Source organism: Sphingobacterium alimentarium, assembly GCF_004342685.1.
Lineage (GTDB): Bacteria > Bacteroidota > Bacteroidia > Sphingobacteriales > Sphingobacteriaceae > Sphingobacterium > Sphingobacterium alimentarium.
This window is the reverse complement of sequence record NZ_SMBZ01000020.1, coordinates 1-57671: the sequence shown is the minus strand read 5'-3', so window position 1 is coordinate 57671 and position 57671 is coordinate 1. Positions and strand designations below refer to the sequence as shown.

General features: G+C 38.5%; 59 protein-coding genes, 1 tRNA gene and 1 pseudogene (1 of these 61 running past the window's edge). 26 read left to right on the top strand and 35 right to left on the bottom strand.

Features of this window, described 5'->3' with window-relative positions:
• On the bottom strand, positions 1-756 hold the start of the coding sequence (gltX, locus tag EDC17_RS08865) for a glutamate--tRNA ligase (RefSeq protein ID WP_132777733.1). 765 nt of this gene lie to the left of the window's left edge; only the first 756 of its 1521 coding nucleotides appear in the window; its start codon is at positions 754-756; its stop codon lies beyond the left edge, outside the window.
• Positions 757-868: 112 nt separating this feature from the next.
• On the opposite strand from gltX, the gene EDC17_RS08860 reads away from it, so the two are divergent.
• The 4 genes from EDC17_RS08860 to EDC17_RS08845 all read left to right on the top strand — a co-directional run bounded on the left by EDC17_RS08860 (position 869) and on the right by EDC17_RS08845 (position 4534).
• Positions 869-2095 (top strand): sensor histidine kinase, encoded by a 1227-nt coding sequence (locus tag EDC17_RS08860; protein WP_132777732.1) that lies wholly within the window; start codon positions 869-871, stop codon positions 2093-2095.
• The gene (locus EDC17_RS08855; RefSeq protein WP_132777731.1) at positions 2076-2588 is read left to right on the top strand and encodes a DinB family protein; all 513 of its coding nucleotides are present in this window, start codon (positions 2076-2078) and stop codon (positions 2586-2588) included. Before EDC17_RS08860 ends, EDC17_RS08855 begins: the two co-directional genes overlap by 20 nt.
• A 4-nt stretch (positions 2589-2592) precedes the next feature.
• Positions 2593-3015, top strand: a complete 423-nt coding sequence (locus EDC17_RS08850; protein ID WP_132777730.1) for a hotdog fold thioesterase — start codon at positions 2593-2595, stop codon at positions 3013-3015.
• A 286-nt stretch (positions 3016-3301) separates the two neighbouring features.
• On the top strand, positions 3302-4534 hold the full coding sequence (locus EDC17_RS08845) for a sugar MFS transporter (RefSeq protein WP_243646098.1): 1233 nt from the start codon (positions 3302-3304) through the stop codon (positions 4532-4534).
• Positions 4535-4592: 58 nt separating this feature from the next.
• Here the strand turns inward: EDC17_RS08845 and EDC17_RS08840 are convergent, their stop codons facing one another.
• From EDC17_RS08840 to EDC17_RS08810, 7 genes are all read right to left on the bottom strand, one after another.
• Positions 4593-5162: a 5-formyltetrahydrofolate cyclo-ligase gene (locus EDC17_RS08840; RefSeq protein ID WP_132777728.1), complete on the bottom strand. Its 570-nt coding sequence runs from the start codon at positions 5160-5162 to the stop codon at positions 4593-4595.
• Positions 5163-5243: 81 nt separating this feature from the next.
• Complete coding sequence (gene efp / locus EDC17_RS08835) at positions 5244-5804, bottom strand: elongation factor P (protein ID WP_132777727.1); 561 nt, start codon at positions 5802-5804, stop codon at positions 5244-5246.
• 73 nt (positions 5805-5877) lie between these two features.
• Positions 5878-6495, bottom strand: a complete 618-nt coding sequence (locus EDC17_RS08830; protein WP_132777726.1) for an ABC transporter ATP-binding protein — start codon at positions 6493-6495, stop codon at positions 5878-5880.
• Positions 6496-6515: 20 nt separating this feature from the next.
• The gene (gene lpxA, locus EDC17_RS08825; protein ID WP_132777725.1) at positions 6516-7307 is read right to left on the bottom strand and encodes an acyl-ACP--UDP-N-acetylglucosamine O-acyltransferase; all 792 of its coding nucleotides are present in this window, start codon (positions 7305-7307) and stop codon (positions 6516-6518) included.
• Positions 7308-7317: 10 nt separating this feature from the next.
• Positions 7318-8703, bottom strand: coding sequence for a bifunctional UDP-3-O-[3-hydroxymyristoyl] N-acetylglucosamine deacetylase/3-hydroxyacyl-ACP dehydratase (locus EDC17_RS08820; RefSeq protein WP_207895732.1), 1386 nt, complete (start codon positions 8701-8703; stop codon positions 7318-7320).
• Positions 8704-8728: 25 nt separating this feature from the next.
• Entirely contained in the window at positions 8729-9757 is a 1029-nt protein-coding gene (lpxD, locus tag EDC17_RS08815) for a UDP-3-O-(3-hydroxymyristoyl)glucosamine N-acyltransferase (RefSeq protein ID WP_132777723.1), read from the bottom strand.
• A 34-nt stretch (positions 9758-9791) separates the two neighbouring features.
• On the bottom strand, positions 9792-11048 hold the full coding sequence (locus tag EDC17_RS08810) for an HD domain-containing protein (protein ID WP_132777722.1): 1257 nt from the start codon (positions 11046-11048) through the stop codon (positions 9792-9794).
• Between the two features lie 244 nt (positions 11049-11292).
• Between EDC17_RS08810 and porX the strand changes: the two genes are divergently transcribed.
• The 6 genes from porX to EDC17_RS08780 all read left to right on the top strand — a co-directional run bounded on the left by porX (position 11293) and on the right by EDC17_RS08780 (position 16592).
• Positions 11293-12846 carry a T9SS response regulator signal transducer PorX gene (gene porX, locus EDC17_RS17715; RefSeq protein WP_132777721.1) on the top strand — a complete coding sequence of 518 codons (1554 nt, stop codon included), beginning with the start codon at positions 11293-11295 and terminating at the stop codon, positions 12844-12846.
• Between the two features lie 12 nt (positions 12847-12858).
• Entirely contained in the window at positions 12859-13275 is a 417-nt protein-coding gene (tsaE, locus tag EDC17_RS08800) for a tRNA (adenosine(37)-N6)-threonylcarbamoyltransferase complex ATPase subunit type 1 TsaE (RefSeq protein ID WP_132777720.1), read from the top strand.
• 64 nt (positions 13276-13339) lie between these two features.
• The gene (locus EDC17_RS08795; protein WP_207895731.1) at positions 13340-13885 is read left to right on the top strand and encodes an RNA polymerase sigma factor; all 546 of its coding nucleotides are present in this window, start codon (positions 13340-13342) and stop codon (positions 13883-13885) included.
• A gap of 1 nt (position 13886) precedes the next feature.
• The gene (locus EDC17_RS08790) at positions 13887-14657 is read left to right on the top strand and encodes a hypothetical protein (protein WP_132777719.1); all 771 of its coding nucleotides are present in this window, start codon (positions 13887-13889) and stop codon (positions 14655-14657) included.
• Between the two features lie 24 nt (positions 14658-14681).
• Positions 14682-15470 carry an outer membrane beta-barrel protein gene (locus EDC17_RS08785; protein WP_132777718.1) on the top strand — a complete coding sequence of 263 codons (789 nt, stop codon included), beginning with the start codon at positions 14682-14684 and terminating at the stop codon, positions 15468-15470.
• Positions 15471-15533: 63 nt separating this feature from the next.
• Complete coding sequence (locus tag EDC17_RS08780) at positions 15534-16592, top strand: ABC transporter ATP-binding protein (protein WP_132777717.1); 1059 nt, start codon at positions 15534-15536, stop codon at positions 16590-16592.
• Here EDC17_RS08780 and EDC17_RS08775 read toward each other — a convergent pair.
• From EDC17_RS08775 to EDC17_RS08765, 3 genes are read right to left on the bottom strand one after another with little or no spacing between them, the layout of a single operon-like run.
• Positions 16567-17073, bottom strand: coding sequence for a TlpA family protein disulfide reductase (locus EDC17_RS08775; RefSeq protein ID WP_132777716.1), 507 nt, complete (start codon positions 17071-17073; stop codon positions 16567-16569). The genes EDC17_RS08780 and EDC17_RS08775 overlap by 26 nt on opposite strands.
• A gap of 3 nt (positions 17074-17076) precedes the next feature.
• Entirely contained in the window at positions 17077-17940 is an 864-nt protein-coding gene (locus tag EDC17_RS08770; RefSeq protein ID WP_132777715.1) for an alpha/beta hydrolase, read from the bottom strand.
• Positions 17941-17945: 5 nt separating this feature from the next.
• Positions 17946-19148 carry an alanine dehydrogenase gene (locus EDC17_RS08765; protein ID WP_207895730.1) on the bottom strand — a complete coding sequence of 401 codons (1203 nt, stop codon included), beginning with the start codon at positions 19146-19148 and terminating at the stop codon, positions 17946-17948.
• Positions 19149-19250: 102 nt separating this feature from the next.
• On the opposite strand from EDC17_RS08765, the gene EDC17_RS08760 reads away from it, so the two are divergent.
• The 3 genes from EDC17_RS08760 (at position 19251) to ribH (ending at position 22476) form a co-directional block, all read left to right on the top strand.
• Positions 19251-21170: a polysaccharide biosynthesis protein gene (locus EDC17_RS08760; RefSeq protein WP_132777713.1), complete on the top strand. Its 1920-nt coding sequence runs from the start codon at positions 19251-19253 to the stop codon at positions 21168-21170.
• Positions 21171-21262: 92 nt separating this feature from the next.
• A complete protein-coding gene (locus tag EDC17_RS08755; protein ID WP_132777712.1) occupies positions 21263-21919 on the top strand; it encodes a tetratricopeptide repeat protein in 657 nt (218 codons plus the stop codon).
• A gap of 68 nt (positions 21920-21987) precedes the next feature.
• Entirely contained in the window at positions 21988-22476 is a 489-nt protein-coding gene (gene ribH / locus EDC17_RS08750; protein ID WP_132777711.1) for a 6,7-dimethyl-8-ribityllumazine synthase, read from the top strand.
• A gap of 49 nt (positions 22477-22525) precedes the next feature.
• On the opposite strand, the gene EDC17_RS08745 is transcribed toward ribH, so the two are convergent.
• Positions 22526-24964: a family 20 glycosylhydrolase gene (locus tag EDC17_RS08745; protein ID WP_165894389.1), complete on the bottom strand. Its 2439-nt coding sequence runs from the start codon at positions 24962-24964 to the stop codon at positions 22526-22528.
• Between the two features lie 155 nt (positions 24965-25119).
• On the opposite strand from EDC17_RS08745, the gene EDC17_RS08740 reads away from it, so the two are divergent.
• The 4 genes from EDC17_RS08740 (at position 25120) to EDC17_RS08725 (ending at position 28895) form a co-directional block, all read left to right on the top strand.
• Positions 25120-25191: transfer RNA gene (locus EDC17_RS08740), tRNA-Glu, on the top strand.
• 249 nt (positions 25192-25440) lie between these two features.
• Positions 25441-26247 carry an Arm DNA-binding domain-containing protein gene (locus tag EDC17_RS08735; protein WP_132777709.1) on the top strand — a complete coding sequence of 269 codons (807 nt, stop codon included), beginning with the start codon at positions 25441-25443 and terminating at the stop codon, positions 26245-26247.
• Between the two features lie 95 nt (positions 26248-26342).
• On the top strand, positions 26343-26633 hold the full coding sequence (locus tag EDC17_RS08730) for a four-helix bundle copper-binding protein (RefSeq protein ID WP_243646097.1): 291 nt from the start codon (positions 26343-26345) through the stop codon (positions 26631-26633).
• Positions 26634-26879: 246 nt separating this feature from the next.
• Positions 26880-28895, top strand: coding sequence for a BCCT family transporter (locus EDC17_RS08725; RefSeq protein WP_132777707.1), 2016 nt, complete (start codon positions 26880-26882; stop codon positions 28893-28895).
• A gap of 482 nt (positions 28896-29377) precedes the next feature.
• Here EDC17_RS08725 and tnpA read toward each other — a convergent pair whose 3' ends face one another.
• Entirely contained in the window at positions 29378-29791 is a 414-nt protein-coding gene (tnpA, locus tag EDC17_RS08720) for an IS200/IS605 family transposase (RefSeq protein WP_132777706.1), read from the bottom strand.
• 116 nt (positions 29792-29907) lie between these two features.
• Here tnpA and EDC17_RS08715 point away from each other — a divergent pair, with 116 nt between their 5' ends.
• Both EDC17_RS08715 and EDC17_RS08710 read left to right on the top strand, forming a co-directional pair.
• Positions 29908-30315: an RNA-guided endonuclease InsQ/TnpB family protein gene (locus EDC17_RS08715; RefSeq protein WP_132777705.1), complete on the top strand. Its 408-nt coding sequence runs from the start codon at positions 29908-29910 to the stop codon at positions 30313-30315.
• Positions 30316-30345: 30 nt separating this feature from the next.
• Complete coding sequence (locus EDC17_RS08710; RefSeq protein ID WP_132777704.1) at positions 30346-31101, top strand: RNA-guided endonuclease TnpB family protein; 756 nt, start codon at positions 30346-30348, stop codon at positions 31099-31101.
• A 42-nt stretch (positions 31102-31143) separates the two neighbouring features.
• Here EDC17_RS08710 and EDC17_RS17590 read toward each other — a convergent pair.
• Positions 31144-31347 (bottom strand): annotated as a pseudogene (locus EDC17_RS17590) (hypothetical protein); the annotation flags it as partial.
• A 783-nt stretch (positions 31348-32130) separates the two neighbouring features.
• Between EDC17_RS17590 and EDC17_RS17585 the strand changes: the two are divergent.
• Positions 32131-32514, top strand: coding sequence for a DUF2752 domain-containing protein (locus EDC17_RS17585; protein WP_132777703.1), 384 nt, complete (start codon positions 32131-32133; stop codon positions 32512-32514).
• 12 nt (positions 32515-32526) lie between these two features.
• Here the strand turns inward: EDC17_RS17585 and EDC17_RS08700 are convergent, their stop codons facing one another.
• From EDC17_RS08700 to mutY, 17 genes are all read right to left on the bottom strand, one after another.
• Entirely contained in the window at positions 32527-33312 is a 786-nt protein-coding gene (locus tag EDC17_RS08700; RefSeq protein ID WP_243646096.1) for a M90 family metallopeptidase, read from the bottom strand.
• A gap of 92 nt (positions 33313-33404) precedes the next feature.
• Positions 33405-35039, bottom strand: a complete 1635-nt coding sequence (gene groL / locus EDC17_RS08695; RefSeq protein WP_132777701.1) for a chaperonin GroEL — start codon at positions 35037-35039, stop codon at positions 33405-33407.
• Positions 35040-35122: 83 nt separating this feature from the next.
• Positions 35123-35398 carry a co-chaperone GroES gene (locus tag EDC17_RS08690; RefSeq protein WP_132777700.1) on the bottom strand — a complete coding sequence of 92 codons (276 nt, stop codon included), beginning with the start codon at positions 35396-35398 and terminating at the stop codon, positions 35123-35125.
• 235 nt (positions 35399-35633) lie between these two features.
• Positions 35634-35984 (bottom strand): preprotein translocase subunit SecG, encoded by a 351-nt coding sequence (gene secG, locus EDC17_RS08685; RefSeq protein ID WP_132777699.1) that lies wholly within the window; start codon positions 35982-35984, stop codon positions 35634-35636.
• Positions 35985-36002: 18 nt separating this feature from the next.
• On the bottom strand, positions 36003-37136 hold the full coding sequence (locus EDC17_RS08680; RefSeq protein WP_132777698.1) for a hypothetical protein: 1134 nt from the start codon (positions 37134-37136) through the stop codon (positions 36003-36005).
• A 9-nt stretch (positions 37137-37145) separates the two neighbouring features.
• On the bottom strand, positions 37146-37673 hold the full coding sequence (locus EDC17_RS08675) for an LptE family protein (RefSeq protein ID WP_132777697.1): 528 nt from the start codon (positions 37671-37673) through the stop codon (positions 37146-37148).
• Positions 37674-37682: 9 nt separating this feature from the next.
• Positions 37683-38948, bottom strand: coding sequence for a sigma 54-interacting transcriptional regulator (locus EDC17_RS08670; protein WP_132777696.1), 1266 nt, complete (start codon positions 38946-38948; stop codon positions 37683-37685).
• A 20-nt stretch (positions 38949-38968) separates the two neighbouring features.
• Positions 38969-40402, bottom strand: coding sequence for a tRNA (N6-isopentenyl adenosine(37)-C2)-methylthiotransferase MiaB (gene miaB, locus EDC17_RS08665; protein ID WP_132777695.1), 1434 nt, complete (start codon positions 40400-40402; stop codon positions 38969-38971).
• A gap of 153 nt (positions 40403-40555) precedes the next feature.
• Complete coding sequence (locus tag EDC17_RS08660; protein WP_317126042.1) at positions 40556-41245, bottom strand: OmpA family protein; 690 nt, start codon at positions 41243-41245, stop codon at positions 40556-40558.
• Positions 41246-41358: 113 nt separating this feature from the next.
• The gene (locus tag EDC17_RS08655; RefSeq protein ID WP_132777693.1) at positions 41359-42120 is read right to left on the bottom strand and encodes a hypothetical protein; all 762 of its coding nucleotides are present in this window, start codon (positions 42118-42120) and stop codon (positions 41359-41361) included.
• A 64-nt stretch (positions 42121-42184) separates the two neighbouring features.
• The gene (locus tag EDC17_RS08650) at positions 42185-42586 is read right to left on the bottom strand and encodes a hypothetical protein (RefSeq protein ID WP_132777692.1); all 402 of its coding nucleotides are present in this window, start codon (positions 42584-42586) and stop codon (positions 42185-42187) included.
• Position 42587: 1 nt separating this feature from the next.
• Positions 42588-43994: a 23S rRNA (uracil(1939)-C(5))-methyltransferase RlmD gene (gene rlmD / locus EDC17_RS08645; protein ID WP_132777691.1), complete on the bottom strand. Its 1407-nt coding sequence runs from the start codon at positions 43992-43994 to the stop codon at positions 42588-42590.
• Positions 43995-44049: 55 nt separating this feature from the next.
• Complete coding sequence (locus EDC17_RS08640) at positions 44050-44625, bottom strand: TetR/AcrR family transcriptional regulator (protein ID WP_132777690.1); 576 nt, start codon at positions 44623-44625, stop codon at positions 44050-44052.
• A gap of 1 nt (position 44626) precedes the next feature.
• A complete protein-coding gene (locus EDC17_RS08635) occupies positions 44627-45025 on the bottom strand; it encodes a hypothetical protein (RefSeq protein ID WP_132777689.1) in 399 nt (132 codons plus the stop codon).
• Positions 45026-46063: a phenylalanine--tRNA ligase subunit alpha gene (gene pheS / locus EDC17_RS08630; protein WP_132777688.1), complete on the bottom strand. Its 1038-nt coding sequence runs from the start codon at positions 46061-46063 to the stop codon at positions 45026-45028.
• A gap of 64 nt (positions 46064-46127) precedes the next feature.
• Positions 46128-46577 carry a single-stranded DNA-binding protein gene (locus tag EDC17_RS08625; protein WP_132777687.1) on the bottom strand — a complete coding sequence of 150 codons (450 nt, stop codon included), beginning with the start codon at positions 46575-46577 and terminating at the stop codon, positions 46128-46130.
• 24 nt (positions 46578-46601) lie between these two features.
• On the bottom strand, positions 46602-47651 hold the full coding sequence (gene mutY, locus EDC17_RS08620; RefSeq protein WP_132777686.1) for an A/G-specific adenine glycosylase: 1050 nt from the start codon (positions 47649-47651) through the stop codon (positions 46602-46604).
• A 137-nt stretch (positions 47652-47788) separates the two neighbouring features.
• Between mutY and EDC17_RS08615 the strand changes: the two genes are divergently transcribed.
• The 3 genes from EDC17_RS08615 to EDC17_RS08605 all read left to right on the top strand — a co-directional run bounded on the left by EDC17_RS08615 (position 47789) and on the right by EDC17_RS08605 (position 50647).
• Positions 47789-48640 (top strand): M23 family metallopeptidase, encoded by an 852-nt coding sequence (locus EDC17_RS08615; RefSeq protein ID WP_132777685.1) that lies wholly within the window; start codon positions 47789-47791, stop codon positions 48638-48640.
• Positions 48641-48738: 98 nt separating this feature from the next.
• Positions 48739-50175, top strand: coding sequence for a WG repeat-containing protein (locus EDC17_RS08610; protein WP_132777684.1), 1437 nt, complete (start codon positions 48739-48741; stop codon positions 50173-50175).
• Between the two features lie 40 nt (positions 50176-50215).
• Positions 50216-50647, top strand: a complete 432-nt coding sequence (locus EDC17_RS08605; RefSeq protein WP_132777683.1) for a hypothetical protein — start codon at positions 50216-50218, stop codon at positions 50645-50647.
• Positions 50648-50689: 42 nt separating this feature from the next.
• Here the strand turns inward: EDC17_RS08605 and trmB are convergent, their stop codons facing one another.
• A complete protein-coding gene (gene trmB, locus EDC17_RS08600) occupies positions 50690-51343 on the bottom strand; it encodes a tRNA (guanosine(46)-N7)-methyltransferase TrmB (RefSeq protein WP_132777682.1) in 654 nt (217 codons plus the stop codon).
• A 199-nt stretch (positions 51344-51542) separates the two neighbouring features.
• On the opposite strand from trmB, the gene EDC17_RS08595 reads away from it, so the two are divergent.
• Complete coding sequence (locus tag EDC17_RS08595; RefSeq protein ID WP_132777681.1) at positions 51543-53015, top strand: S10 family peptidase; 1473 nt, start codon at positions 51543-51545, stop codon at positions 53013-53015.
• A gap of 11 nt (positions 53016-53026) precedes the next feature.
• Positions 53027-54520 (top strand): sodium/proline symporter PutP, encoded by a 1494-nt coding sequence (putP, locus tag EDC17_RS08590; RefSeq protein ID WP_132777680.1) that lies wholly within the window; start codon positions 53027-53029, stop codon positions 54518-54520.
• Positions 54521-54950: 430 nt separating this feature from the next.
• On the opposite strand, the gene EDC17_RS08585 is transcribed toward putP, so the two are convergent.
• The 3 genes from EDC17_RS08585 to EDC17_RS08575 all read right to left on the bottom strand — a co-directional run bounded on the left by EDC17_RS08585 (position 54951) and on the right by EDC17_RS08575 (position 56267).
• A complete protein-coding gene (locus tag EDC17_RS08585; protein ID WP_132777679.1) occupies positions 54951-55469 on the bottom strand; it encodes a hypothetical protein in 519 nt (172 codons plus the stop codon).
• Positions 55453-55926 (bottom strand): phage holin family protein, encoded by a 474-nt coding sequence (locus tag EDC17_RS08580; RefSeq protein WP_243646095.1) that lies wholly within the window; start codon positions 55924-55926, stop codon positions 55453-55455. Before EDC17_RS08580 ends, EDC17_RS08585 begins: the two co-directional genes overlap by 17 nt.
• A 71-nt stretch (positions 55927-55997) precedes the next feature.
• Positions 55998-56267 carry a YtxH domain-containing protein gene (locus EDC17_RS08575; protein WP_132777678.1) on the bottom strand — a complete coding sequence of 90 codons (270 nt, stop codon included), beginning with the start codon at positions 56265-56267 and terminating at the stop codon, positions 55998-56000.
• A gap of 782 nt (positions 56268-57049) precedes the next feature.
• On the opposite strand from EDC17_RS08575, the gene EDC17_RS08570 reads away from it, so the two are divergent.
• The gene (locus tag EDC17_RS08570; RefSeq protein WP_132777677.1) at positions 57050-57400 is read left to right on the top strand and encodes a DUF3024 domain-containing protein; all 351 of its coding nucleotides are present in this window, start codon (positions 57050-57052) and stop codon (positions 57398-57400) included.
• Positions 57401-57671 lie beyond the last annotated feature (271 nt).

Here is a 57671-nt window from a genome sequence, read left to right as displayed (position 1 = left end):
AATTAATGGAAGATGAGCCCATTGCGGCATTTGGTCTTTCCATCCCAAATATTCCCATAATAGCAAATGTACGGGCGCTGATGGCAACCATTCCTCACCACGGAAAATATGCGAGATCTCCATCGCTTTGTCATCTACGACAACAGCTAGGTGATATGTAGGCATCCCATCAGCTTTCAACAAAACTTTGTCGTCAATTAATTTTGTTTCAAAAGATACACGTCCACGGATCATGTCCTCAAATGACACGACTTCATCTTCAGACATTTTGATACGGATAGTATGTGGCACGCCTTCATCCAATAGAGCTTTCGTTTCTGCTTCAGAAAGACTTAGCGAGTTGCGAAGACTCATTCTGTTTTCGTGCGAATATCTAAAATTTGGCTGTAGCTTACGCTGTTGATCCAATTCGTCTGCTGTATCAAAAGCATAGTAAGCATATCCATTAGCGACAAGCTGCTCGGCAAACTGACGATAGGAGGATTTACGCTCGCTTTGACGGTATGGGCCAAAAGCTCCTGGCTTTGAAGGACTCTCATCTGGAGATATCCCACACCAAGCAAGACATTCATTAATATATTCTTCAGCACCGGACACAAAACGTGTCTGGTCTGTATCTTCGATTCTTAAAATAAATTCACCTTGATGATGTCTAGCAAATAAATAGTTGAACAAGGCAGTTCTTACACCACCCAAATGCAATCCTCCGGTAGGACTTGGCGCGAAGCGCACTCTAACTTTCTGTTGTGAACTCATGCTGCAAAATTACTTATTTCTAGATTAATAAATGAATTAGAAAAACTCTCCTCCGTCATATATCTGCTATATTGGATAATTTCCTTATTTTGTAAGGGAATACGGGAGGTCAATGAACGCATATCAATACAATAATAAACAGATTTGGAAGGTCATACTGATTGTCTTTGCCGCTGCAATAGGCATCGCCTCGCTTTGGTATACCAATTATCTGGTTAAAAGCCTTTCCCAATCCGAGCGGACAAAAGCCGAGGTGTGGGCGATGAGCACACGAAGTATTATGACCATGCCGGATGTGGACGACGACTTCATTAGCTTCATATATGCCGTTCGCGATAGTCTCACCTTGCCGGCGATTATTACCGACAAAGAAGACAAAATTATATTTTGGCGCGATCTTGATTCCACCAAGACGAATATCAAACTAGAAGATTCTCTGTCTTCCCGGCTGAGCTATGATCCAATATATTTTGAGCGTGAGCTCAATAAGATGAAACATGCGCATCAACCCATCATTCTTACTCTAGAAAATGGTGAAAAATGGTCCGTATATTACCATGATTCAAAAGCCCTACGCAATCTCAAAATATTCCCTATTATCCAACTATCGCTTATTGCCATATTCTTAATCATAGCCTATACGGTATTTAATTTTATTAAACGCACCGAACAAAATTTGGTTTGGGTCGGTATGGCCAAGGAAGCGGCACACCAGCTGGGGACCCCTATCTCCTCTTTGATGGGCTGGATAGAGTTAATTAAGATGAAATTTGATGCAGAAGACGATGAGGTTGTCAATGAAATGGAGCGGGATGTTTCGAGGCTTGAAATCGTCGCCGATCGATTCTCAAAAATAGGGTCAAGGCCGATTCTCAGCAATCATAACGTGTATCAAGTAATCGAAAACTTTATTGAGTATTTTAAAGTACGTACGAGTGAAAAAATAACTTTTACGCTGACCGGGGACAATCATGTAGAAGCTATGCTGAATGTACCTCTTTTCGAATGGATTATTGAGAATTTACTCAAAAATGCAGTTAATGCCATCGATACGGAGGGACAGATTGTTGTATCTATAAAAGAAAATATTGCGAAAGAGGAAATTTTTATAGACATTAGTGACACCGGAAAGGGGATTCCAAAGTCTAATTTTGATACTATTTTTCACCCAGGATTCACGACTAGACAACGCGGATGGGGATTGGGGTTAAGTCTAACACGCCGAATGATACGCTATCATAAGGGCCATATCTATGTCAAAGAATCTGAAATTGGTAAAGGAACTACATTTCGAATAATACTAAAAAGTAACTTAAATTATGAACCTACTCAAGTCTGACGATTATCCTGCAATTTACGAAGATTATATAGGAAACGTACAAGGTGATGTAATGGAAGAGTTGAACAGACAAGTCGAAACTTTTCCTACATTCATACGCGAAATTCCGCAAGACAAACTGCTATATAGCTATGCCCAAGGAAAATGGACTATCAAAGAGATATTATGTCATATCATCGATACCGAACGAGTGATGTCCTACCGTGCATTGCGCTTCGCACGTAATGACATGACTGCCCTGGCCTCATTCGAGCAAGATGAGTTTGTGACCCACGGAAGACACAATGAACGCGAAATTGATAGTATCATCGAGGAATTTGTTAACCTTCGGAAAGCGAATATTGCGCTGTTCAAAACTTTTAATGAGACAGAGTTAAGCCGCAAGGGCATGGCTTCTGACCGATTAATAAGCGTATTGGCATTTATATATGTCATAGCGGGTCACCTGAGCCATCACAAATTTATAATGCAACAGAAATACCTAAATAATTAATACGATGATTTGGCGCAAAGAATATTCCTTGGACGAATTGAATCAGCTATTCGCTCGATACATGACCGGGTATTTGGATATTAAAGCATCCAAAATTACTCCCGAATCATTAGAAGCTACGATGCCTATTACCGAAAAAGTACTACAACCATTTGGCATATTGCATGGAGGCGCATCCGTCGTATTGGCAGAATCTGTAGGCAGTATAGCTTCTGCTCTGATCATTGACACCGAAAAATACAATGCGGTAGGATTAGAAATTAATGCAAATCATTTAAGACCCGGAAAAATGGGAAACGTAGCTACAGCGCGATGTATTCCTATCCATTTGGGTAGGACTACCCACGTTTGGGATATCAAGATTCAAGACGAAAAAAATCGTATCATATGTGTATCCAGATTGACGGTGGCAATAATAAAAAAATAATGTAAACTTTTTCGGCAATGAGCTGTTAGAGATATAAGTACCATTCAATTGGTAATATGATACGGTTTAGGTTTTTAGAGAGACTTCGCCCCACGAGGTCTCTCTTATTATTAAAGATATTACAAAAATCAATCGTTTGTTCTAATTATTTAGTTTCTGAAATTCATTTTATTTTATTAGTCTTGTACTACGGTAATTAATCTAATCTTAATATTGACATAATAAAAATCTATTAATGAACTCTCACAACCTAAGTAAACAAAACGGTAACTCCACCGTTGGACCTATGATAATTATTGGAGCCTTATTCTTCATTTTTGGCTTTATTACTTGGCTGAACGCATTATTAATTCCCTATTTACAAATTGCTTGTGAATTGACTGAATTTCAAGCCTATTTCGTAACTACTGCTTTCTATATTGCATATCTTGTTATGGCCCCTGTATCTACCTGGGTTTTGAACAAATTTGGATTTAAGAAGGGTATGTCCATCGCTCTGGCTATTATGGCTTTTGGCGCGTTATTATTCATCCCTGCAGCATACACAAGGATTTATGGCGTGTTTTTAATAGGTTTATTCATCATAGGAGGTGGACTGGCTATTTTACAAACTGCGTCAAACCCATACATCACTATTTTAGGTCCTGTAGAGACGGCAGCTAAGCGTATCAGTATTATGGGGATCTGTAATAAGTTTGCAGGTGCTACAGCACCAATCATTTTAGGCTTATTCTTAAATCTAGAGGCAGCCGATAACGTTTCTCAACAATTAGCGAGCCTTACTCCAGCAGAAAAAGAAGCTGCTTTAAGCGAGGTTGCATTGCAAGTGGTGAATCCTTATTTGGGCATAGTAGTTGTTCTTTTACTATTAGCATTCTGGATCGCTAAAGTGCGTCTACCAGATGTTCAAGGAGATGAAGAAGAATCAGCAGATCACCATGCTTTATCCGAAAACAAAAAAAGTGCTTGGGCTTTCCCGCACGTGGTATTAGGATTCATTACACTTTTCTTGTACGTCGGCGTGGAAGTATTGGCGGGTGATACAATTATCTCATACGGTAAATCAATAGGTGTTCCTTTATCCGAAGCTAAGTTTTTCACAGGATTGACCATGATTTCCATGGTAATAGGTTACATCATTGGTATTATTGCTATTCCAAAATATATTAAACAAGAAGTAGCGTTGAAGCTTTGTGCGATTCTAGGTATTATCTTTACTTTAGGTATCGTCTTCACCTCAGGCATGACCTCTTTATATTGCGTAGCATTATTAGGCTTGGCTAACTCATTGATTTGGCCTGCGATTTGGCCTTTAGCTTTGAAAGGAGTGGGTAAATTCACCAGTGCGGCCTCAGGTATTCTGGTAATGGGTATCGCTGGTGGTGCAGTAATTCCGCCATTATATGGTCAATTAGCGCATCACATAGGCTCACATCAAGCGTATTGGATTGCTTTACCTTCCTACTTGTTTATCCTTTATTATGCCATTGCTGGCCATAAAGTGGGCAAAAAAGCATAATAATTTATAGAATCCATACAAAAAATCCCTTGACGATGAGGTTAAGGGATTTTTTCATTTAGAAGTAATAGATCTTATTGGGTGTAACACAACATTTTAAAGGTATATCCCACTCGCTTACGTCCGTAATCTTCGGTACTACATCATAAAAGCTGATTCCAATGGTAAGCACATCCGCTCGGCATTTGCCCATAAAGCGATCATAAAAGCCCTTACCATAACCTACTCTATTGCCTCGACTATCAACCACCAAAAGCGGTACCAAGATAACATCAAGCATTTCTTCAGCAATGGCTTCACCAACGAGCGGTTCCAGGATTCCCCAATGATTTTCTACCAATTGTGTTGTATCTTCCAACAGATAGTGTTTCATTTCTCCAGTCTCGAAATCAGATTGAGAGGTAACTAAATGAATATGCGGAGAATATTCTCTTATCCAACTAATGAAGGGTATAGTGTCAGGCTCGTTAAATTTTTCCAAAGGAATATACACATGTACATACGTATATTGTTCCCATTCAAAGGTCTTTAATTGTTCCAGCAAGTTGGAGTTATAAGCTTGTTTTTCTTCAATGCTGAGACTATTTCGTTGCGCACGATATAATTTACGCAATTGGTCTTTAGTCATATCTATTAAAATAAAACGGCCTTGCAGTTGGAGAACATACAAGACCGAAATAATCAACCTAAACCTAATTTTTTATATGTATTATTTTACACGTTCGATATAATCACCTGTAGCAGTATCTACCTTTACTTTGTCACCTTGATTGATGAACAAAGGAACATTGATTTCTACTCCAGTTTCTACAGTAGCCTTTTTAAGCGCATTGGTAGAAGTATCACCTTTTACTGCTGGCTCTGTATAGGTAATCTCCAATTCCACATTTTTGGGAGCTTGTGCCATGATAGGCTCATCACTCTCGAAAGCTACGATTACGTTCATTCCCTCTTTCAAGAATCGTGCCGAATTACCAAACAAAAACTTAGGGATATTGAATTGTTCGTAGGTGTTATTGTCCATTACCACATAAAACTCACCATCCTCATATAAGTATTGATAATCGTTGGTTTCTACGCGAGCAATTTCCACTGATTCGTCCACTCGGAATCTATATTCTACTAATTTTCCAGTTTTAACGTTACGCATTCTGGCTTGATAAAAAGCACGTAAATTTCCTGGGGTACGGTGTATATATTCTTCAACAGTTACTAATTCACCATTGAAACGCAAAACATTTCCTGATTTTACTTCTGAAGCTTTAGCCATTGGATTTATATTATTGTTAATAAATTACAATGCAAAAATAGAAAAAACTATGCGCTTAAAAAAACGAATATAATTACTTATAGGTGGTAATGGAAAATTTCTCATCACAGAAGGCATATTCCTTCTCTTGGTTGGAGCCAATGATGAGCAGACGGTCTGCAGTGGTGGCAGTAATTAAATCTAAGTACCATTTCTCGCCGGAAACATCCAGATTGGAAGTCGGCTCATCCAAGAAAACTACCTTAGAATCACTGCAGCATGCTAAAGCTAATTTCACACGTTGTTTCATCCCCGAAGAAAAAAATTTGAGGCTTTTATTGGCCGATTTTTCCATTTCCAGCAAATGTAGAATTTTCTGGATGTCAAACTCGGGATGAAATTGCTTGAACTTAAAATGAAAATCCAACAGTTCATTCAGCGTAAATTCCTCTATCAGTTCGATATAGGGTGCGGCTATGCTAATGTGTTGGTAAAGTTCATCTACCTCAATAGTATGAGTATTATTTTGGAAGGTAAGTGAACCTTCGCTTGGTGTAAGCTGCCCTGTCAATACTTTGATCAAGGTTGATTTCCCCGATCCGTTAGGGCCTAAGATGGCATATGATTGATAAGAGGAGAAGGTATAATCAATTCCTTTGAAAATCCATTCCTGATTAAACCTTCTCCCAAGATTATGTAAAGTTATATTCAATAAACTTATGATTTAAATGACTAATTCGACTTTCCAGTACTAAAACCTCTGACTACGCCACGATTCGAGCTACGGACAAAACCTAATATCTCATCGCGAATTTCGGTAGCTTCAAATTCTGTTTCCACAATATCCAATGCTTTGGACAGATTACGATTCTGCACAAATAACACACGGTAGATATTTTGAATTTCAGATATCTGCTCAGACGTATATCCTCTACGACGCAAACCTACAGAGTTAATACCTGCATACGATATAGGTTCGCGGGCCGCTTTGATAAATGGAGGTACATCCTTACGAACGAGAGTACCACCAGTTACGAAGGTATGGGAACCGATTTTACAGAATTGATGCACTGCAACCAATCCGGCCAATACCACATAGTCTCCCACAGTGATATGGCCTGCTAATGTACTGGAGTTAGAAAAAATACAGTGATCACCCACAATACAGTCGTGTGCAATATGGCTATACGCTTGTATCAGGCAATTTTTACCGATGACAGTTTTGTATCTATCTTTTGTACCTCTGTTGATAGTGACACACTCACGAATGGTTGTGTTGTCGCCAATCTCGGCTGTAGTAATTTCACCTTCAAACTTCAAATCCTGAGGTTCGCCAGAAATTACAGCCCCTGGAAAGATCCTGCAGTTCTTTCCGATCCGAGCTCCGTTCATAATGGTCACATTGGACCCTATCCACGTCCCCTCGCCAATTACCACATCCTTGTGTATAGTGCTAAAAGGCTCTATCACCACATTATCAGCAATTTTTGCCTCAGGATGTATATACGATAAAGGTTGTATCATTTTATATGGATTATTTCACTTTTACTATTTGTGCCATCAATTCGGCTTCACTCACGATTTTCTCACCTACCATACCGATACCTTTCATACGGGCTATGCCTCGGCGTATAGGCTCCAACAACTCACAACTGAATATTATTGTGTCACCAGGATGCACTTGGTTTTTAAATCTCGCATTTTCAATCTTCAAGAATAATGTCAACCAATTTTCTGGATCTGGAACTGTATTTAGAACAAGTATACCTCCTGTTTGTGCCATAGCTTCGATTTGAAGCACTCCTGGAAATACTGGTGCTCCGGGAAAATGTCCCATGAACAAATCCTCGTTCATCGTTACGTTTTTCAAACCTACTACATGTGTTTCAGACAGTTCCAAAATCTTGTCTACCATCAGAAATGGTTGACGATGAGGAAGTATATTCATGATTTGTACAGTATCATATACTGGCTTGGCATGAATATCATATGAATTGATTTTTTTCTTGCTTCTCTTTATCTGCGATTTAATGCGTTTGGCGAAAGCAACATTCGCTGCATGCCCCGGACGAGCTGCCATGATATGCCCTTTGATAGGACGACCTACCAATGCTAAATCACCGATCATATCTAACAATTTGTGACGAGCAGGTTCATTTTGATGTCTCAGCTGAATATTGTCCAATATACCCTCATCTGCTACGGTTACTTTTTTGTTGAATAGCCCCTCAAGCTTCTCCAACTCCTCCGTGGTCACTTGTCTATCTACTATAACGATAGCATTCGACAAATCGCCTCCTTTGATCAGATTATTATTAACCAAGGCTTCTAACTCATGCAGGAAACAAAAAGTGCGAGAGGAGCCGATCTCTCTTTCAAATTCTTCGATTGCACTGATAGAAGCGTGTTGACTTCCCAGTACCGGAGAATTGAAATCAATCATACACGTCAAACGATAACCGTCCAATGGCATACCTACGATTTCTACTTTACGATCTGGCTCGGAGTAATGAATATTTTCTTTTATTTCGTAAAAATCTCTATCTGCGTCTTGATCTACAAAACCAACTTCTGTCAGTTTTTCAATAAATACATTCGAACTACCGTCCAGTATAGGCACTTCAGGCCCATCTAGATCAATAAGCACATTATCCACCTGAAGACCGATTAAAGCCGCCATCAAATGCTCTATGGTGCTTACCGAAGCTCCATTTTCTGAAATTGTAGTACCACGTGATGTGTCGGTAACATTATCAGCATCTACCGATACTATCGGCTGTCCTTCAAGATCTATACGTCTAAATTTGAACCAATGATTCTCCGGAGCTGGTCTTAAGGTTAAGGTCACGGATTTACCTGTGTGTAAACCAATTCCTGAAATTGTAACCTCAGATTTTATAGTCCTTTGTTTTGCGTTCATTTCATCCATTTTATGGTAAATAGTTTTATTTGTCTTTCAATAATTTCTCCAATTCCAAAATGCGTTTCTCCAACTCAGGCAATCGTGTATAAACGACTTGAGAACGCAATTGGCTAGTATATGGAGCAACTGGAGATCCACCCCATTTTTTATTTTTGTCTTCGATACTGCGATTGATGCCTGATTGCGCCTGGACTTGTGTTCCATCTGCAATGGTAATATGGCCTACCACGCCTACTTGTCCACCCAATACGACTTGCTTGCCCACCTTAGTACTACCCGACACCCCTGTTTGAGCCGCGATGACAGTGTTTGATCCGATTTCCGCATTATGGGCAATTTGGATCAAGTTGTCCAGTTTTACCCCTTTTCGTATTATGGTAGAGCCCAATGTTGCTCTATCAATAACGGTGTTGGAACCAACTTCTACGTTGTCTTCAAGGATGACATTCCCAATTTGTGGGATTTTCTCATAGCTTCCATCGGGTTGCGGCGCGAAGCCAAATCCATCACTTCCTATCACCGCCCCTGAGTGAATAATTACGTTAGAGCCGATTTCACAGTCATAATAAACAGTAACTCCCGGAAATAATACAGTATTATCGCCAATGCTTACATTGTCACCAATGTATACACGTGGATAAATTTTAACATTATTCCCAATTTTTACATCCTTACTAATATAAGTGAATGCCCCTATATATCCCCCTTCACCAATCTTTACCGATTCATGTACAAAAACTTGATCTTCTCTTCCCTTACGCTCCAAACGCAGCGCATGGTAGATTTTCAATAATTCAGAGAAAGAAGTATATGCATCCTCTACTCTAATTAATGTCGCATTAACAGGCTTTTGCAAAACTAAATCCTTATTAACGATAACAATACTTGAGGATGTTTCATATAAATACTGCTCATATTTACGGTTGGATAAAAAAGACAATGCGCCCTCAGACCCTTCTTCGATTTTCGCTAAATGGGATACCAAAACATCAGGATTCCCCTCTACCTTTCCATTTAATAATGTCGCTATTTGCTCCGCTGTAAATTGCATGTACTACAAATGTATCTTTTTTTATGAAATTACTTTAATTTTTTGAGCTCAGGCCCAGTTCCACAAACCCCAATTCTTTGGGATAAGTGAGTGCATATTTGACTACTTTCTGAGACAGCGCTTCTAAATTTGACAAATCAGAAGCCTCTGCGATATCAATAAGCTGACCTTTATTGTTTACGATACAGATAGGCTCTTTGTCCGCACTGTATGCCGAATTTTGGATGGCCTGATAATAGATGAAATACTCCACCTCCTCATCATTCAGTCCAAAATAATCCTTCGCCCGCTCTTTATAATAAGCCAGCTCCTGCACATCGAAATCCACCGACCGAAGCTCCGTACGAAAAAGGTCTCTCCGCACGATCTTTTTGCACAGTGTACTTAATATAAAATCCTCATGATCCATCCAACATTTAAGAGCGGACAGGATATCTGTATCATCCAACTGCGTAAACCAGTCCAGATGCACCTCATCGCTGATAAAATTTTCGGCATTAACCTTATTGCGCAAGAAATGGTGCAACGCTGATGTAGCAAACAGCTCAACACCATTATTACTAAGCTCCTTAGCCCTTCTTAATGCTTGAATTAACATCTGCTCGGCACCTATCACAGTCTTGTGCAGATAAACTTGCCAATACATTAATCGTCGCGCTATCAAAAACTTTTCTACCGAATAGATTCCTTTCGCTTCAACGACCAGCTTATCATCCACGACCGTCAACATCTTGATGATGCGATCGAATGAGATTACACCTTCCGACACTCCAGTAAAGAAGCTATCTCTATTGAGATAATCCATTCGGTCCGTATCCAGCTGCCCCGACACCAACTGATGAAAAAACTTGCGCGAATATTGATTATTAAAAATGGTAATCGCCAGCGTCAACCGGCCATCAAATTGAATATTCAATCGATCCATCAGCATCGAAGAGATCACTTCATGTGATACGCCCTCTATTAGTGTATGTTCCAACGAGTGACTAAATGGACCATGACCTATATCATGAAGTAATATTGCCACCAAGGCAGCCTCTTCCTCTTGCTCGCTAATCTGTACCGCTTTGCTCCGCAGTGTATCAATAGCCAGTTGCATCAGATGCATAGCGCCTATGACGTGCTGAAAACGAGTATGCAAAGCTCCCGGATAAACCATGTGCGTCATGCTCACCTGCTTGATGTAGCGTAGACGCTGAAAATAAGGATGCTGAATCAAGTCGAATATAAAACCAGACGGAATTGAAACAAAGCCGTAAACGGGATCATTAATGATTTTTTTCTTATTCAACAGAGTTATCCTTTATGAAGTTTGCTATCTTTATGTGTTTGCTTAGATTGACAGATAATACACCTAATCTAATATAAACGCAAAGATAAATAGATTACAGTTAATTAATGTTAAAAAATGGTAGTTATTTGGGAGATTAATAAACATAAATACTATTATGACCTTCTTATCATAAAAAACAGATTGACTATCAAGCGGAATTTTAACACAGGTAATTAATTACAAGTAATAGCAGCAAAAAATCATGGCGAAAACACATACACTTTGGGCAGATGATGAAATAGAATTTCTAAAGCCTCATATTCTGTTGCTGGAAGGCAAAGGCTATAAGGTAAAAACTGTCAACAATGGTACAGATGCTGTAGAAGCTTTCAAAAACGAGCCTTTTGATTTGGTTTTTTTGGATGAGAATATGCCAGGTCTTACGGGACTTGAAACATTAAGTATCCTGAAGTCTATTAATCCCACGATCCCAAATGTATTAGTTACTAAAAATGAGGAGGAGCATCTGATGGAGGAGGCTATAGGTGCCAAAATCGACGATTACCTTATCAAACCCGTCAACCCCAAACAAATCTTACTTACGATCAAAAAATTCACCGAGAACCGAAGGATCGTGAATGAGAAAACGTCCATGGCCTATCAACAAGAATTTCAGAATCTAGGATTATTAATTAATGATGGCCTGGATTTTAAAGGCTGGGTAGAAGCGTATAAAAAATTAATCTATTGGGAGCTTTCTCTGGAGAAACTTGAGGATGAGAGTATGCATGAGATACTACGTGCTCAAAAATCTGAAGCTAATATCATATTCTGTAAATACATCGAGAAAAGCTATGTCAATTGGATGAAAAATCCAGAAGAGGGACCTACCCTTTCTCATCAATTGTTCAAAAAGAAAGTACTTCCCACGCTTACTGAAGAAAGACCTACTTTTTTCTTTCTTATCGATAATCTACGATACGACCAGTGGAAACAGTTGAACGACATCATTACAGACTACTTCCGATTGGAAGAAGAAGATAGTTATTACAGTATTTTGCCCACTGCCACGCAATATGCACGTAACGCCATTTTTAGTGGGCTCACCCCGCTCGAGATGGAAAAAAGGTTTCCTGACTTGTGGCAGAATGACGAGGCGGAAGGAGGAAAAAACCTCCATGAAGATAAATTCTTAGCTGATCAAATCAAGCGATTGTACCGCAAAGATATCAAGCACAGCTACACCAAGGTACTTACGCTAGAGCAAGGCAGGGATGTCGTTGATAACATCAGCAATTTGATGAACAACAATTTAAATGTGCTGGTTTACAATTTTGTAGACATGCTTTCTCATGCCCGTACCGATATGGCTATGATCCGTGAATTGGCCAATGACGAGGCTGCATATCGATCACTTACCCTGTCCTGGTTTGAGCATTCGCCGTTGCTTGATGCTTTGAAGTGGCTTTCACAAAAGAATGTCCGCGTAATCATCACCACTGACCATGGAACAATCCGGGTTAAAAAACCAAGTAAAGTTATTGGACACAAAAACACCAACACCAATCTTCGCTATAAGCAAGGCAAGAACCTTAATTATATCGCCAAAGATGTATTTACTATTAAAAACCCCCACGAAGCGCAACTACCTCTTTTGCATATGAGTTCGAACTATATTTTTGCTAAAGAATACAACTATTTCGTCTACCCCAATAATTACAACCAATTTGTTAATTATTTCATTGGAACTTTCCAACATGGTGGACTATCGATGGAAGAAATGATTATTCCTTACGCATCTTATATCACAAAATGATAATTTTACAGTATGAAAATCGAGGTTAAAGACCTAAATGAGTTAAAAAAAGCAGCCCAAGACGTCATCAATTTATATCCGGATGACCGAATATTTTTATTTTATGGAAATATGGGCGCCGGAAAGACAACGTTTATCAATGAACTTTGCCTGGCACTGGGCGTGACAGACCACACCTCCAGCCCCACTTTTTCTATCGTTAATGAATACAATTCCTCTTCGGGAAATATATTTCACTTTGATTTTTACAGACTCAAAAATGAGATGGAAGCATTAGACATGGGCTACGAAGAATATTTTTACTCAGGAGATTACTGTTTCGTAGAATGGTCCGAAAAAATACCTAATCTAATACCTCTGCATTTTGTCAAAGTAGCAATTGATGTATTAGAAAATCAGCATCGTGTAATCCATATCGAAAAAAAATAATTTTTTTTTTTCATTTCCCCATGCAACCTTTCTCCAAAACTTTGCGTCTTGCTATTAAACTAACATGAAATTGGAGAATATTAACTTAAATAGCATATGGCAAGGTTGTCAGGCGTATGACAAAAAAGCTCAAGCGCTGCTCTATAGTCACTTCTCCAAAAAAATGTTCGCAGTATGTTTGCGCTATGCGAACACTACGCTCGAGGCTGAAGACATTCTACAGAATGGATTTATAAAAGTATTTACCAAACATCATTTATTTGATGGTAAAGGCTCACTCGAAGGCTGGATCAAGCGAATCATCGTCAATACAGCAATTGAAAGCTTTAGGCAAAGCAAAGCAAAGCCAACGGATAGCATAGAGGCGCATCACGAGAATACGATCGTAAGTCACCTTTCTAGTGATACCACTTCCTACCAGGATTTGCTTCAGCTGATCAAAGAGTTGCCCTTAGGATATCGCACGGTCTTTAACCTATATGCTATTGAGGGCTACAGTCATAAAGAAATAGCCCAGATGCTGGGTATATCTGAAGGAAGCTCCAAATCACAGCTTTCCAGAGCCAGACAGGCGCTGCAGGAAAAATTAATTAAAGAAAACACTATTTAATATGGAGTCACAAGATTTAGATAAATTGTTCCGAGATGCGATGGAGCATGCCCAAGAGACACCAAGTAGTCGTGTGTGGGAAGGTATTCAACAAGAACTCAAGAAAGAAAACAAAGTGATTCCTTTTCACAAAAAATATAGAGCGCAAATTTCGATAGCTGCAATGTTCTTGTTGTTTTTTGGAATTGGTTTGTCGCTGTACAAGAAGCCTATTCCTTCAAGAACTGAAAAAGTAGATAAGGTCATTGCTTCAATTGAGCAGAAAAAAAACATTTCTGATGGCCACTCTTCTTCTTCTAAAGAATACATAGAAGATAAAATAGGCTCTTCGGTCTCCAGTAAGGCAGCAGATCAGAATTTGTCGGTAAATAATAATACCCCCACCTTACAGGACAAACCCAGCGTAAAACAAGAGGAAGTATATGCAGCCCCCAAAAAAAAGAGCATATCCCATACAGATCAAGAGGAGATACAATTGCTTACTCCTGATTTTGAGTTGGCAGAAGTGCAAGTCGAATTAGAAGATTTAGTGCGCTCTTTGCACCAGGTGAAAATGATAGATCCCACTTACGATGGTATTCAACCTTCATTTGCCTATTCTACACCTCAAGAAGAAGTCAAAACATCGCTAGTGACACGTGTTTTAAATGGCATTACAAAAAATATAATGAGTAAACACCTCGATATGGACGAAAAAAGAGAAATCGAATTCAGAAACGATGAAGAAGGATCTTTGTCCATCAATATTATCAATTCATTTGCAAGAAAATAACCGTTATCATTAAATCAATAGAACATGAAAAACCTATACAAAGCATCTCGCATCATTGCATTAGCGTTATTAGTAGTGAATACTGCATATGCGCAATCAGACAGCACAAACAACACGAGCAGCAAGTCTATAATTATTGACGATGACAAGTCCTTCAAAATAGTGAAAGATAATAAAGATGATGACGATAAATTGCCTCGTGCCTTCGGAGGAATTACATTCACACGCATCGATTGGGGATTCTCGAGAATTATGGATGATGGCGCTTTCTCACTTTCCCAGGATAATCAATTTTTGGAATACAAAAAAGCATCCAACTTTGGATTTGATATCGCACAGTTCGGGGTGCGTACCAGCGATAACTTCAAAACATACATTTCTGCTGGTTTTGAATGGAACTATCTACGTCTGAAAGAAAACATCATATTCAATGAAGACAGCTCACCGATCTCCTATGAGCCTAGTGATATAGCATATTCCAAAAATGTATTTACAACAACTTATATGCGCTTGCCGATAACACTAGAGTGGAGAAGCAACAAAAACCGCAAAGGAGAACGCGTAAAAGTGGCTTTTGGCGCGATGACTGGTGTACTGCTAAAAGGTACTCAGCGCCTAAAAAGCAAAGAAAATGGAAAACAAAAGTTTAAAGATAATTACAGCTTAGCTTCATTCCAATACGGTCCGTTCATCCGATTAGGATACGATGATTTTGGGATATTTGCGAAGTATTATATGAATGATTTCTTTGAAAAAAGTCCAGCACAAAAGAATTTGAATAATTTAGCCTTTGGTATTACTTTAGGATTTTAAGACAGATATTTCATTTTTAAACCTTATTTTTATGCCGAAAGACAATTTCGGCATTTTTATTTTATGGCTCATACTTCATCTTCTTGTCAATACATACCTACGGACATTCAAAAATTGGACGTATCTGCAATCCACGGCAACAATCTGATAGCAACATTTACAGGTAAACAGGAAGTCACGGCTATTGATAATGTATCTTTCGACATCGAAAACCACAAAATAACAGCTATTATCGGAGAGTCCGGAAGCGGAAAAAGTACCTTATTGAAACTCATTTATGGACTTATAGAGCCAAATGGGGGTGAAGTTAGATACAAAGGCTGGTTGGTTCCCACGCGTAAGGACAAGTTGATACCTGGTCACGATGCCATGAAGATGGTATCTCAAGGTTTTGATGATTTAAATCTCTATGCAAAGGTGTGGGACAACATCGCTTCACAGCTTCCCAACACCAATTTGGAGTACAAACAGAGCCAAACTGCCGCAACGTTGAAAAAACTCCGTATTGATCATCTCGCTCAACATAGGGTAGCCGACTTAAGTGGGGGCGAGCGCCAGCGTGTGGCTATTGCGCGCGCACTGATCAATAATCCAGAAGTACTGCTGATGGATGAACCCTTCAATCAGGTGGATGCCGCATTTCGCGATGGCCTACAGCAAGACATCAAGCAGATCGTGCAAGATACGGGGCTCACGGTGGTTCTGGTATCGCATGATCCTGCTGAAGTATTGGCAATGGCAGATGCACTTATCGTCATGCAGCAAGGTAAAATTGTAGACTCGGGGCATCCTAAAGATTTGTATTATCAACCCAAACATCCTTATACAGCCTTGTTGCTCGCTAAAAGTAATATCATCACCGCACAACAAGCGGAAATTCTTCAGTTACCGACAAGCTCGGGGCAAATAGCTATACATCAAGAATGGATCGATGTCACCGAGAATCAACAATCTCCATTTAGAATAAAGGACATAAAATTCCGGGGATTCTATAGCGAATATGTTATCGGAAACCAGGAAATTAATTTACACGCTATCATAAAAACAAAAACTCCCGTTTCTATTGGAACAGGAGTCGATATTCAAATACAAGAATTTATTTCTTTTCAAGTTCAGCCTTAATTATCTGAACCATCTTGCTGAACTCGTCATGCTCAAATCCGATGGATTGGTAAATGATTTGCCCCTGTCTATCTAATACCACATTGCGGGGAATCGACTGCTCTGCAAACAAAGCGAAAACCCCGCGTTTTAAATCTGGAAACACAGGAAAAGTATAGCCATGCTGCTTCATAAAGGGATCGATCTTCTCCCAGCCTTCTTCTCTGGCCAATACAAAGACAGCCAACTCTTCATGTTTTAAATCTTTCCAAATCTCCTTTTCCAGACGAGGAAGTTCTTCTCGGCAGGGAGGACACCATGTGGCGAAAAAATTAAGTAATACAACTTTCCCCTTCAAGGATTCTGGTGTAATATTTTTGTTTTCGCGGTCAACAATTTTAAATGCCGGAGTTTTTTCCCCAACATTTACTTTCCATTCCTGCGCTTGTGTTCCAACAGCAAGTGCAATCATTAAAACTAATGTCCCTATTATGTTTTTCATATATTAAAATTTAAGATTGTTCAACCAGTCGAGCATGTTATTAAACCACTCTCGAGGTTCTTGTTTATTATGCATACCAAAACCATGCCCGCCGATCGCATACGAAAATAAGGAATTTGAAATATTATACTGATTTAATTTTTGTTGATACCTATAGCTATTCTCAATGGGAACAGTTTTATCATCCTGAGCATGAATCAGAAACGTCGGCGGTGTATGTGAATTAACATTCTGCTCATTGGAAAATTTAACAATATCCTCTTGATTAAATTCCGGACCAATTAACTTTTGTTTGGATCCATTGTGCGTGATCCCTTCTTCCATCGTGATAACAGGATAAACCAATACCGAAAAGTCAGGTCTAAGCTGAGCTGGAGCTAAGCCCGATTGGTGATAATCCGTATCGAAGTGTGTAGATAAAGTGGAAGCTAAATGCCCGCCGGCAGAAAATCCCAGCACCCCTACCTTGGCTCCATCAAGTGGCACCTCCGCTATTTTTTTCTTAATTAGCGTTAAAGCGCGCTGGGCATCTTGAATAGGCGCTATACGCTTATCCATCTGCTGCTTTGCTGAGGGCAGGCGATATTTCAAGACAAAAGAACAATATCCCTGCTCGGCCAATCGTGTGGCGACCTGATGTCCTTCGTGGTCCATAGCAATATGTGTATATCCGCCACCAGGAATAATTAAAAAAACATACGGGTGCTTTATTTTCGAAGGAATATACGAATAAAGTTCAGGCGTATTATTGGAAATATTTGCTGTATCTTTTGTATTAGGGACAGTATCGTAGAGTGCAATCCTTTCTTGAGCTTGCAAAAATCCAAAAATAGCGGTCATAAGTAGTGACAAAAAGGTTCTCAGCATTTATTTTATTGGTTAGCTACAATCATTAATGATAAATCTTTGTATGGTAACTTAAAACGTTCGGCAATATCTTTATTAGTCAATAAGCCTTGGTATAAGTATACCGCATTGCGAATGCCTGGATGACTCCATATCAAATTGCTAAATCCGCCACAATCCCCTATTTGCAATAAAATAGGTGTAAAAATATTTGTCAATGCATAGGTTGCTGTCCGTGCCACACGCGATGCGATATTAGGAACACAGTAGTGAATTACATCGTATTTCCTAAAAACCGGTTTGTCGTGAGAAGTAATTTGGGAAGTTTCAAAACATCCTCCCTGATCAATCGACACATCGATGATCACCGAGTTTGGCTTCATTTGCGAAACGGTCTCTTCGGAAATAAGACAAGGAGATCTGCCGTTCTTGGCGCGTAAGGCTCCGATTACCACATCACAGGTTTTAACGGCTTTATTTAATATTAAAGGTTGTATCACCGATGTAAAAACACGTGAACCTACATTATTCTGCAGCCTGCGCAGCCGATAAACCGAACTGTCAAAAACCTTAACTTGTGCGCCCAAGGCAATGGCCGTACGTGCGGCAAACTCGCCCACGGTGCCAGCGCCGATAATCACGATTTCTGTAGGAGGAACACCCGTCACGCCACCAAGCATTAATCCTTTCCCCTCAAAAACGTTCGATAGATATTCTGCAGCAATCAGAATGGAAGTTGCTCCCACGATTTCACTCATGGCACGCACTACACTCAAATGCCCACCTTCATCTTCTAAATACTCGTAAGAGAGGGCAGTGATTTGCTTTTTCATCAACCCCTCGAGCACTTGCTTACTTAAAAGACTAGGCTGCTGGGAGGAGAGCAGAATTTGTTTATGACGCATTAGCCTCACTTCTGTGATTGTGGGGCCAGCAATTTTAATGATTATATCGGCATTAAACACCGACTCTGTATCATAAACTATTTGTGCACCTTGCTCACTATAGTGCTGATCCAAGAAATTGGAACAGTTTCCTGCGCCGGACTCCAAAATTACACGATGACCATTCTCTATCAACAATGAAACAGAAAGCGGGGTAAGTGCAATTCTTTTTTCTTGAAAAACGGTTTCCTTAGGAATGCCTATTACCAACTCTCGTTGTGTCTGATTTATTGCTTTTAATAGTTCTTGTGTCTGACCAATCAATCCTTCTTCCATATTTGCCATAACCAGTATATTAACCTAATATACGAGATTAATTAATAAAGAATATTTAATAATATTTCCTTTTTTAATTAACTTTGCGTTATACGTAGGCATAAATTATAAATGAAATTCTTCAAAGTTATTAACCATGTAAAAATATTACCTAGATGGGTTATATTTTTTTTAGACTTGTTTACAGCAATTTTTGCTTTTTTAATTGCTTATTTTATTTATCAAGATACGAAAAATATCCCATTTAGTTCAAATGATTTTGCAGTGTCCTTCTTACTGTGCATCGGAGCCACCATCCTTTCCTTTGTTATATTTAAATTATACTCCGGTATTGTAAGGTATACCAGCTCGACCGATTCTATTCGAATACTATCTTGTAATTTATTTACTATATTAATCTTATTTGGCACAAAATTATTTGCCTTAGCTATAAGAGTTCCCTCCCCGATTGACACCTCATTGCTTATTATTTATTCGCTATTGGTATTTGTAGGACTTGTCATGTACCGAACCTCTATCAAAGTATTCTTTCAATATTCTAAGACTGCAAGGAAAATCAAGAAAAATGTAATCATTTTTGGCGCAGGAGAATTGGGTATTGCCGTAAAAAGAACGTTTGATCATGATTTAACATCCAATAAAATTATCGTAGGATTCTTTGATGACAACCCTTCGAAAGTTGGAAAAGCTATTGACGGAGTACGTATTTATAAATCTGACTTCTTGCTTCCTGTAATTAAAAAACTCGCTATTGACGAATTAATTATAGCCACACCCTCCTTGTTGCCAGATAAAAAAGCACAAGTCATTGAGACATGTCTGGAAAACAACATTTCGGTGCTTACCATACCTCCTGCACAGCAAATTATGAATGGAGACTTATCTGTAAATCAAATTAAAAATGTAAAAATCGAAGATCTGTTAGAACGTGCACCGATAAAAATCAATAATGAATCCATTCTTGATCAAATACGAGGTAAGCGTGTGCTAGTTACCGGAGCTGCTGGATCTATAGGAAGTGAAATAGCAACACAGCTTAGCAAATACGAGCCTCAACTTATTATCTTGTGTGATCAAGCCGAATCTCCTCTCCATAATTTACAGTTAGATTTACAAGAGAATTTTAAAGATCAAATTTACCAGACTTTCATCGCCGATGTTAAAAACTATGATCGTATGCGTCACTTGTTTGAGGAGTTCAAGCCTCAAATCGTCTATCATGCTGCCGCTTACAAACATGTCCCGATGATAGAGAATCACCCTATTGAAGGAGTTAAAACCAACATACAAGGGACAATTAATATAGCCAATCTCTCGGTGGAGTTTAAAACAAAGAAGTTTGTTTTTGTGTCCACTGACAAGGCGGTAAACCCAACAAATGTGATGGGTGCAACAAAAAGGATTGCCGAAATTTATGTTCAGTCCCTGAACAATAAATTAGAAAACGAAAACTTAGAAGGCCGTACGCGCTTCATTACAACTCGATTCGGGAATGTGCTGGGCTCTAATGGTTCAGTGATTCCACGCTTTAGAGAGCAAATTGAAAAAGGTGGGCCCGTTACAGTTACTCATCCGGACATCACCCGCTACTTCATGACTATCCCCGAGGCCTGCCAACTGGTGATTGAGGCAGGAAATATGGGTGAAGGTGGTGAAATTTTTGTATTCGATATGGGCAAATCCGTGAAGATAGTGGACTTGGCCAAAAAGATGATAAAACTTTCGGGCTATGAACCTAATAAGGAGATAGAAATTAAATTTACCGGGCTGCGACCAGGAGAGAAACTCTACGAAGAACTTCTTAATGACCTGGAAAACACCCTACCTACCCATCATGAAAAGATCATGATAGCCAAAGTAAGAGAAAATTGTTTTGACGGTGTACAAGATCAAATTAAAACACTATTTGATATTGTGGCCACGCAACATAAAATAAATATAGTACGCCAGATGAAGGCCATCGTGCCTGAATTTAAGAGTCAAAACTCCGAATACGAAATATTAGATAAGCAAAACGCGCAAACAAGTTAAACACCATCATTTTAGCAATTTATAGCAATTGGTATTGTAAATTTTCAATAAAAGTGTATTTTTGCGTTCCATAGTATTATTAATATAAACTAATGTCAACAAACTATAATTCTACAGATCAAAAAGGATCTTTTTTTCAAGACAATCAAAAAAGCCTATTATTCATTTTAGGAGGTATTATTGTATTAATCCTTCTTTATATTGGTTATCAAAAATTATATTTAGCTCCACGTGCTGAAACAGCTGCTGATGCTATGTTTCAAGCCGAGGAATACGTATTGATCGATTCATTGCAAAAGAAAGCAATTGAAGGTGACGGCAGTTTTGCGGGATTAAAAGAGATTGCGGATGAATATTCGAATACACCATCAGCAAATATCGCAAACGCTTACCTAGGTGGTCTATACCTTCGTGAAGGAAAGTTCCAAGAAGCTATTACTTACCTTAAAAAATATTCGGACAAAGGTAGCGACATCGTGGATCCTTTAGTAGTAGGTATGATTGGTGATGCGTACTCGGACAGTCATGACTACAAGAATGCTGCTGATTACTATCAAAAGGCAGTTAAAAAATCTAACAACTCATTCACTGCTCCTCTTTTTCTTAAAAAATTAGGTTTGGTATACGAGCAATTGAATGAATTCAAAAAAGCGGAAGAGGCTTACCAAAAAATTAAAACGGACTATCCACAAAGCACGGAAGCTGCAACTATTGACGGTCCTTTAGCGCGCGCGCAAGCAAAACAATAAGAAAAAAATAATTTTCATATATTAAGGCTGCTATCATGCAGCCTTTTTAATTAAAAAGAATATATATCATGGCAAGTACACTCAAAAATTTATCGGATTTCTCTCATATTCATGTTCAAAGTGCAAAAGGTTTCAAGTTTGCTATTGTGGTATCACAATGGAATGCACAGGTAACTGGCGCATTATTGAATGGTGCTATTGATGGAATATTGAAAAATGGCGGTCTGCAAGCTGACATTGATGTCATAGAAGTACCAGGCAGTTATGAACTCATATCGGGAGCAGATATCGTATTGCGAAATAAAGATATTGATGCCGTTATTTGTTTAGGTTGTGTAATCCAAGGCGAAACAAGACACTTCGATTTTATTTGTGATGCTGTTGCAAATGGGATTAGTAATGTCGCTATCAAATACAATAAGCCTGTAATCTTTGGGGTATTGACTACAGACAATTTAGAGCAAGCCTTAGACAGAGCCGGTGGCAAACACGGTAATAAAGGTGAAGAAGCCGCAATTACTGCTATTCAAATGGCGCATATTAGCAAAAAATATTAATGCCATTTTATTCCAAAACTAAAGCTAGATGATCTAGCTTTAGTTTTCTTTAATTGATATTCAATTGCGACAGCAGTCCCGATCTGCCCTTATCATCTAGCGCCACGGCTGTAATCTTATCTCCCGATTTAACTTTTATACCTTTCTTTATATCCAACCTTGGACTACGCAAGGTAGGCTCGCTGCCATCTGTTGTATAGTAAATCGGATATCCAGGGTATTCTACATTAGCACGTAACGTTGAATTTTCAACTTTTAGTCCCACTCTGGGCAACCTAAATTGAACGCGATCTTGAATGACAGGCAATTCTACTTGAACTACTCGATTTAGAAATGCTACATAATCCCTATCAAAAAGTTCCTGATTATAGGTTTCTTCACTTTCATAGGCCCTACGTTGGGACCAAGCTCGCTCAGCTAACACAAAGAATCGTGGAAAAACCATGTAATCCAAGGCTTCGTCACTCAAAATTGTTTCCGCAAACAGCCCACCTTTGATTCCTTTAAAATTCGCTCTGCCTTTTTCTGTAATCCGGGTCAGCTTATTTAGATATGTTTTATCCAATTTTTTTCCGCTATAATAAGTATGGATATTGGCAAAATAATCTTCTGGAAAAAGCGAATAGGAATGGTGTAAGTCCGCAAACGTAGCCCACTTGAAACCGGGCTCACGGTATGTAGAATCCCACATCATATCTAGATACAAATTCGAAGCGCTAATAAGAACTGTCGGATAGCCTGCATTGGCTAATCGATAGACCAAATCATCATTTCCACCGCCTATGATATTATTCCAAACATCCAATTGCATATTCTCTTTGTGCTCCAGATCGGGGTTAACAACCATGCCATTACCCTTATTTACCATACCAATCTCTTCCCAACCTGCCATTTCCAATCCTTTAGCTTTGCAGAGTTTGTTGATTTTGTCAATATAATACGCCCATACTTCGTGTACACTCCCGATCCCCTGCTCGTGCATTAGCTTTTTGATCTTCGGCGATTTTTCCCAAACACCTGGCGGCACTTCATCTCCTCCTAGGGATATTTTTTTGAATGGCACTCCTGCTTCTGCATACATCGACTGAAACTCATCCAAAACTTTACCTAAGAAGCGATATACCGAAGGTAAAGCAGGATTCAATACATTATCCCCAAAGTTTTGCGCTGTATTATACACGGATATATCTTCAAAATCGTGCAATAGGTATTCTTCAGCAGCTTTACGATCTCCTGCAGCCATATATTTGTCATACCTAGCCTCCATTGCCTTCACCGATGCGCGCGCATGTCCAGGGGTCTCAATTTCGGGCACCACAGTGATGTTTCTCTCTTGAGCATATTTAAGAATATCGATGAAATCTTTTCGGGTCAAAAATTGATGTTCTGTATTGGTCGCCGACCCATACGCCGGCATCAATGCCTTCCCATCTAGGTAAGCCGGAGAACGGCGCGCACCCACCTCGGTAAGCTCGGGCAATCCCGGTATTTCGATTCGCCATGCTTCGTCCTCAATAAAATGAAAATGAAAGACATTCAATTTATACTTACCCATCAGGTCTAAATATTTTAACACAACCTCCTTGGGTCTGAAATTGCGCGCAATATCCAACATAAATCCTCTATAAGCATAGCGAGGTTCATCCATCACCTCCACACAAGGCAAATGAGTTACTTTTTTCGCGCTTTTGCTCTGAGCTTGGTCATATAGCGACTGAAGGGATTGAAGAGCGTAAAACAACCCTGCACGCCCGCTAGCCTCAATCTCAATAAGGTCGGGGTTGATGGACAAATTATATGCTTCATCAGCTAAGTTACTATTCAATCGAACGATGAAATTTTTCTTATCTGCATCATATTGTACCTTAGCTAGTCCTGCCAGCCCTTTATCTACCGTTTGTTTCCAATCCGATGGCACCTCTACCTGAAGTACTTTCCGCAGATCGAAAATTCCATTGCGCTCGATTAAGGATTTAGGCGAAGGAAATATCTTAATGGGAGTGTATTCCTTCTGAAACGATTGATTCTTTGCATACAATTTTTGTAAAAACTCCCTATTTTGGCTTGGAGTAGATTTAATGTCTTCGTATTCGACTTGACCTACGGCTGTATATTTGGTTTTATCCAGTTTACTCAAAAAATAAAATCCATTGGGACGCGTTGAAATCCCAACTATGCCATACTGTGTTTTATAGTTCAGCACAATGGAATCTTGCGGCGCTAGAAAACGCTGGCGAAAAACTATCTGGAAAAGATTACCCCTTTTATCAATGAGTTGAAATTGTTCATTGTTTGTTTCTACGACAGGATACATGGTATTGAAAAACAAATCCCAATCTTTCAGTGGAAAATTAGCAGTCCCTTGATTTTTCACCACAATTTGGAGATTTAGATCATCCTCTCCATTGTATGTAGGCGCTGGCTTCCATTTTATGGAAATATCATTTGCTCTTAAACTTTGAGCGAATAAAGAATGAATAGATATCATAAAGCTAAAAAAAAGTAAAAATCGCATATGAGTTTGCTTTGGTTGTATCATAATGGATGCGTTTGTCTAGTTATTATACATAAATACTAAAAATTTTTTACTTTTTTTTGTTCAATAAAAAAATAAAACTATATTTGCACACCGAAACAAATAAGGGCCCGTTCGTCTAGGGGTTAGGACGCAAGATTTTCATTCTTGAAACAGGGGTTCGATTCCCCTACGGGCTACACACTTAAAAGTCAAAACATACTAAAACGCTGTAAATTAAATGTTTACAGCGTTTTTTGTTTTATCGGTATCTACAGATCTTTCAATTTTTCCCAATAAAAAAGTGTGTCATTCGGTGAGTCATTTTTTTAGACTACCCTACTCACTGAAACAGGTTTAAATTTCTGACTTACAGCCTGTTCAAAAACTGAACATCTTGATTTCGTTAGGCTGCAAGGCTAATTTTGTTTCACTTAAATGATAAGATCATGAGTACAAATTATTCTTTGCTCTTCTACCTGAAGAAACCAAAAAACTACGTGAGCGGCCCGAAGCCGATCTACATGCGCATCACCGTGGGTGGCATTCCTAAAGAAGTCTCTACCGAACGGGAGTGCGATCCCGCAAAATGGATATCCAAGGCAAACCGTGCCAAGGGAACCAAAGAGGATATCAAAACGTTAAATTCCTACCTTGACTCTGTAGAGCACAAAGTCGCTGACATCCACCTCCAGATGACAAAAAAAGGAGAGGATATTACCTCAGAATCTATCAAACTGAAATATCTTGGAAAGGATATCAAGAGAAAAACACTGTTGGCTGTTCTCCTTGAACATAACGGACAGATGGAAGCATTGCTGGGTAAAGGATTTAAGCCCAATACACTCAAAGGGTATAAGACCTCGCTGTCCCACATCGAACAATATCTCAAGACAGAGCACGAATGTTCCGACATTGATGTCAGAAAGATGGATCACGGGTTTGTAACGGGGCACGAATTTTTCCTACGTTCTGCGCTGGCTTGCTATCCCCGGAGGATACCCAAAACCCCGTTTGCAGCGCATAGAGCAAGCAAAGTAGGGCTCTGCCCAACTTCCGCTTGCTCATGTGACAGCATGATATTCAGGGAAGGATTCATCTGGAGGTTTGTGATTCTTCGATTTCCTAAGGAAGAACCCATTCGATTACATCAACACTATAATTTACACCAACTCTCTTCGCTCATCATACTGGTTATCCCAATTATCCGTAACGATGTGCTTCAGTTCCAAGATAAAACTAAACCGAACAAATAATTGTCTCATCTGTTCTGGTCATATACAACAAAAACTTTAACGTTATGATACAGACAAAATTTCAAGATTGTATAGAAGCATGTGGAGAATGTGCCGTGTTCTGTAGCCAGTGTGCAGCTGCCTGTTTAGATGAAAAAGATCTCGAACACCTTAAAAAATGTATCCAATTGAATCTGGAATGCACTATCATATGTGATGCTGCTGTAAAAGTTATGAGTATCGATGGACAGTTAAGTAAAGAACTCTGTAAAATATGTGCAGATATCTGCGAACGATGTGCAGACGAATGCGAAAAGCATGCAGATATGGGCATGGAGCATTGCCGTGAGTGTGCTGAAGCTTGCCGCGCCTGTGCCAAAACATGTAAGGAGATGTCGGCGGCATAGCTGCGTTAAGGGAATTGTTTCGACACTTAATCCCAATAGTAGGAAACAGCCGAATCGCATAGCGTGGCGTTCATATGGTATTAATTTTCTATACAAAGCTGGTTAGATTGTATATTAAAATGAATTTAATTAGGTTTGTACAGTCGTTTCCGTACTTCCTAAATATAGTATTTGTGGCACGAAAAGAACTTCTTTGATTATTTCTTGAATGCTATTACCAAAAGACCAAGTATTTTAAAATTCCATATGAAAAAACCTGTAAGAATAAGAACGACACTCAGTAAAGGGGTCATTGTTCCAAGTTTGATTTTCATTGTGGGCATCTGTTTGTTGTCGGCTATTTTTCCGAGCCTAACAGAAAATCTGCTCAACACCATCAAGAACTTTATCTTTGTAAACCTGAATTACGTTTATGTCTGGTCGGTAACCATCTATGTCCTGTTTCTGATTTATCTGATGTTCAGCAAATATGGTAATATCCGGTTGGGAAGAAATGACAGCAAACCAACCTATTCCTTCTTTTCGTGGATTTCTATGCTTTTTGCTGCCGGTATGGGTATCGGGTTAATGTATTTCAGTGTTGCAGAGCCGATGCAGCATTATTCAAATGAAGTTTTTTCGGGAAATACGGCTGTTCAGCGAGCCAAAGACGCACAACTTTATACTTTCTTCCATTGGGGTATCCACGCTTGGGCTATATACGGGATTGTCGGGTTGTCTTTAGCCTATTTTGCCTATCGTTATCGTTTACCACTTTCCTTGCGGAGCTGTTTCTATCCTCTGTTGAAGGATAAGATCAAAGGCAAATGGGGCAACACCATTGATGTTTTCGCACTTTGCAGTACTTTTTTTGGAATTACCACCACATTAGGTTTCGGGGTGGTACAGATCAATTCCGGTCTGGAAACACTAAATATCTTGCCGGGAAGCAGCTTTATTTATCAGGTGTTGATTGTCGGTGTATTGGTATCACTTTCTATTATATCTGCTGTAAGCGGGGTGGACAAAGGCGTGAGGATATTGAGCAATATCAATATTGTAAGTGTTGTCATACTCTTACTTTTTGTTTTGATCCTCGGCCCTACGGTATATTTGATAGGAAGTTTCACGGAAGGAATCGGGACATATATCAATGAATTCTTTAGCTTGACATTCAACACACATGTGTACGAAGAGAACACGCAACAATGGTTTTACGACTGGACTATACTTTATTGGGCATGGTGGATTTCGTGGTCGCCTTACGTTGGACTATTTATCGCTAAAATTTCAAAGGGACGAACGATACGGGAGTTTGTAGCGGCAGTCTTGATTATCCCTACTTTGTTTAATTTTATCTGGATGACTGTTTTTGGAAACAGTGCGATATGGTTTGATGCCAACGTTGCCGACGGGGCGTTGAGCCAACTTGCTGGCAATCCGGATGCCCTGATGTTCCGTTTCTTGGAATATCTGCCATTAACCGAAATCGTCAGTTTTTTGACTATTGCTATTATCATTATCTTCTTTGTAACCTCTGCTGATTCGGGTATGTTCGTCATGAACAGCATAGCGACAAAAAATGCCCGGATATCTCCGAAATGGCAGACCATCGGTTGGGGCGTCCTGCTTGCCGTATTGGCACTGATGCTATTGAACGCTGGCGGACTGACGGCTCTGCAAAGTATGACATTGATTACGGCGTTGCCGTTTTCGGTCATCATGCTGCTTTTCATCGTCAGCCTGATAAAGGCACTGTCCATTGATAGAAGCTATTATGAACGTGATTTTTCAGCAACGACGATACCTTGGTCAGGCGAGTTTTGGAAAGAGCGTCTGAAACAGATCGTCTCTTTCAGTGATAAGAAGTCTGTCGTTGGTTTTATTGATAAAACAGTTAGAGATGCTCTTACGGAATTGCAGGAGGAGTTTTCCAAAAATGATGTAGAGGCTAAAGTTAATCTCTATGAAAATCCACATAGAATAGAGATAGAGATTAAATACGATGTTGTAAATAATTTCTTATACGGGGTAAAAGGAGAATCGAGAATTGTATCGGATTACCTGCTGAATGAAGAAAACCTGCCGGATATAGAAGGAAACCAAACTTTTTTCCCTAAATCCTATTTTGGCGACGACCGCGAGGGGTATGATGTACGGTTTTTTACCAAAAACGAATTGATTTCTGATGTACTGAAACATTACGAGCGGTTTATAGAGATTATTTCTGAAGAACGTAATGAAATGTTTGTCAGTAGCAATACCAACCGTAGGTTAAGATAACGAATGTAGGACGATAACTTAAACACATTTTTCTTTTCCTATCATTACTGTCCTAAATAAATTTTAAGGCGCATATTATCTGCTATCTTTTATGAATTAAGAAAGCTTTTGTTAAAAATCAAATTATATCCTACCTATGGTTTTTAGAAGAGTTTATATTGTCCTATTTTATCAGGAGGTTTACCTGAAAAGAATGGATCAGCTCCGAAATAGACAATAATGTCTTCCAAATCATTTGTCGAGATTTCAGAGTCTTCCAATTTACATTGGAATTGAATAAATCTATTTACCGAATCTTGGTATACGCCTGTTAAAATCCTTTTGCAGAATGTAAATTTTTCTAAAGGTGAACTAAAGTCAATAACTAAATCTTTTTTGATGTCCTCCTTGTTGTAAAATTCAAACTCTTGTTTTAGTACATTTTTGATTTTATAAAACGGAGCGTAAAACCCACAGGTCTTTAGCCTGTGGGATGTAAGCGACTAACCCTGATTGAGAATATACTCACGAATAGTATCAGGAGATGCTTCACCTATTGAACAAACAAAATAACCATCAGACCAGAAAGTATGTTCTTTCCAAAAATGTTTAAATAAGAATGACCTGTGTGGTGAACGCCAAATGTAATAAGTAGATTCTTGTTTTAACTTGCGAACAATAGAAGTAATTGAAACACGAGGGATATAACGAATAAGAAAATGGATGTGGTCTAAATCAGATTCAAACACTTCAATTTCAAAATCTGAATTAGAAGTAATGTTTAAGAGAGAAGAACGCATATCATCTTTTAACTGACCGACAAGTAACTTTTTACGATACTTGCAAACGAAGATTAAATGACACTTTAAGTAGTGTTTTGAACGATTTGTGCTGATGCAATTACATTTTTTAGACATAGTAGCGAAGTTTTTTGTGAATGTTTCTCAATGAAAATGGAGATATTTACAAAAAACGTATCGGACTGCATAAGTAAAATGTATCTTTGCATAAAATAAAACTATTTAATAGTAGAATGAAGATAATTTTTCGGACATATCAATTTGAATTGCAGCCAACACAAGAGCAAAAAGTGTTGTTGGATAAGCATTTTGGATGTATCCGTTACGTTTACAACTACTTTTTAAATGAAAGGAAAGAGCAATATCAAGCAAATAAAAAGTCTGATAATTACTATAAACAGGCAGCTACCTTAACTGAACTAAAAAAGAAAGAGGAAACTGCTTGGCTGAAAGAAGTTAATAGTCAATCATTACAATTTGTTTTAAGATGTTTGGATACTGCTTACGTGAATTTTTTTAGAGGTAATGCTAAGTTTCCACGATTTAAGTCAAGGAAAAAGAAAAACTCATTCACAGTTCCACAGTTCGCAAAACTTGAAGGTGGTAGATTTTTTGCACCAAAATTCAAAGAAGGTATTTAAGTTAATGTTCATCGTGAAGTTAAAGGCGAAATTAGTAAATGTACTTTGAGTAAAACACCAACAGGAAAATATTTTGTATCAATACTATCAGAAGAACAATATCAAGTAAAAGAAAAGACTGGTGCTTTTTGTGGAATAGATTTAGGTTTAAAAGACTTTGCTATTACTTCTGATGGTGTCAAATTCAAGAACAACAAATACACAAAACAATATGAAAAAGAATTAGCGAAAGCACAAAAACATCTTTCTCGTAAGACAAAAGGCAGTAATTCGTTTGAAAGACAAAGACGAAAAACAGCAAGACTTCACGAGAAGATAACCAACTCACGAATGGATAACTTACATAAGGTATCGCACCAATTAGTTTCTAACTACGATATAATTGCATTAGAAGATTTGAATGTGAAAGGTATGGTCAAAAACCATAAACTTTCAAAACATATTTCTGATGCAAGTTGGGGAACTTTCGTTAGGTTGCTTGAATACAAGGCTGATTGGAACGATAAACAGATTGTAAAAATCAATCGCTTCTATCCATCAAGTAAAACCTGCTGTGAGTGCGGTTGGATAAATCAAGACTTAAATCTTTCAATAAGAGAATGGACTTGCAAAAATGGACACGTTTTAGACCGTGATTTAAACGCTGCAAAAAACATTCTGAAAGAAGGATTAAAAATAATATCGTCAGGAACTGGCGATTACACGGGCGGAGACTCAAATAAGACTTTGGCAACAAAGCACAAGTCTGTGAAGCCCGAAGCCCATTTGTCTTTAGCAAATGGGTAGTTCACCGAATCTTCCCTTATCTTCATAGTAAAGTTTTTCGATTTACTTAAGTAAATCGTCTGGATGATATATATCCTTTTGGGGGTCAAAAAACTCTTTGAAATCTGCAAATTTCTTTAAATCTCTTCTGATACTTTTTTTACTACTTATTATTAGAAATCGAATACCCTTTGGAAAACTCTCTTTATATCCTTTATCATGAAATGTTCTAAGACTGGACAACAACTTGGTGCTATCAGACCGTGAAGTAACCTGAAAAAGCTACCATAGCTCTTTTATCGTCACCTAGATCAATGCCTGGATAGTTGCTCTTTTCCTGATTAAGATATTCTTTGTGAAAATTAAGTTGAATTGTACACAAAGTTTATTTTTAAACCTTTATTTTAACCACTTAAATACAAAAAACATTTCCGATAGAAAATTAATACACTGAATTGGCAGATTTAAGGAATTATCCTTTTTCATCCATCAAATTTGATTGTATGTCGAAAATTGAAATAGAATGAATATTCTGATTTCTTTACCTCCTCCTCTATCTCAAAGCATTGTGTTAAAGAAACTTACGTTATCATTGCCAAATATTTCTAAATTCATTTAGATTTAGAATTTTATATTTTATCGATATCACTTTGCAGTATTGAACCTAGATGCCTTTATCAGATGCACACAAAATGTTTTATTTTGCATTTTGCAATTCGTGAATTGCAAAATGCAAAATAACCATACTCCAGAAAGATTTAGTCGTATCCTCCATGACTACAGCGATCCAAACAAGGGCTTTATCCTCTGGAAAGCATTTTTAGAAGAGGCCATTCACTGAGAGATAAGCTTAAAATAAAAGTCAAAACCTTATCATACTCATGAATATATAAATACCTCAATCACGAAACACAAACCTTACTTTCTCCAATTATTTACTCAAAAACAAATTTTACAATTAAATAATATTAATAAAAATTTTATTCCATTCAATCCTTCTGTGTAAAATCAATTATTTATTTTAGTATTCATTCATGTAAAATAAATAAAATGGTTTTAAAAAGAATTCTTATCGGAATAAGCATATTTGCAATTACAGGAGTTCTGGCCATTATATACAAATTGTATAATCCTCTATTGTATAATTTCTTTCCTGCATGCCCCATTAAACATGTTACAGGATTTGATTGCCCTACATGTGGAACCCAGCGCGCTGCCCATCTTTTTTTGAATGGGGAATTTAAATCAGCATTTCATCAAAACCCGCTGATCTTCATTATATCCCCTTACATTCTTCTATGGATATATTTCCGACTAGTTAAAAACCCGACTGAAAAGGAGTTGAAAGTCTATAACATTCTATATGGCAATAAGACACTCTCCATTGTGGTGGCTATTGTTATTATTTTCACAATCTGGAGAAATATCGCTTAAAACACCTTTACGTTAATTTTTTCTATTATATATCTCATTCAATAAGCTAAAAAGTTTAGGGTGATCTTCTTGTAATTGTTTGGGTTTTTTGAAAAAATATTCTGAAACGACGGCAAGAAATTCAGCATCATTTGTGGCAGCATATTCTCTGATATCAGATTTTCCTTCACGGATTTGTCTTATCGTCTTATCCATCTCCTGGAGCCAAGGACTGATTAAGTCTTTAGGTATTAAATAGTCCGGTATACCATCAATCTCACCGTCCGCCTTATCAATGAGATGGACAAATTCGTGAATAGCCATGTTTCCTTCTGGATATTTCAAAAATCCAGCTCTAAGTGCTGGTAAAGACAATATCATTTTGTGGTTCAGAGCTCCTGTGCCAACCATCCCTGCTACATTTCTTTCATCTGATACCGTACCAAATTTTTCATCAAAATAATCTGGATAAACCAATACCTCATCCAAATTCTCATAAGCCCAATGATGAAAATGAAATAATGGAATAGTCGCACTGGCTGCGATCAAGACTTTATCTTCATCCGTCAAGAGTGCTCCTTTTTCGGGAGAAATTTTAGTGGTCTGCAAAAAATAAGACACACGCTCCTGAAAGATCTCTTTATTGGTTGAATTCATCCTTGCATAAAAACTTACTCTGGCTTCCAGAACTTCCTGAATATTTTTCGGAGGGATTACGTTATAACGGATAATTTTCTTGCTTCCTACATACTTAAAAACATAAGCAATAAGTAAAACAGCGATAAGAATAACAACTAATAATTGTACATACCAATCCATTTCTACTGACTTTATTCTACAAGGTAATAAAAACAACAAAAAGGCATTATACAATGTACAATGCCTTCTCATTTTTATGATTAGAATAATTATTACATCATTCCGCCCATGCCACCGCCCATTGGAGGAGCACCAGCACCAGCATTCTCTTCTACTTCATCAGCCAATACACATTCAGTTGTCAACAACATTGACGCTACTGAAGCTGCATTTTCTAAAGCTACACGAGAAACTTTAGTTGGGTCGATAACACCAGCACCAATTAAGTTTTCGAATACATCAGTACGTGCGTTATAACCGAAGTCAGCAGTACCTTCTTTTACTTTTTGAACGATAACCGCACCTTCGATACCTGCATTGAAACAGATTTGGCGCAAAGGCTCTTCGATAGCACGTTTGATGATATCGATACCGATGTTCTCATCTTCGTTAGCACCACGCAAGTCTTTTAAAGCCTCAGTAGCGCGGATAAAAGCAACACCACCACCAGCTACGATACCTTCTTCAACTGCAGCACGTGTGGCGTGTAAAGCATCGTCAACACGGTCTTTTTTCTCTTTCATCTCTACTTCAGTAGTAGCACCTACGTAAAGAACTGCAACACCACCTGACAATTTCGCTAAACGCTCTTGCAATTTTTCACGATCGTAATCAGAAGTTGTAGTTTCGATTTGCGAACGGATTTGAGCAACGCGAGCTTTGATATCTTCTGCATTACCAGCCCCATTGATCACTGTAGTATTATCTTTATCAACAACTACTTTTTCAGCTTGACCTAAATCTTCTAAAGTAGCGTTTTCTAATTTGTAACCTCTTTCTTCAGAGATAACAGTACCACCAGTTAAGATAGCGATATCTTCTAACATTGCTTTACGACGGTCACCGAAACCTGGCGCTTTAACAGCTGCTACTTTCAATGAACCACGGATTTTGTTCACTACTAATGTAGCTAAAGCTTCACCGTCTAAGTCCTCAGCGATGATCAACAATGGTTTACCAGTTTGAACTTGTTTCTCTAAGATCGGCAACAATTCTTTCATGTTGCTAATTTTTTTGTCATAGATCAAAATGTAAGGACTTTCTAATTCCGCTTCCATTTTGTCTGAGTTGGTAACGAAGTATGGTGATAAATAACCACGGTCAAATTGCATACCTTCTACAGTTTTCACTTCTGTTTCAGTACCTTTTGCTTCCTCTACAGTGATTACACCGTCGTTACCGACTTTTTGCATAGCCTCGGCGATCAATGAACCGATTATTTCGTCATTGTTAGCAGAGATTGAAGCCACTTGTTTGATTTTGTTGTTGTCTTGACCTACTGTTTGAGATTGAGTCTTCAAGTTAGCTACTACTGCAGAAACCGCCTTGTCAATACCACGTTTAAGATCCATAGGGTTAGCACCTGCAGCTACAGATTTGATACCAGGAGCTACGATAGCTTGAGCCAATACAGTAGCTGTAGTAGTACCATCACCTGCTTGATCAGCAGTTTTAGACGCTACTTCTTTCACCATTTGGGCACCCATGTTTTCAATAGCATCTTTCAATTCGATTTCTTTTGCTACTGTCACACCATCTTTAGTGATTGCTGGTGAACCGAATTTTTTCTCAATAATAACGTTTCGTCCTTTAGGACCTAAAGTTACCTTTACCGCATTAGCTAATGTGTCAACACCTTTTTTAAGTGCCTCACGAGCCTCAACATTATATTTTACTTGCTTTGCCATGTTTGAATTATAGTTTTAAGAATAGATAAAAAAACCTTAACGATTAAATCTCATCCTTAGTGTTAGTTTAATAAATAGTTGGATTAAAGAATAGCGTAAACGTCAGATTCACGCATAATTAAATATTCTTTCCCTTCGTAAGTGATTTCAGTTCCTGCATACTTGCCATATAATACTTTGTCACCCACTTTTACAGTAAGAGGTTCTTCAGGTTTACCCGAACCTACAGCTACTACAGTACCTTGAGATGGTTTTTCTTTAGCCGTATCTGGAATGTATAATCCAGAAGCCGTTTTTTCTTCTGCAGGAGCAGCTTCAATTACAATTCTGTCTCCGATAGGTTTAATATTTAACGCCATAATCTTATATAGTTTTTAGTTTTATTATTAATTACTTTTTCGCATTTAATACATCATCAACTATGCCAAATGGATTTTGGCGCTGTTCCTTGTCATTTTTTCACGCAGAAATGATTTCTGACAGCATTTTCCGCTGACAGTCTGTCACAGATGACAGAGAACTGATTTTTTTAGATAACAAGAAAGCCTTGCAATTTTTATATGCAAGGCTTTCATTTCTTATTTGTAATATATCCTATTTGCTTGAATCAGGCACTGTAGTAGCAGGTGCTGCTTGTTGTGTAGCTGCTGGATTACCTAAGTTTAATCTAGGTGTAGTTGCAGGAGCTTCAATTTGGTCTGACAAACCTCCTCTAGTACCCACTGTAGGTCCCATAATATTAATACCTAAACTGAATACGATCAATAATATGATTAATGTCCAAGTACCTTTTTCTAGAAAATCGCCTGTACGTTTTACGCCCATTAAGTTACTTCCACCAGCAAAACCTGATGATAGCCCCCCTCCTTTTGGATTTTGGATCAACACGATTAATGCTAGTAAAACACTAACGATAAAAATTAAGACGATGAATAATGTAGTCATTTCTTTGTATGCTTTTAATTATAAGTTCTTTTCTAATTCTTCAATTCGGGTCGCAAAATACGATTTTTTTTCTGGATATTTCAAAATTAATTTTTTGAAAACCTCAATAGCTTTGGGATACAATCCTTGGTCTACATAAATGTTGGCCAACGTCTCGGTCACCAGCACATAGTTGTCCTCGGCACTTTGTCGCGCCATATTCTCATTGTTAATACTTTCTGGCGAAGGCGGCTGTATGATTGGATCTTTTTGAATAAACTTTTCAATGATCTCCGAACCTTTCTTAGGAGCCACCGCTTGGACCGGTTTTTTCTTTACCTCTTCGCTGAGCTTCTCTTCGGGGTCTTGAAAATGTATGATATTCTCTTTGATTTGCTGGTCCAGAATAGAGTCTTCGACCTTGCTGAGATCGACCATCGGACGCGCAGCTGTCAAAGAATAATTCCCCGCAACGTAAGGTTGATACGTCTCTGCATGTTCAAGGCGGGTTTTGTGCAACCACCAACGGAAGCTATAAGGCATCAGCTCGTCATTGTATAAGCTGATATTCTCCTGTTCTTTAGCAGGGAACACCATAGGAGCCGATAGCTCTTCTGTAGCTTGCTCGATTTTTTCAAAAGAATCAAAAGCAAAATAGTTTCCTATACTGCCTTCATGCACAAGACGGTCTAATGCTTCTTCTTGCTCTCCGGCACTTTCTGCGTTAATAGGCTCTCCCGATAATTCGCTGTTCAGCTCTGAAATCTGACCCTCCTCCGTTAAAGAAGAAGTCTCGTCAGTATCCTTCTCCACGAAATCTTGAATTTCTACTGCTTCTTCTAAATCGGAATTTAAAGGCGTAACTTCCGTTTCCACCGCAGCAACATCTTCTTGCGTGCTAGGCTCGTCAACGGCATTAAATTCAACCAAGGGCTGAATAGGCTTGTTGACATAATTCATCAGCCAATTTTCATTGCTAGCATACAACAATGCCAGCTCCTTATTCACAGATTCCTGGTTGATTAATTTTTTACGTCTTTCGTAAGCAAAAACAAGCGGCTGCGAATAGGGATATTTGATCAACAGCCCGAGTATATCGCTCTCTGACAACTGAGTGGGATCAATTAACGCCTGCTTGTATAATAAATGATTAGAATTATTAAGTGTCGCCATATTCATCTATTACCAGTTTGCGAATGCTCGGTTGTAAATATCCTCTGCCAACATTTTCACAATTTCCGCATTAAGATTAGCTTCATAGCGCGTAACGTCAGAACCTGGAAACTCCTTAAATTGAGAGAAACTTTCTTCGAAATTACTCTCTCCTGTATCATCCAATCTGTTGGTATATTTCACTTTGACCGTAATAGTCAATCTACTATTTTGCGCTCTATCGTTGTTACCCGCACCTACGGAAGAAGGGGTAATGGAATAACCGGTAATTGTGCCTTCGAATATAGCATCCCCATTCTCACTTACTTGGCTCAGTGAAGATTGCTCACGAATATGTTGCTTCAGCCGCTCTGTAAAATTCTGGCTTAGCGTGGTATATACCATCGGAGCCAAATTTTCAAAATACAATACGCTATAAGTCTTCATTCCCTGAGGGATAGACCCCCCCGAAAAACCATATTTCACACCACAACTCACCATGACAAACATCAGCAGAGCTATACATGCGAATTGTAATTTCCTTCCTAGGTAGTACATAACCATGCTCTATTCTAAATTTAAGTCTTTAATTTTGCGATACAATGTACGCTCGGATATACCTAACTCTTGTGCAGCGGCTTTACGTTTCCCTTTATGTTTCTTCAAGGCCTTCTTGATTAAGTCGGACTCCTTATCTACTAACGATAAAGACTCTTCGACCTCCTCTACATCCTGAGGGTCCAATGACACATAGTTGGAGGCAGCGTTGGAGGCACTAGGATTGTGTATAATGGTCGGTGCAGGACCTAATTCTTCCCGTTTGTATAATTGTGATGATACCGGATTGACCTCATTGTACAATTGATTGATATATTGTGAATTTTCATCAAATGAAGACGGGTTAACTCCATTTTGAATCAATTCCACAACGAGCTTCTTCAATTCCACCATATCTTTCTTCATATCAAACAGCACTTTATACAGAATATCACGTTCCGAAAAATCCTCTTTCGCTTGTTCTTTTACAAACACCGGCAAGGAAGATTTTGCCTGTTCTGTAGGTATATATCTGCTTAAAATTGAAGCATCAATGGTTCTTTCTTTTTCTAATATAGCAATTTGCTCCGCTACATTTTTCAATTGGCGCACATTCCCGGGCCATGAAAAATTAGCCAACAGTTCTTGCGCATCAGGTGTAAGCTGCATACCCGGCGTACGGTACTTGTCTGCAAAATCAACCACAAATTTGCGAAACAAAAGGAAAATATCTTCCTTACGTTCACGTAGTGAAGGTATACGCAAGGGCACAGTATTCAAACGATAGTATAGATCTTCACGGAATTTACCCTTCTGTACCGCATTATAAACATCTACATTCGTAGCCGCCACAACTCGCACATTCGTCTTTTGAACCTTGGACGAACCTACACGGATGTATTCGCCAGACTCCAAAATACGTAGTAATCGTGCTTGGGTACTCAAAGGCATTTCTCCGACCTCATCCAAAAAGATGGTCCCGCCGTCCACAACTTCGAAATAACCTTTGCGAGCCTCGTGAGCCCCCGTGAAGGATCCCTTCTCATGCCCAAACAATTCCGAATCTATAGTACCTTCTGGAATAGCGCCGCAGTTTACCGCTATAAAAGGACCATGCTTGCGTGCACTTAGCTGGTGTATAATATGTGAAAATACTTCTTTACCCGAACCACTCTCACCTTGTATCAATACCGAAATATCCGTAGGTGCAACTTGCCGAGCAATATCAATAGCACGATTTAGTAACGGTGAGTTACCAATAATACCAAATCTATTTTTGATGTCTTGAATATCCACTGTTACTTTCCTCTTTATAATTAATCAATAATTTTACCAATTAAAGTAGCTGATGTACAGCTCTCACCCAATACATGCACGTAGTCACCCACTTTGAAACGAGCATCTACAGGGAAAACAACCATAGTATTTTGATCATTACGTCCACAATAATCCTTATCCGAACGTTTTGAGAATCCTTCGATCAACACTTTATGTACCTTACCTACGTACTGAGTAATACGTTCCAAGCTGTGAATCTGTTGTTTGTTAACAACTTCTGTCAGTCGTCTTTTCTTGATTTCTTCTGGAATATCGTCTTGGTAACGTTTAGCTGCCAAGGTACCTGGACGCTCTGAATAGGCAAACATATAAGCAAAGTCATATTTCACATAATCCATCATAGACAATGTTTCGGCATGCTCTTCTTCAGTTTCAGTACAGAATCCTGTGATGATATCGGTAGAAATTGCACAGTCTGGCATAATACGCTTAATGGCATCCACACGTCCCATATACCACTGACGGTCATAAGTACGGTTCATCAACTCCAATACACGCGAATTACCGGATTGCACTGGTAAGTGTATATATTTACAGATGTTTTCATATTTTGCCATGGTATACAACACCTCATCGGTAATATCTTTTGGATGCGAGGTGGAGAAGCGTATACGCAATTCTGGACTAACCTGAGCCACCAATTCCAATAAATTCGCAAAGTTTACCGTTGGCAATGGGTCATTACCTTCTTCCACCTTTGGCGTATACTTGTATGAATCCACATTTTGTCCCAATAAGGTTACCTCACGGTATCCCGCATTGTACAAATCCTGTGCTTCTTTTACGATTGATGCATAATCACGGCTACGCTCACGGCCACGTGTGAATGGAACCACACAGAATGAACACATGTTATCACATCCGCGCATGATGGAAATGAATGCAGAAACACCATTGGAGTTTAAACGAACAGGACTGATATCCGCGTAAGTCTCTTCTCTAGACAATAATACATTTACTGCTTTATTGCCATCTTCGACTTTGTTAATCAAGTTTGGCAGGTCACGGTAGGCATCTGGTCCTACCACTACATCCACCAACTTCTCTTCTTCCAAAAATTTAGACTTAAGACGCTCGGCCATACAGCCCAATACCCCAACTACTAGGCCCGGATTTTTAGCTTTGACAGCTTCAAATTCTTTCAGACGATTACGAACACGTTGTTCGGCATTCTCACGAATAGAACAGGTGTTGATGAATACTACATCCGCTTGTTTGTAGTCTTTTGTAGTTTCATAACCTTGATCGATTAATATTGATGCTACAATCTCACTGTCAGAGAAATTCATCTGACAACCATAGCTTTCAATATATAATTTTCTACCATCAGCCTTTCCCGTAGGCGCCAATTCCACCGCCTCACCTTGGCGAGTTTCATCATGGGTTTTAGTAGTATGTAATAAATCTAACATAGCTTAATATAAAAGAATACAAAGTTAAAAATAAAATCCAATATCTGTGACAAAATGGCATAGCCTTACCAAATTTTAACAATTAGCTAAACATGAAAAAAGGCGTTGGAAAATCCAACGCCTTTTGTAATAAGCTTGTATGATATTATAGTCTTATTGACCTGCTTCACGCTTAGCCGCTTCTTGCATTTTTTTGCTTGCTACGATTACCACCTCTACACGACGGTTTTCTGCACGACCTGCTTCCGTGTCATTCGAGGCAATTGGTTCTGAATAGTTTTTACCTTCAGTTTTGATACGCGCTCCAGCAATGCCTTGCGATACTGCGAAGTCTCTCACCGCTTTGGCACGTGCTTCAGATACTTTTTGGTTTGCAGCCAAAGTACCTACATTATCTGTATGACCTAAAACTAAGATTTCAGTATCCGGCTCTTTGTTTAAAGTCTCAACTAATTTAGCAATATTTGTTTTCGCATTACTTTTCAATGCTGAACTATTGAAGTCAAATAAAATTCCTGAATCAAATTTCACTAAAATACCTTCACCTACTTGCTCTACTTGAGCACCTGCTACAGTATTTTCGATTTCTTTAGCTTGCTTGTCCATTTTCTTTCCGATCAATGTACCTGCAGCACCACCAATTACAGCACCAGCAATAGCTCCTACAGCTGTATTACCAGCCTTATTACCTATTAGCGCTCCGATACCCGCACCGGCACTAGTACCTATAACAGCTCCTTTAGTTGTACTATTCGTATTTTGAATTGTTTCACAACTTGCTAACAACATTGCAGATGTAGCCAACGACAGACCATATACTGCTAATTTTCTATTCACTTTCATAATCATATATTATTTTCTCAACTACTTTTTTATACTTGTTGTAAAAAAGTATGCAAAGCAGATGCCAAATTTTGTTCACTAACCAACAAACATGTCTTATGAAGCTATAAAAGCTAATTTTGTGGAGGAATATTTAACTTAGGCAACCTCTCGGGCAGCGGTCTACCATTATTTTCCCATTCTTTGAATGACCTTGTAATATAATTCAATAAATCATATTGCCCCCATTTTGTGGCTTGATCATGCCGCGGACGGTAGAGCTCCATAAAATTTTCCAAATCTTTACCTTCAAGCCCCGTTGTCGTGGACACGATAGTTTTGTTGAAGATGCGATCCACTGCTATGGCGTCTAATTCTGTGGACATAAATTTCTCGAAACGCTTCATGTTTTTGGCTTCGCGTCCAAAAAGATTATACAAGGCAGTTGCGGGACTATTCAAATATGTGCCAACGGAATTATGGCCTCCACCATACACACCCTTTTTGGAATAATCACGAAGGATATCTTCCATTTCTTGTTGTCGAGTACGGCGGGCTACAACGACTTCTTCTATAGTTAGTCCTGGCTGCATTTCTAGCACGATATCATCTAGTGTATATATCGCCGTTTTTAGTGGCCCATACCCTACTTTGGTAAGGGATAAACTATCGCCTATGGCTGCCTCAATATAAAATATACCAAAGCTATTACTTGTTACCGTTGCTTTGGTACGGATATTGGTGATATTGACATCCGTAAGCCGAGAGCCAGTATTTTTTTCCAGTACAATTCCTGATACTTTAGGCAAATCAGACACCTGTGCATTTAATTCTGTAAGCTGTAAAAGAAACAGCAAGGGAATCAATAGCACTATATTTTTAATATAACCTGTCATATGTTTTCTAAAGTAATCAAATATTGGACTCTAATTTGTTAAAAAGTATTAAAGTAGAGTATATTTACTTGAAAGGGTAAAACACAAAATTAGCGCCTTCGGGCACGACCACAAACAGACACATAAAGTCTTCAGGTTTCTTAAAAGTTTTCTCGAAAGCGGCTTTTCTCTCTTCTTTAATTACCCCACGATCTACAAACTCTTCCAAAGAAGAAGCGTACACAGACCAATTGGTGTTAAGTTCGTTTTTGTCCAAGATTATTTCACCCAAAGACACTTCATGCTGCGTGGCCACGAAAATAGGAAATAAGGTATAGCCTTCCGTAAGCATCTCCGTGCTTATTTCTTTAATCGATTCGCTGTAAAAATCTAAATCAATTTTAAGATTTTGCAAAGGACTAGGCTTTTTGGTACCTTGATCATTCGCGCCAGCCGCGCCCCCCGATAATAAATCCGAAAAATCCATACTATTTTAATTTTAGTAATACTACGTTTTCCACATGTTGAGTTTGTGGGAACATATCCACAGGTTTGATGCGCACAATTTCATATTTAGTAGATAGCATCTCCAAGTCACGTGCCTGTGTCGCTGCATTACAACTTACATACACAACCTTTGCTGCTTCCATCTCCAATATACGGTTGACAACATCTGCATGCATGCCCGCACGTGGAGGATCGGTGATGATTACATCAGGCTTGCCATGTTCGGCTACAAATTCTGCTGTCAGGACATCTTTCATGTCACCTGCATAAAATTTTGTATTGTTAACGCCGTTTATTTGAGAGTTGTATTTCGCATCTTCAATGGCCGAAGGCACGTACTCTACACCTACCACTTCTCTTGCGCTACGCGCTACAAAATTAGCAATCGTACCTGCGCCAGTATATAAATCATAAACCAGCTCATCACCCTTTAGTTCAGCAAATTCGCGTGTGATTTTGTACAATTCGTATGCTTGATGCGAATTCGTCTGATAAAATGATTTAGGCCCCACTTTAAATTTTAGTCCCTCCATTTCCTCATAGATAAAATCGCGTCCTTTGTAAACCTCGATTTCTTGATCGAAAATAGTATCGTTGCGTTTTTGGTTTATAATATATAAAAGAGAAGTAATATCTGGAAATTCAGATGCCAGGTAGTTCATCACCAATTCAACTTGTCCTTCCTCTGGGTATGCAAACACAACTACGACCATCGTCTCTCCGGTAGAGGAAGTACGTATGATGAGATTACGCAAAGCACCCTCGTGCGCACGTAAATCGTAGAATGTTACTCCGTGTTGAATCGCAAAATCTCTTAGGCTGTTACGCAATTTATTGGAAGGGTCCTGCTGAAGAAAACAGTGCTCGATATCCAGAATTTTGTCAAAACGGCCTGGAACGTGGAATCCTAATGCATTCATGTCTTGCGGATCAACTACTGCATCACGATCTGTAAGCCATCTTTTATTAGAAAATGTATATTCTAATTTATTGCGGTAATAAGTGGTGTTTTGGGAGCCCAATATTTCTTCCATCGAAGAGGTCTCCACCTTTCCGATACGTGAGAGCGCATTGTCCACATATTGATGCTTAAACTTGAGTTGCGCCTGGTAACTCATGTGCTGCCACTTACAGCCGCCACACACACCAAAATGTGGACAAAATGGCTCTATGCGAAATGGTGAGGATTTTACAATCTGGGTAACACGGCCTTCTGCAAAATTCTTTTTCTTACGCTGTAATTCAACATTTACGACATCACCGGGAATAGCTTTCTCTATGAAAAGTACTAAATCTTCATAACGGCCTACACCCTTTCCCTCTTCAGCGATGTCAAATATTTCAATATTTTCTAGCTGTCTTTTTTCTTGTGGTATTCTTCTGCCCATAGGTTACAAAAATACACTTTTTAATCGCAAAAGTGGAATGGAAGAAACACCTGTGTTAAGCTATTGTCGCTTGAACCAGATAGGGTAATATTTCTTTTTGGAAAGAAATGAAATTTTTGCGTACATCGGCTTCCGTCACCGCAGTGAAAGCAAACGAAAAAACGATGTTTTTGCTCGATTTAATAAGAAAAGTAAGTTTTTCTTCGGAAATAGTAGAACCTATTGCTTCATTTTTAATGAAAGAAGATAGGAGTAAAAATTCTAAATCATCCGAAAGGGTTTTCAGATACTCTTGCGCATTGGTGGATTCCCGAATAAACTCCCATCCTACAAATTCATTACAAACTGTGTAGGTCACGCGGCTGACGCGCAATATCGTCTTACCTAGAAAAGTAGCCAAATCAGGCTCTTTAACACGTGTACTGAGAATATCTTCTACATTCTCGCGGATATAGTCCATTAGAACTTCATGTAGAATAATTTCTTTAGAAGGAAATATTTTGTAGAATGTTGCTTTCGAGATATGGGCCTGCTTGACAAGTTCATTGACACTGGTCTTGTTGTAGCCGTACTTTCTAAACAAGTCCCGAGCGGCTTTTTTTATCGAAAAAACAACATCTTCTTGATTCATATCAATTACTTATGACAATTAACTCTGCTACGCGCTGTACCTGATACTGTTGTAAGGGACATTCGGCAATAGCCGAGGGAGAACCATCGAGTAGCAACCATTTAGCTCCTGTCTGGGAATCTACCGCCAGAAAGCCGTCAACTTCCAATTGGCTTTTGGCATTAGGAGCACAACGATCATAGGCTAGCAAGCGCTCTCCATTATTGTAAACTATCAAACCACAAGACCCTCCTTCAGCATATGTCCATCCTATTGATGCAGTCACCTGAGAAGTTTGTGTGGGTGACAAGGTAGTTCTAAAGGTAGTTAAATTTAAACCTGTATTGCATCCTGATTCTTTACAGCTACTCCCCAGCAGAAGCAAAACACAGCATGCAATACGGCTTATATTTTTAATCATCTAGATGATTTCAGTTTCAAATTGTGCTAAGAATCGGGTATCATTCTCAGAGAACAAACGTAAATCTTTAATTTCATATTTAAGATTGGTGATACGCTCTATTCCCATACCAAAGGCAAAGCCTGAATATTTTTTACTGTCTATTCCACAATTATCTAAGACATTTGGATCGACCATACCGCAGCCCAATATCTCAACCCAGCCAGAGCCTTTGCACAAGTTACAGCCATTTCCTTTACAGATCGTACAGGAGATGTCCATCTCCGCGGAAGGTTCCGTAAATGGGAAGTAGGATGGACGGAAGCGAACTTTTGTGCCTTCGCCATACAATTCTTGCACGAAGTGAAACAAAGTTTGTTTCAGATCGGCAAATGACACATTCTCATCCACATATAAACCTTCTACCTGATGAAAGAAACAATGTGCGCGTGCAGAAATCGCTTCATTACGGTATACCCGTCCTGGCATGATAGCTCTAAATGGTGGCTTTCCCGCTTCCATTAGGCGCACTTGCACAGAGGATGTATGCGTACGCAATGCAATATCATTTTCTTCTTGTTTTTTAATAAAGAAAGTATCCTGCATATCACGCGCTGGATGTTCAGGCGGAAAATTCAAGGCTGAGAAATTATGCCAATCATCTTCAATTTCCGGTCCTTCAGCAACGATAAATCCTAATTTTTTAAATATCTCAACAATTTCTTTGCGCACCAACGACAAGGGATGGCGAGATCCCAATTGGAACCCTTCCCCTGGCAATGTTAAATCGTCTTCCTCACGTTTCTGAACTTTTGCTGCACCGGCAAATTGAATGTGTGATTCTTGGTATTTGGTTTCCGCCAATTGTTTGAACTCGTTCAACACTTTACCCAATATGCGTTTCTCTTGCGTAGAAACCGTTTTGAATTCCTCAAACAATTCTTTGATAATACCTTTAGAAACTAAAAACTTCAGTCTGAAATTCTCCACATCCGCAGCAGATGTAGGCGTAAATTGCTCAATTTCTTTAGTATACTGCGCTATTTTATCTTGCAACATAATCGTCAAAGATACAGCAAAAAATAAACTTTTAGTGATAGGTTAGCCAAAAATATTCTAAGAATTAGAATGGCAAGCCGTCGTCCGATTCATTCTCGGTAAAGTCAACCTGTTGTTCCTGCGCATGGTTTGAGGCGGGAGTATTTGCCGAAGAAGAATTGTTTGCGTTAGGGCTTTCAAAGTCAGTTCGGCGCCCCAAGATATTGAAGCTTTCAGCCACAATCTCCGTTGTATACCGTCGTACGCCTTCTTTGTCTTCGTATGATCTGGTGCGCAATTTTCCTTCGATATACACAAGACGTCCTTTGGTGAGGTACTTAGCAGCCACATCCGCCAAGCCTCTCCACATGACGATATTGTGCCACTCGGTTTGTTCTACTTTCTTTCCGTCTTTGTTAAATGTTTCGGATGTAGCTAAAGGAAAACTTGCTACACTTACATTTCCCTCAAGATAACGTAATTCCGGGTCTTTGCCCAAGTGCCCTACTAAGATAACTTTGTTAATGCTCGACATAATATCTAAAGTTTTTATAATTGATTAGTACATAATGTTCTTATTTATGAAAGAGAAAATAAGTTTATGCTTAGCTAATTTATCTAAATTATCTGAATTATAATAATTCCAGTGCGGATTTTTTTCGATAACCGAGGCTGCCTCTTGAAGCTGATAGAATCGAGCGTAGATATTCTGATGGCTTAAAATATGTTTAATGGGCTCGGCAATGGAGATGATTTTTGCCTTTCCAAAAATAGCCTGATATTCCGGCAATGCCATGATTTCTTCTGATTCCATATCCCCAGGAGTTTCAATTAAAGGAAATTCATACATGTTTGCCCAGACATCTCCTTCTCCTCTTTTGGTCAGCACCCATTCTCCTGCTTTCTCGACGACGATATAATGAAAATACCGATTACGGCTTGCCTTCCCTTTAAGCTTGACAGGTAGAATGCTTATCAAATCCTGGTTATAGGCAACACATCCGAGCCTCAACACACATTGTTCGCAGAGCGGCGCTTTTGGTTTACAAATAAGCGCGCCAAAATCCATTATGGCATGATTATACATCCCTGGCTCGTTTTCGCAAATGAGCGCACTTGCTAATTGTGCAAATTGCTTTTTGCCAGCGGAAGTATTTATAGCCGTATCAATACCAAAATATCGCGAGAGTACGCGAAAAACATTTCCATCTACTACGGCCTGTTTTTCGTTACTAGCGAATGACGATATAGCAGCGGCAGTATATTCGCCTACTCCCGGTAACTTTAATAATTGCGTATAGGACCTGGGAAATATTCCACCAAAATCAGTCATTACGAGCTTAGCAGCCTTATGCATATTACGTGCTCTTGAGTAATAGCCTAAACCTTGCCACAACCTCAATATACCCTCTTCATCAGCCTGCGCAAAATCATTTACGGTAGGATAAGCATCCACAAACCGGTAGTAATAAGGCATCCCTTGATCAACGCGTGTCTGCTGCAATATGATCTCCGATAGCCATATCAAATAAGGGTCTTTTGTATGCCTCCAAGGCAAATCCCGACCATTATTTTTATACCAATGAATTATATTTTCAGCTATTGACATACAACAAATATCTCTATTTTTTAACAGTTTTTAACAACAACACATTGACTTTCAAGAACAACAGACTGAGTATTAATCATATATTTTTATAACTTTGCAACCGGCCTACGAAATATAGAAATAAAAATAGAAGGTTTATGTTAAAGAAAAAATCGTCTATACAGATAAGTATAGAAGGAAATAAAAATAAAAACTTAGAGGTTCCGACGGTAATTATAAAATACTGGAAACAGATATCCGCCTCTATAGTAGTTCTTATAGTTGGACTTATGGGTACGATAACTTATTTAGCTGCCAACAAAAAAGTTGAAAACGTGAGCGCTCAATATGAAGAAGTCCTGAGTCAAATCAACCAACGCAACAAAAAGCTTAACAATACGCAAAAGGAAACCCAACAAGACATTCTGGAAGCGAAGAAATCATTTTTACAAATTGACTCCACCATTGAGCGCATCAACGGAAAGATGAAAAAACGTGGACTATCAACCATTGCGCTGGCCAATGTGGGTGGTCCAATCGAGAAAGATGAAGAAAACATTGTTTTGTTGAGCGAGTATTATAAAGAAATGCTGGCAAATGTGGAGAAGAAAATCTCAAGCATGCCATTAGGCAGACCTCACCAAGGAAAAATTACTTCACGCTACGGCTATAGGGTAAATCCTTTTTCGCGTAGGGGCAGAGAGATGCATTCAGGTATAGATATCAAAGGCCGTATGGGTGAGCCAATACGTGTTACCGGGGATGGCGTAGTTACGTTTGCTGGTTACGAAGGCGATTACGGGTATGTTGTAAAAGTAAAACACCAGAATGGTTACGAGACGCGCTATGCGCATTTGGTTCGTACACAGGTTAAAAAAGGGCAACGTGTTGAAGTTGGATCTGTCATAGGACTATTGGGAAATACGGGTAGAAGTACAGGCCCTCATCTTCATTACGAAATCCTCAAAAACAACAAAAAAATAAATCCGGAGAAATACTTCGAACTCTAAAATATTAAGCAGCTAGATCAAGCTGCTTTTTTTATATCATAAAAACATAGCGAGTAACTTTTTTTTATGCAACTTTGTGCTAACATGTAATCGCAAGGATGAAAAACATTTTATCATCAATAGTTATATTGATTCTGACAGTCAATCAAGTCATCGCTCAAAAAAATCCGATTCACAAAATCAGCTTCAGCTTTTTAGTAGATGAGTCACTTCTGGCAATAGATCCGGAAACAGAGACTGATGAAGTCAAAAAAGAATTAGCCATGGCTGCAGCATTTGCACTCATGTTGACCGCAGATGACAAGCCCTTAGCTGAAGTTTGGGTCAACAAGGATTATATTCGAGCTACGAATGGATTATTGATGGAACATTACGAAATAGTAAACAAGAAAAATGACATTCGTACTGTTGTCTATCCATCTTCAGAGACATTCACGATTACAGATTCAGAATCAGATCCTAATTTTACCCACGACTACGAAATAGAATTCATAGCAGGAGAGGAAAGGATAATAGCAGGATATAAATGCAAATTGGCAAAAATCGAGTTGGGGGAAGATTCAAACCAGAAATATGAAATTAGCATTTGGTATACTGAAGCTATTCCTACTATCTATTGGGGAGAATATGCGTACCTCAAGAAAATTCCTGGGGCAGCTTTAGAGATATCGACTCTTGGCTTGGGCATTGTTGCTGACTCGATTAATATCACCAACGATGAAAGTGTATTTGTCATCCCCGAAAATTACCAGCAAGTAGACGATATTACAGCATCTATGCTCGAAAATATAGAAAACAGCGGGGATAACCTTGAGTATGAGATTGCGGACAACTATTTAGCTTATTACGATGAAGAGTTGTTATTGTATGGTATTAAAGATTTTGATGGCAAAATAATCATCGAACCGCGATACTCCATCATTCAACCTTTCCAAAACGATATTTCCATTGTAACCGATGGAAATAATAAAACGGGAGCCATCAATATCTCTGGACAAGTTATCGTGCCTTTTGAATATGATAATCTAACCTACAGTACAGCTAATAATCAATTTCTATTTGGCAAAAATGGTAAATTTGGTATAATGGATGAGAAATGCAACATCATTATACCAAACCAATATGATGAGCTGTCTATTCTTGAAAAGGGGTATGCTATTTTTTTAAAACAGGATAAGTATGGCATCCTTGATAGCAACAACAATATCGTCGTAGAACCTACATTCGACTACATTGCTGAACATACTGATAGTTATTTTATTGCTACAGATAATGACAGCGATGATTATGTTCTTTATGCGCTTGAAAACAAAAAGCCTATCGCCACTTATAAATATATAGTCTATGCTCAAGCTGATGATTTGTTTTTAGTAGTCAAGGATAATAAATACGGATTTATTAATGGGATGGGACAGGTAGTTATTCCAATTAAATATTCTTATGCGCATCCTTTTGTCGATGGCAAGGCCCAGGTGAGCCTAGAAGGCCTAGAGGAGAGTTTTTTTATTAATGTAAAAGGTGAAGAAATCAAGTAGATTTTGAACGTATAGGTTAGATTTTTTTCTTTTATTGGCTATGACTCAACACTTTGAAATCAATACTTTGCACCGCAGAAAATATATGATTAGTTTTTTCTCGCTGTTAATAATTGCAGGTTTCATTTCCTCACAGATCTCAGCCTCGGAAATTGTCAAAATTATCGCTATTCTATTTACCATTCCGATTATCCTATATTTGTCGGTAAAATGGAGTAATAATAAATCAACATGGGAAATCGATGAGCAGAAATTAATCATTCGCTTTAGCAATAAAACTAAAACATACCATTGCAGCGATATAGATCATATCAGAAGCCTCACGCGATCTGGAGGTAACTTATATGTTATTTATCTAAAAAATAAATCGCCTAAACGATTTTGGAGAAACAAACTATTTGTCAGCGAGGATGACCATGAGAAGTTACATCAGCATTTACTCCAACAAGATATAGAATATTTTAAAATGTAAACAAAAAATAGAGGCTCCCATCATGATGTGGAGCCTTGCTTTTTATTTCTTAAATGTCCATTGGACATAATTAATATTTTTGTCTACCGCGAGATATTTACGTTCGTAATACGTTTTGATCGAAAGAACATCATCCACGAGATTGGATTTGTATAGATCCGCTGTTTCTTTGAATTTCGTCAATTTTAATGCGTCAATTTGTTCTAAAGTGTAAGCATAGAAACCGTCGTTATCCGTTTTCAAATGCATAATACCATCCTGGTTGAGAATAAGCTTATACCGCTCTAAAAAAATTGGATTTGTCAAGCGTTTCTTCTCTCGACTTTCTTGCGGTTGAGGGTCCGGAAAAGTAATCCAGATTTCGCTAATCTCATTTTCTGCGAAATGCTCTAATATGGTTTCAATTTGAATACGTAAGAAACCTACATTTTTAATTCCTTCCTCCAAGGCTGTTTTAGCACCTCTCCAAATCCGATTTCCTTTGTAGTCAACGCCTATAAAGTTTTTATTGGGAAACATTTTGGCAAGGTTCACCGTATATTCACCTTTTCCACATGCCAACTCCAGAACCACAGGCATATTGTTTCCAAAGAATTTGGATGCCCATTGTCCTTTATATTCTTTACCTGCATCCAGTTGTACTACATTTTCAAATGTGGCCACCTCGGCAAATTTTCTTAACTTATCCTTACCCATAACATGAATTAAGCTGCAAAAATAATCTATCTCTGCAGGATTTCAACTATTTAAAGGGAAATTTATTTCCAAGTGAGCTTTTTCACAAATAATACAAACTCATATTTCAATCTAAAAATTGGCAGTAGTTTTTTCACTGGTAAGCGAATTTTCAACAATATTATTCTATTTTTATTCAATTAATAAAACTAACTGATTCATGAAAAGACTTATTGTATTTTGTGCGGTACTCTTTCTTGCGCTTAATGCCCAGGGACAACCTATTCCATTGGCCGACAGCACAGTCACTTCCAAACATCAAACCACAGCAAATGGTCAAAAGTTCGCATATACAGCCCGCACAGGCACACAGCCTGTATGGGATGAAAAAGGAAAACCTATAGCAGCCATCCACTACACTTATTATACTCGAGATGACATAGCCAATAGAGATAGACGCCCTTTGGTCATCTCCTTCAATGGCGGGCCTGGATCAGCATCGGTATGGATGCATATTGCCTATACGGGCCCCCGATTATTGAACATAGATGATGAAGGCTACCCTGTTCAACCTTATGGCATCAAAGAAAACCCCTACTCTATTCTGGATATTGCAGACATCGTATACGTTAATCCTGTCAATACAGGATATTCAAGAATCTTAGATGAGAAAGTGGATCGCAAACTATTTTTCGGAACCAATGCTGATATTAAATATCTAGCCGAGTGGCTGAATACTTTTGTTACCCGCAACAATCGTTGGGCTTCTCCCAAATATCTAATTGGCGAAAGCTACGGTACTACGCGCGTGTCGGGCCTAGCTTTGGAATTGCAAAATGCACAATGGATGTACCTGAATGGGGTAATATTAGTTAGCCCCACAGACCTGGGGTTAAAGCGCGAGGGTGCAGTAGAAAAAGCTAACAGATGGCCTTATTACACAGCGGCGGCATGGTATCATAAACGCCTGCCTGCGGATTTACAAAGCAGAGATTTAGAACAGATATTGCCTGAGGTTGAAACTTTTACGATGGACGAACTACTGCCTGCAATAAGCAAAGGGTATAGCATCAGTAATACTGAAAAGGAGGATGTTATTAAGAAGATGTCACGGTACTCAGGTCTCTCCGAGCAATTAATTCGACAAAACAACCTGGATATCCCTACCTCGTTGTATTGGAAGGAGCTGCTGCGCGATCAAGGCTATACCATCGGCCGACTAGACTCCAGGTATTTAGGCATTGATTTACGTGATGCGGGGGAGCGTGTGGACTACAATGCTGAATTGACATCTTGGCTCCATTCTTTCACACCTGCTATTAACTACTATTATGCTAATGAACTGAAGTATAAAACGGATGTGAAGTACAATATGTTTGGTTCGGTACACCCGTGGGAAAGATCCAATGATAATACAGGCTTAAGCCTGCGTCAAGCCATGGCTGCAAACCCATTTTTGCATGTGATGGTACAATATGGATATTTTGATGGAGCTACGGATTATTTCAATGCGAAATATAACATGTGGCAAATGGACCCTTCGGGAAAGTTAGCCGATAGAATTGATTTCAAAGGTTATAGAAGTGGACATATGATGTATCTGCGCAAAGAGGATTTGATAAAATCAAACAATGATGTACGCGATTTTATCAAAAAGACGATTCCCGCAATAGACAAGGCTGCTAAATATTAATCACTTTTCACATGCATACATACGAACTAATATCCATCGGTTTATATATGTTACTCATGATTTTGATAGGAATCTATTCTTATCACAAATCGACGAGCAATTCCGAAGAATTCTTGATTGGGGGACGTAAAATGGGTGCCGCCGTAACGGCATTATCCGCAGGAGCTGCAGACATGAGTGGATGGCTACTGATGGGGCTTCCCGGTGCCCTTTACACCTCTGGATTGTCAAGTTCATGGATAGCCATTGGCCTTACCGTTGGTGCATATCTGAATTATGTGATTGTAGCCCCTCGTATTCGGGCTTATACCGCTATTGCTAACAATTCCATTACCATTCCGGTATTCTTTGAAAATCGTTTTAAAGACAAAACTCAATCCTTGAAATTAGTTTCTTCCGTCTTTATTCTCGTATTTTTCACTTTGTATACGGCCGCCGGAATGGTTTCCGGAGGTCGACTATTTGAATCCGCATTCGGCATGGAATACAGCACAGGATTATATTGTACGAGTTTTGTGGTGGTCCTATATACTTTCCTTGGAGGGTTCTTGGCAGTGAGTCTCACAGATTTTGTTCAAGGAACAATTATGGTAATCGCATTGGTGATAATGCCTATAGTTATTCTCTCGCAATTAAATGGGCCCTCGCAGACCATTCAGACTATCCAGGAAAAAGGTGACATCTATCTCGATCTCTTCAAAGGTACATCGACCATATCCATTTTATCCCTATTGGCTTGGGGACTTGGATATTTTGGGCAGCCGCATATTCTTGTACGATTTATGGCTATTGAACATGTGCGGGACATACCCAAAGCTCGTCGTATCGGTATCACATGGATGATATTCACCGTAGGGGGAGCTATGTTGGTGGGATTATTTGGAATAGCTTACTTGTATGTTTTTGATCAGGCAACAATGCAAAAATTTGATGCCGATAAGTCTGCCGCTGAAACCATCTTCATTCATTTGTCCCGGACTTTGTTTCATCCTTTTATTGGGGGCTTTCTTTTGTCAGCTATTTTAGCAGCCGTGATGAGTACGATTTCTTCTCAATTATTAGTCACATCGAGCTCCATGACAGAAGACATCTTTAAAACGTTTTTTCCTAAATACTCTACCCCAAAGAATATGTTATTGATGAGCAGAGCATCAGTATTGATAGTAGCTGTTGTAGCCTTACTCTTATCGCTGACACCAAAAGATAGCATCCTTAATCTAGTGGGCAATGCATGGGCCGGGTTTGGTTCTTCTTTTGGTCCTCTTATTCTTTTGTCCTTATTATGGAAACGAACAACAGCAATAGCCGGCCTATTAGGAATGATTGTAGGTGGTGGCACTGTCCTAGCTTGGGTATACCTGCCTCATGATTATAAAGAAGTATATGAGATGATTCCGGGATTTATTCTCAGCTTTATAACGATTCTTGTAGTGTCACTGCTATCCAAAGCACCTGATTTACGCATAGAAGCGGAATTTGATGCCATGAAGAGAGTCATTAAATAGTATTCCCATGATGATAATCTAAAATCTTATCTATAGACAATGACAGCCGGTAGAATTAAGAATGCGATGAGTACTAATGACAGTGACGGGAACCGTGTTATTTTATAAAATTACTATGTCAAAAGTAATGCTCCCGTTTATCCTTGAAAGTTTATTTAACAATCTCTATCAAGCTAAGTGAGAGTATTCGGAGCAAAATCATAAAATAAAAAAGCCTACTCCAAAAAAGAGTAGGCAAAACATCTACTATAAAATTATTAACATTGAATAGATAACACTACCCTTGTAATATTGTTTTTTATTTTAACAAATTCTATACGGACTCAAATGTCCTGTTGCTTCATGAACAACATTATTTCTTTAAAATTTAAAATCATCAACTTGAAGACATTAGGTACATTTCCCTATTTTAATAGAGTAGATTTCTATTCTACTTTCCAACACCTAAATCCGGGTTACCAGTAACTGGATTATTAGAGTCTTGAAATGCTTGAATATTTTTGTGTTTCTTCTTGGACTTTTTAGGACGAACATAATCTGCTATTCGCCCAATAAATGATGATACTTTATCTTGGGTTACCTGACCTGCCGCGCCTTCTGAGGCAAGCAATACAAGTGATTTTTTTAACCATCCACTATTTTTCAATAGGGTGCGGTTAAGGATCAAGGGTAACCCTATTTGCGTGGCCCTAGTTAGCCAGTCAGACTTACCCGCTATCTCATTTTTATCTTTTTTTTTGGCTCCCGTCATTGACGAGAATAAACCACGTACCATATCCACGCCCGGAATTGTTGAAGCAATTGCTCCTATAACACGTGAAGGCGTTTCTACCTTATGTTTTAAAAATGTATACTGATCACCTAAATACATTTCTTGTTCTTTTCTTAACCGGCAAAGACGGACAAGCTCATTTTTAAGCTCTTCAGAATTATTAATGTTTACTCTCATGATCAACTTCTTTTTCAAACATGTCTTTAACTGTAGTTGTTTCTTCAGGCGCCACGTACTCTTTCTTGGTATAGAATTCTTTCTCCATTTCCGCTATATAATCTTCCTCTTCATTCCATTTACCAAGGATTTTTTTTATGGTCACATCCATAAATTTGGCTTCCAGTTTAGGTTCAATAGCTCTTACAATTAATAGAATGACTAAAAATATTCCACCTGTAGCTAGAAATCCTAAAGAGTAGCTATTCATTAATTCACCCAACCAAAAACCTAATGCCAACGACCAAAAAAATAAAATGATTAACACTATCACAACTTTGGATACATCCAATACGACAGCACCCACGATCCGCGATGACTTTGAAATAGCTTTTAATTTCAAAATCTCAATTTGCGTATCTAGATATTCTTTAGCTTTCTGATAACTACCTGTAAAGGAAAATTTTTGTTCTTCCATCCATCAATTGTTTATTTATTAATGTAGATACTGTGTGTAGCTACTTTAAAAAAGTATAAATCCCTTTATATTTATGCGTGCTCTTCAATTTCGTCATCAATAAGAGACCCAACTTGATCTGCTTTCGCATTTACTGATGCTAAAACCTTTTCTTTGAGTTCATTTAATGAATCTAGCTGCTGTTCAGCACGCTCTTTAATTGCATCAGCTAAATCTGATAAAGATTCATTTATTTTATCGCGTGTTTCCGAGCCTTTCTCTGGTGCAAATAATAGACCTAAAACTGCTCCAGCCGCTAAACCTGTTAATAATGCTGTTACTACTTTTCCGCTGTCTTTCATACTTCGTTATTTTTAATTGTGTGATGTTAATGATGTAAATATGTCCCTTTACTTAATAAACACTAAAAGTTCCAAATCGTTTAAAAATAAATATATTTTTTATTCTATAATATCAAATTACGGTATTTATTATTATTCATCAAAAACAAGACCAATCCTTAATTTAAAATTATTTTTATGAAATAATTTTTCTTTACAACTTAGCCCTGGACATTCCATTAAACTTTAAGCTCTAATAAATTTATGATATTGCGGATAAGCACCCTTAGTGCTAAAGAGGCCAATTTGATGGACTATGCAATTTATTACTTGCAAACTACACAATGTTATAAAATATGCACAACCCTTGATATCGCTGTGGGGTAAAGGGCGCAAGAATAAAGGCGCATCTAGCTGTTACAACGGCTGTCTGTAAAGCGGAATCAGCAAACCTTTTACAAAAATATGCAATAGCATAGTTTTATATGGGCATAGCAAACTCACCTAGAGCCTTAACATAGCGTAATATGCTATTAAAGATATGACGGTTGATGAGTTAACTTTATACAAGACAATAAATACTCTTACTGTACATGTTGGGTGAACTGAATGAAATCAGTAATTGGAAGTCCAAGTTCTGGAGAATTGCTGTTATTAAGTATATAGATAACCAAAATTTCATAATTTTGGTCATATACAATCCATGGAAAGTTTCCTGAAAGGAGATACTACATTTTTGTTATTGCCCAGCGTAAAGAATGAATTACAACATCTATATAAAGAATTAATAATTTAATTTTAAAATGAAGGTCGCTAGAAATGAGTTTTCAATGATTGAAGTTCAATTAGAGAGTTTTGTAGAAGCTAAACGAAACAAAGATGACAAGCTTCGCAAGCAATTGGATTTTGCATTTTCGTGGGATGGGAAAACAGCACTATTATTGCAGAAAAGACCACAATGGAATGATCCAAGCAAAGTGCTAGAGCTACCATTTGCCAAGCTTCGTTTGGTGAAATCAACTAAAATATGGAAGCTATATTGGATGCGTGGATCAGATAAATGGGAGGCTTATGCTCCAAAACCTGAGAGCAGGAATCTTAGAGAATTACTAGATGAAATTAGCCAAGATGGATATGGTTGTTTTTTAGGATAGTGGCCTTATGAGGATTATTAAAGATTATAGTGTTAATACCAGCGTTTTGCGATATTATGGATTTTGCAGGTCTGCTGAAAGAAAATGAAAATGCTCAAACGCTAAATTGTATTTTCGGATTTGAATCAATGAGCTACAAAAGCACACATCTATAATGCTCCGCTAGTGAGAATTTAGAAAAAGGTAAAATTCACGAGCCGCAATTATACCTTGCCCAGATATTAGCTATTGTAAATGGAAGTATAATTAAAAACTCAATACCAAAGTCTAC

What these genes read in the sequence shown, in the direction of transcription:
- EDC17_RS08745 (WP_165894389.1), bottom strand. Translation starts at nt 24,964, where the DNA reads ATGATATCTATTCATTCTTTATTCGCTCAAAGTTTAAGAGCAAATGAT.
- EDC17_RS08635 (WP_132777689.1), bottom strand. Translation starts at nt 45,025, where the DNA reads ATGATTAAAAATATAAGCCGTATTGCATGCTGTGTTTTGCTTCTGCTG.
- EDC17_RS08845 (WP_243646098.1), top strand. Translation starts at nt 3,302, where the DNA reads ATGATAATTATTGGAGCCTTATTCTTCATTTTTGGCTTTATTACTTGG.
- EDC17_RS08595 (WP_132777681.1), top strand. Translation starts at nt 51,543, where the DNA reads ATGAAAAGACTTATTGTATTTTGTGCGGTACTCTTTCTTGCGCTTAAT.
- secG (WP_132777699.1), bottom strand. Translation starts at nt 35,984, where the DNA reads ATGACTACATTATTCATCGTCTTAATTTTTATCGTTAGTGTTTTACTA.
- mutY (WP_132777686.1), bottom strand. Translation starts at nt 47,651, where the DNA reads ATGTCAATAGCTGAAAATATAATTCATTGGTATAAAAATAATGGTCGG.
- groL (WP_132777701.1), bottom strand. Translation starts at nt 35,039, where the DNA reads ATGGCAAAGCAAGTAAAATATAATGTTGAGGCTCGTGAGGCACTTAAA.
- EDC17_RS17585 (WP_132777703.1), top strand. Translation starts at nt 32,131, where the DNA reads ATGGTTTTAAAAAGAATTCTTATCGGAATAAGCATATTTGCAATTACA.
- EDC17_RS08675 (WP_132777697.1), bottom strand. Translation starts at nt 37,673, where the DNA reads ATGTACTACCTAGGAAGGAAATTACAATTCGCATGTATAGCTCTGCTG.
- EDC17_RS08585 (WP_132777679.1), bottom strand. Translation starts at nt 55,469, where the DNA reads ATGAGAGTAAACATTAATAATTCTGAAGAGCTTAAAAATGAGCTTGTC.
- tsaE (WP_132777720.1), top strand. Translation starts at nt 12,859, where the DNA reads ATGAAAATCGAGGTTAAAGACCTAAATGAGTTAAAAAAAGCAGCCCAA.
- EDC17_RS08795 (WP_207895731.1), top strand. Translation starts at nt 13,340, where the DNA reads ATGAAATTGGAGAATATTAACTTAAATAGCATATGGCAAGGTTGTCAG.
- EDC17_RS08625 (WP_132777687.1), bottom strand. Translation starts at nt 46,577, where the DNA reads ATGTCGAGCATTAACAAAGTTATCTTAGTAGGGCACTTGGGCAAAGAC.
- EDC17_RS08735 (WP_132777709.1), top strand. Translation starts at nt 25,441, where the DNA reads ATGAGTACAAATTATTCTTTGCTCTTCTACCTGAAGAAACCAAAAAAC.
- EDC17_RS08680 (WP_132777698.1), bottom strand. Translation starts at nt 37,136, where the DNA reads ATGGCGACACTTAATAATTCTAATCATTTATTATACAAGCAGGCGTTA.
- EDC17_RS08820 (WP_207895732.1), bottom strand. Translation starts at nt 8,703, where the DNA reads ATGAACGCAAAACAAAGGACTATAAAATCTGAGGTTACAATTTCAGGA.
- EDC17_RS08775 (WP_132777716.1), bottom strand. Translation starts at nt 17,073, where the DNA reads ATGAAAAACATAATAGGGACATTAGTTTTAATGATTGCACTTGCTGTT.
- ribH (WP_132777711.1), top strand. Translation starts at nt 21,988, where the DNA reads ATGGCAAGTACACTCAAAAATTTATCGGATTTCTCTCATATTCATGTT.
- EDC17_RS08765 (WP_207895730.1), bottom strand. Translation starts at nt 19,148, where the DNA reads ATGGCAAATATGGAAGAAGGATTGATTGGTCAGACACAAGAACTATTA.
- EDC17_RS08850 (WP_132777730.1), top strand. Translation starts at nt 2,593, where the DNA reads ATGATTTGGCGCAAAGAATATTCCTTGGACGAATTGAATCAGCTATTC.
- lpxD (WP_132777723.1), bottom strand. Translation starts at nt 9,757, where the DNA reads ATGCAATTTACAGCGGAGCAAATAGCGACATTATTAAATGGAAAGGTA.
- porX (WP_132777721.1), top strand. Translation starts at nt 11,293, where the DNA reads ATGGCGAAAACACATACACTTTGGGCAGATGATGAAATAGAATTTCTA.
- EDC17_RS08860 (WP_132777732.1), top strand. Translation starts at nt 869, where the DNA reads ATGAACGCATATCAATACAATAATAAACAGATTTGGAAGGTCATACTG.
- efp (WP_132777727.1), bottom strand. Translation starts at nt 5,804, where the DNA reads ATGGCTAAAGCTTCAGAAGTAAAATCAGGAAATGTTTTGCGTTTCAAT.
- EDC17_RS08715 (WP_132777705.1), top strand. Translation starts at nt 29,908, where the DNA reads ATGAAGATAATTTTTCGGACATATCAATTTGAATTGCAGCCAACACAA.
- EDC17_RS08580 (WP_243646095.1), bottom strand. Translation starts at nt 55,926, where the DNA reads ATGGAAGAACAAAAATTTTCCTTTACAGGTAGTTATCAGAAAGCTAAA.
- EDC17_RS08605 (WP_132777683.1), top strand. Translation starts at nt 50,216, where the DNA reads ATGACTCAACACTTTGAAATCAATACTTTGCACCGCAGAAAATATATG.
- EDC17_RS08700 (WP_243646096.1), bottom strand. Translation starts at nt 33,312, where the DNA reads ATGGATTGGTATGTACAATTATTAGTTGTTATTCTTATCGCTGTTTTA.
- EDC17_RS08725 (WP_132777707.1), top strand. Translation starts at nt 26,880, where the DNA reads ATGAAAAAACCTGTAAGAATAAGAACGACACTCAGTAAAGGGGTCATT.
- EDC17_RS08760 (WP_132777713.1), top strand. Translation starts at nt 19,251, where the DNA reads ATGAAATTCTTCAAAGTTATTAACCATGTAAAAATATTACCTAGATGG.
- EDC17_RS08575 (WP_132777678.1), bottom strand. Translation starts at nt 56,267, where the DNA reads ATGAAAGACAGCGGAAAAGTAGTAACAGCATTATTAACAGGTTTAGCG.
- EDC17_RS08570 (WP_132777677.1), top strand. Translation starts at nt 57,050, where the DNA reads ATGAAGGTCGCTAGAAATGAGTTTTCAATGATTGAAGTTCAATTAGAG.
- EDC17_RS08690 (WP_132777700.1), bottom strand. Translation starts at nt 35,398, where the DNA reads ATGGCGTTAAATATTAAACCTATCGGAGACAGAATTGTAATTGAAGCT.
- EDC17_RS08660 (WP_317126042.1), bottom strand. Translation starts at nt 41,245, where the DNA reads ATGAAAGTGAATAGAAAATTAGCAGTATATGGTCTGTCGTTGGCTACA.
- EDC17_RS08785 (WP_132777718.1), top strand. Translation starts at nt 14,682, where the DNA reads ATGAAAAACCTATACAAAGCATCTCGCATCATTGCATTAGCGTTATTA.
- EDC17_RS08655 (WP_132777693.1), bottom strand. Translation starts at nt 42,120, where the DNA reads ATGACAGGTTATATTAAAAATATAGTGCTATTGATTCCCTTGCTGTTT.
- lpxA (WP_132777725.1), bottom strand. Translation starts at nt 7,307, where the DNA reads ATGATACAACCTTTATCGTATATACATCCTGAGGCAAAAATTGCTGAT.
- EDC17_RS08780 (WP_132777717.1), top strand. Translation starts at nt 15,534, where the DNA reads ATGGCTCATACTTCATCTTCTTGTCAATACATACCTACGGACATTCAA.
- EDC17_RS08855 (WP_132777731.1), top strand. Translation starts at nt 2,076, where the DNA reads ATGAACCTACTCAAGTCTGACGATTATCCTGCAATTTACGAAGATTAT.
- putP (WP_132777680.1), top strand. Translation starts at nt 53,027, where the DNA reads ATGCATACATACGAACTAATATCCATCGGTTTATATATGTTACTCATG.
- EDC17_RS08770 (WP_132777715.1), bottom strand. Translation starts at nt 17,940, where the DNA reads ATGCTGAGAACCTTTTTGTCACTACTTATGACCGCTATTTTTGGATTT.
- miaB (WP_132777695.1), bottom strand. Translation starts at nt 40,402, where the DNA reads ATGTTAGATTTATTACATACTACTAAAACCCATGATGAAACTCGCCAA.
- tnpA (WP_132777706.1), bottom strand. Translation starts at nt 29,791, where the DNA reads ATGTCTAAAAAATGTAATTGCATCAGCACAAATCGTTCAAAACACTAC.
- EDC17_RS08610 (WP_132777684.1), top strand. Translation starts at nt 48,739, where the DNA reads ATGAAAAACATTTTATCATCAATAGTTATATTGATTCTGACAGTCAAT.
- EDC17_RS08790 (WP_132777719.1), top strand. Translation starts at nt 13,887, where the DNA reads ATGGAGTCACAAGATTTAGATAAATTGTTCCGAGATGCGATGGAGCAT.
- EDC17_RS08840 (WP_132777728.1), bottom strand. Translation starts at nt 5,162, where the DNA reads ATGACTAAAGACCAATTGCGTAAATTATATCGTGCGCAACGAAATAGT.
- EDC17_RS08640 (WP_132777690.1), bottom strand. Translation starts at nt 44,625, where the DNA reads ATGAATCAAGAAGATGTTGTTTTTTCGATAAAAAAAGCCGCTCGGGAC.
- EDC17_RS08650 (WP_132777692.1), bottom strand. Translation starts at nt 42,586, where the DNA reads ATGGATTTTTCGGATTTATTATCGGGGGGCGCGGCTGGCGCGAATGAT.
- pheS (WP_132777688.1), bottom strand. Translation starts at nt 46,063, where the DNA reads ATGTTGCAAGATAAAATAGCGCAGTATACTAAAGAAATTGAGCAATTT.
- EDC17_RS08755 (WP_132777712.1), top strand. Translation starts at nt 21,263, where the DNA reads ATGTCAACAAACTATAATTCTACAGATCAAAAAGGATCTTTTTTTCAA.
- rlmD (WP_132777691.1), bottom strand. Translation starts at nt 43,994, where the DNA reads ATGGGCAGAAGAATACCACAAGAAAAAAGACAGCTAGAAAATATTGAA.
- EDC17_RS08615 (WP_132777685.1), top strand. Translation starts at nt 47,789, where the DNA reads ATGTTAAAGAAAAAATCGTCTATACAGATAAGTATAGAAGGAAATAAA.
- trmB (WP_132777682.1), bottom strand. Translation starts at nt 51,343, where the DNA reads ATGGGTAAGGATAAGTTAAGAAAATTTGCCGAGGTGGCCACATTTGAA.